49 protein-coding genes and 4 tRNA genes (1 of these 53 only partly in view) are annotated in these 50,353 nt (G+C 64.1%); 11 read left to right on the top strand and 42 right to left on the bottom strand.

The annotated features are described in order from the left end of the window. Positions 1 to 381 carry the 3' portion of a hypothetical protein gene (locus NJD74_RS10430; protein WP_319624145.1) on the top strand. The gene continues 159 nt to the left of window position 1, outside the view, so the window shows 381 of its 540 coding nt (coding positions 160-540); its start codon lies beyond the left edge, outside the window; it ends in the stop codon at positions 379 to 381. 83 nt (positions 382 to 464) lie between these two features. Here NJD74_RS10430 and NJD74_RS10435 read toward each other — a convergent pair whose 3' ends face one another. Beyond that, on the bottom strand, positions 465 to 1,064 hold the full coding sequence (locus NJD74_RS10435; RefSeq protein WP_319624146.1) for a hypothetical protein: 600 nt from the start codon (positions 1,062 to 1,064) through the stop codon (positions 465 to 467). Positions 1,065 to 1,231: 167 nt separating this feature from the next. Here NJD74_RS10435 and NJD74_RS10440 point away from each other — a divergent pair, with 167 nt between their 5' ends. The 5 genes from NJD74_RS10440 (at position 1,232) to NJD74_RS10460 (ending at position 4,616) form a co-directional block, all read left to right on the top strand. Further along, positions 1,232 to 1,813, top strand: a complete 582-nt coding sequence (locus tag NJD74_RS10440) for a hypothetical protein (RefSeq protein WP_319624147.1) — start codon at positions 1,232 to 1,234, stop codon at positions 1,811 to 1,813. Further along, a complete protein-coding gene (locus NJD74_RS10445) occupies positions 1,810 to 2,100 on the top strand; it encodes a hypothetical protein (protein WP_319624148.1) in 291 nt (96 codons plus the stop codon). The genes NJD74_RS10440 and NJD74_RS10445 overlap by 4 nt, the downstream gene beginning before the upstream one ends. Then, positions 2,091 to 2,288 carry a hypothetical protein gene (locus tag NJD74_RS10450; protein WP_319624149.1) on the top strand — a complete coding sequence of 66 codons (198 nt, stop codon included), beginning with the start codon at positions 2,091 to 2,093 and terminating at the stop codon, positions 2,286 to 2,288. The genes NJD74_RS10445 and NJD74_RS10450 overlap by 10 nt, the downstream gene beginning before the upstream one ends. A 5-nt stretch (positions 2,289 to 2,293) precedes the next feature. Then, positions 2,294 to 3,409 (top strand): tyrosine-type recombinase/integrase, encoded by a 1,116-nt coding sequence (locus tag NJD74_RS10455; RefSeq protein WP_319624150.1) that lies wholly within the window; start codon positions 2,294 to 2,296, stop codon positions 3,407 to 3,409. Between the two features lie 139 nt (positions 3,410 to 3,548). Then, entirely contained in the window at positions 3,549 to 4,616 is a 1,068-nt protein-coding gene (locus NJD74_RS10460; protein WP_319624151.1) for a DNA cytosine methyltransferase, read from the top strand. Here NJD74_RS10460 and NJD74_RS10465 read toward each other — a convergent pair. The 11 genes from NJD74_RS10465 to thrS form a co-directional block, all read right to left on the bottom strand. Further along, entirely contained in the window at positions 4,605 to 5,324 is a 720-nt protein-coding gene (locus NJD74_RS10465) for an MAE_28990/MAE_18760 family HEPN-like nuclease (RefSeq protein ID WP_319624152.1), read from the bottom strand. The genes NJD74_RS10460 and NJD74_RS10465 overlap by 12 nt on opposite strands. A gap of 7 nt (positions 5,325 to 5,331) precedes the next feature. After that, entirely contained in the window at positions 5,332 to 6,456 is a 1,125-nt protein-coding gene (locus NJD74_RS10470) for a DUF262 domain-containing protein (protein ID WP_319624153.1), read from the bottom strand. A gap of 160 nt (positions 6,457 to 6,616) precedes the next feature. Further along, positions 6,617 to 6,693: transfer RNA gene (locus NJD74_RS10475), tRNA-Pro, on the bottom strand. A gap of 67 nt (positions 6,694 to 6,760) precedes the next feature. Then, positions 6,761 to 7,117, bottom strand: coding sequence for a MerR family transcriptional regulator (locus tag NJD74_RS10480; RefSeq protein ID WP_019182707.1), 357 nt, complete (start codon positions 7,115 to 7,117; stop codon positions 6,761 to 6,763). Continuing rightward, positions 7,098 to 7,397 carry an integration host factor subunit alpha gene (locus NJD74_RS10485; RefSeq protein WP_005410432.1) on the bottom strand — a complete coding sequence of 100 codons (300 nt, stop codon included), beginning with the start codon at positions 7,395 to 7,397 and terminating at the stop codon, positions 7,098 to 7,100. Before NJD74_RS10485 ends, NJD74_RS10480 begins: the two co-directional genes overlap by 20 nt. A 26-nt stretch (positions 7,398 to 7,423) precedes the next feature. After that, positions 7,424 to 9,805 carry a phenylalanine--tRNA ligase subunit beta gene (gene pheT / locus NJD74_RS10490; RefSeq protein WP_319624154.1) on the bottom strand — a complete coding sequence of 794 codons (2,382 nt, stop codon included), beginning with the start codon at positions 9,803 to 9,805 and terminating at the stop codon, positions 7,424 to 7,426. A gap of 93 nt (positions 9,806 to 9,898) precedes the next feature. Continuing rightward, complete coding sequence (gene pheS / locus NJD74_RS10495; RefSeq protein WP_319624155.1) at positions 9,899 to 10,894, bottom strand: phenylalanine--tRNA ligase subunit alpha; 996 nt, start codon at positions 10,892 to 10,894, stop codon at positions 9,899 to 9,901. Between the two features lie 195 nt (positions 10,895 to 11,089). After that, entirely contained in the window at positions 11,090 to 11,449 is a 360-nt protein-coding gene (rplT, locus tag NJD74_RS10500) for a 50S ribosomal protein L20 (protein WP_017355264.1), read from the bottom strand. 10 nt (positions 11,450 to 11,459) lie between these two features. Next, on the bottom strand, positions 11,460 to 11,657 hold the full coding sequence (gene rpmI / locus NJD74_RS10505) for a 50S ribosomal protein L35 (protein WP_017355265.1): 198 nt from the start codon (positions 11,655 to 11,657) through the stop codon (positions 11,460 to 11,462). A gap of 429 nt (positions 11,658 to 12,086) precedes the next feature. Further along, positions 12,087 to 12,626, bottom strand: a complete 540-nt coding sequence (gene infC / locus NJD74_RS10510; RefSeq protein ID WP_172838068.1) for a translation initiation factor IF-3 — start codon at positions 12,624 to 12,626, stop codon at positions 12,087 to 12,089. 48 nt (positions 12,627 to 12,674) lie between these two features. Next, positions 12,675 to 14,579, bottom strand: a complete 1,905-nt coding sequence (gene thrS, locus NJD74_RS10515; protein ID WP_070425580.1) for a threonine--tRNA ligase — start codon at positions 14,577 to 14,579, stop codon at positions 12,675 to 12,677. Positions 14,580 to 14,986: 407 nt separating this feature from the next. Between thrS and NJD74_RS10520 the strand changes: the two genes are divergently transcribed. The 4 genes from NJD74_RS10520 to NJD74_RS10535 all read left to right on the top strand — a co-directional run bounded on the left by NJD74_RS10520 (position 14,987) and on the right by NJD74_RS10535 (position 18,310). Then, positions 14,987 to 15,283, top strand: coding sequence for a hypothetical protein (locus tag NJD74_RS10520; RefSeq protein ID WP_019182702.1), 297 nt, complete (start codon positions 14,987 to 14,989; stop codon positions 15,281 to 15,283). Beyond that, a complete protein-coding gene (locus tag NJD74_RS10525; RefSeq protein WP_070470902.1) occupies positions 15,283 to 15,546 on the top strand; it encodes a hypothetical protein in 264 nt (87 codons plus the stop codon). Before NJD74_RS10520 ends, NJD74_RS10525 begins: the two co-directional genes overlap by 1 nt. 10 nt (positions 15,547 to 15,556) lie before the next feature. Continuing rightward, entirely contained in the window at positions 15,557 to 17,122 is a 1,566-nt protein-coding gene (locus NJD74_RS10530) for a PepSY-associated TM helix domain-containing protein (protein WP_102788056.1), read from the top strand. A gap of 108 nt (positions 17,123 to 17,230) precedes the next feature. Then, complete coding sequence (locus NJD74_RS10535) at positions 17,231 to 18,310, top strand: serine hydrolase (protein ID WP_102788057.1); 1,080 nt, start codon at positions 17,231 to 17,233, stop codon at positions 18,308 to 18,310. Here NJD74_RS10535 and NJD74_RS10540 read toward each other — a convergent pair. Together NJD74_RS10540 and NJD74_RS10545 are read right to left on the bottom strand one after the other, a co-directional pair. After that, positions 18,279 to 19,877 carry a winged helix-turn-helix domain-containing protein gene (locus NJD74_RS10540; RefSeq protein WP_319624156.1) on the bottom strand — a complete coding sequence of 533 codons (1,599 nt, stop codon included), beginning with the start codon at positions 19,875 to 19,877 and terminating at the stop codon, positions 18,279 to 18,281. The two genes, NJD74_RS10535 and NJD74_RS10540, sit on opposite strands and share 32 nt — an antisense overlap. A 50-nt stretch (positions 19,878 to 19,927) precedes the next feature. After that, on the bottom strand, positions 19,928 to 21,112 hold the full coding sequence (locus NJD74_RS10545) for a glycoside hydrolase family 18 protein (protein WP_319624157.1): 1,185 nt from the start codon (positions 21,110 to 21,112) through the stop codon (positions 19,928 to 19,930). Positions 21,113 to 21,476: 364 nt separating this feature from the next. Between NJD74_RS10545 and NJD74_RS10550 the strand changes: the two genes are divergently transcribed. Next, the gene (locus NJD74_RS10550) at positions 21,477 to 21,860 is read left to right on the top strand and encodes a VOC family protein (RefSeq protein ID WP_216636719.1); all 384 of its coding nucleotides are present in this window, start codon (positions 21,477 to 21,479) and stop codon (positions 21,858 to 21,860) included. Positions 21,861 to 22,101: 241 nt separating this feature from the next. Here the strand turns inward: NJD74_RS10550 and pnp are convergent, their stop codons facing one another. The 28 genes from pnp to NJD74_RS10690 form a co-directional block, all read right to left on the bottom strand. Continuing rightward, positions 22,102 to 24,213, bottom strand: coding sequence for a polyribonucleotide nucleotidyltransferase (gene pnp, locus NJD74_RS10555; protein ID WP_319624158.1), 2,112 nt, complete (start codon positions 24,211 to 24,213; stop codon positions 22,102 to 22,104). Positions 24,214 to 24,360: 147 nt separating this feature from the next. Continuing rightward, complete coding sequence (rpsO, locus tag NJD74_RS10560) at positions 24,361 to 24,621, bottom strand: 30S ribosomal protein S15 (RefSeq protein WP_019182694.1); 261 nt, start codon at positions 24,619 to 24,621, stop codon at positions 24,361 to 24,363. Positions 24,622 to 24,794: 173 nt separating this feature from the next. After that, positions 24,795 to 25,706 (bottom strand): tRNA pseudouridine(55) synthase TruB, encoded by a 912-nt coding sequence (gene truB / locus NJD74_RS10565; RefSeq protein ID WP_070470908.1) that lies wholly within the window; start codon positions 25,704 to 25,706, stop codon positions 24,795 to 24,797. A 118-nt stretch (positions 25,707 to 25,824) separates the two neighbouring features. Further along, positions 25,825 to 26,247: a 30S ribosome-binding factor RbfA gene (gene rbfA, locus NJD74_RS10570; RefSeq protein ID WP_019182692.1), complete on the bottom strand. Its 423-nt coding sequence runs from the start codon at positions 26,245 to 26,247 to the stop codon at positions 25,825 to 25,827. A gap of 75 nt (positions 26,248 to 26,322) precedes the next feature. Then, complete coding sequence (infB, locus tag NJD74_RS10575) at positions 26,323 to 28,965, bottom strand: translation initiation factor IF-2 (RefSeq protein ID WP_070470910.1); 2,643 nt, start codon at positions 28,963 to 28,965, stop codon at positions 26,323 to 26,325. A 95-nt stretch (positions 28,966 to 29,060) separates the two neighbouring features. Further along, complete coding sequence (nusA, locus tag NJD74_RS10580) at positions 29,061 to 30,572, bottom strand: transcription termination factor NusA (RefSeq protein WP_019182690.1); 1,512 nt, start codon at positions 30,570 to 30,572, stop codon at positions 29,061 to 29,063. A gap of 4 nt (positions 30,573 to 30,576) precedes the next feature. Next, positions 30,577 to 31,167: a ribosome maturation factor RimP gene (gene rimP / locus NJD74_RS10585; protein ID WP_019182689.1), complete on the bottom strand. Its 591-nt coding sequence runs from the start codon at positions 31,165 to 31,167 to the stop codon at positions 30,577 to 30,579. Between the two features lie 477 nt (positions 31,168 to 31,644). Continuing rightward, positions 31,645 to 31,721 (bottom strand) — tRNA-Met (locus NJD74_RS10590). Positions 31,722 to 31,937: 216 nt separating this feature from the next. Beyond that, a tRNA-Met gene (locus NJD74_RS10595) sits at positions 31,938 to 32,014 on the bottom strand. A gap of 121 nt (positions 32,015 to 32,135) precedes the next feature. After that, positions 32,136 to 33,596, bottom strand: a complete 1,461-nt coding sequence (gene nuoN, locus NJD74_RS10600) for an NADH-quinone oxidoreductase subunit NuoN (RefSeq protein WP_319624159.1) — start codon at positions 33,594 to 33,596, stop codon at positions 32,136 to 32,138. A gap of 36 nt (positions 33,597 to 33,632) precedes the next feature. After that, positions 33,633 to 35,141, bottom strand: a complete 1,509-nt coding sequence (locus NJD74_RS10605; RefSeq protein WP_319624160.1) for an NADH-quinone oxidoreductase subunit M — start codon at positions 35,139 to 35,141, stop codon at positions 33,633 to 33,635. Positions 35,142 to 35,164: 23 nt separating this feature from the next. Next, positions 35,165 to 37,357, bottom strand: a complete 2,193-nt coding sequence (gene nuoL, locus NJD74_RS10610) for an NADH-quinone oxidoreductase subunit L (protein WP_261997100.1) — start codon at positions 37,355 to 37,357, stop codon at positions 35,165 to 35,167. 7 nt (positions 37,358 to 37,364) lie between these two features. Further along, positions 37,365 to 37,670 (bottom strand): NADH-quinone oxidoreductase subunit NuoK, encoded by a 306-nt coding sequence (gene nuoK / locus NJD74_RS10615; RefSeq protein ID WP_019182685.1) that lies wholly within the window; start codon positions 37,668 to 37,670, stop codon positions 37,365 to 37,367. Continuing rightward, on the bottom strand, positions 37,667 to 38,323 hold the full coding sequence (locus tag NJD74_RS10620) for an NADH-quinone oxidoreductase subunit J (protein WP_026069700.1): 657 nt from the start codon (positions 38,321 to 38,323) through the stop codon (positions 37,667 to 37,669). The genes nuoK and NJD74_RS10620 overlap by 4 nt, the downstream gene beginning before the upstream one ends. Before the next feature lie 9 nt (positions 38,324 to 38,332). Continuing rightward, positions 38,333 to 38,821 carry an NADH-quinone oxidoreductase subunit NuoI gene (nuoI, locus tag NJD74_RS10625; RefSeq protein ID WP_017355930.1) on the bottom strand — a complete coding sequence of 163 codons (489 nt, stop codon included), beginning with the start codon at positions 38,819 to 38,821 and terminating at the stop codon, positions 38,333 to 38,335. A gap of 3 nt (positions 38,822 to 38,824) precedes the next feature. Beyond that, entirely contained in the window at positions 38,825 to 39,916 is a 1,092-nt protein-coding gene (gene nuoH, locus NJD74_RS10630; RefSeq protein WP_070470914.1) for an NADH-quinone oxidoreductase subunit NuoH, read from the bottom strand. Next, complete coding sequence (gene nuoG / locus NJD74_RS10635; protein ID WP_319624161.1) at positions 39,913 to 42,147, bottom strand: NADH-quinone oxidoreductase subunit NuoG; 2,235 nt, start codon at positions 42,145 to 42,147, stop codon at positions 39,913 to 39,915. Before nuoG ends, nuoH begins: the two co-directional genes overlap by 4 nt. Next, positions 42,144 to 43,484, bottom strand: a complete 1,341-nt coding sequence (nuoF, locus tag NJD74_RS10640; RefSeq protein ID WP_019182681.1) for an NADH-quinone oxidoreductase subunit NuoF — start codon at positions 43,482 to 43,484, stop codon at positions 42,144 to 42,146. Before nuoF ends, nuoG begins: the two co-directional genes overlap by 4 nt. A 3-nt stretch (positions 43,485 to 43,487) precedes the next feature. Further along, complete coding sequence (gene nuoE / locus NJD74_RS10645; protein WP_019182680.1) at positions 43,488 to 44,015, bottom strand: NADH-quinone oxidoreductase subunit NuoE; 528 nt, start codon at positions 44,013 to 44,015, stop codon at positions 43,488 to 43,490. A 94-nt stretch (positions 44,016 to 44,109) separates the two neighbouring features. Next, positions 44,110 to 45,417, bottom strand: coding sequence for an NADH-quinone oxidoreductase subunit D (locus NJD74_RS10650; protein WP_319624162.1), 1,308 nt, complete (start codon positions 45,415 to 45,417; stop codon positions 44,110 to 44,112). After that, positions 45,414 to 46,166 (bottom strand): NADH-quinone oxidoreductase subunit C, encoded by a 753-nt coding sequence (locus NJD74_RS10655; RefSeq protein WP_319624163.1) that lies wholly within the window; start codon positions 46,164 to 46,166, stop codon positions 45,414 to 45,416. The genes NJD74_RS10650 and NJD74_RS10655 overlap by 4 nt, the downstream gene beginning before the upstream one ends. A 32-nt stretch (positions 46,167 to 46,198) precedes the next feature. Beyond that, positions 46,199 to 46,753, bottom strand: a complete 555-nt coding sequence (locus tag NJD74_RS10660; protein WP_019182677.1) for an NADH-quinone oxidoreductase subunit B — start codon at positions 46,751 to 46,753, stop codon at positions 46,199 to 46,201. Beyond that, positions 46,744 to 47,100, bottom strand: a complete 357-nt coding sequence (locus NJD74_RS10665; RefSeq protein WP_026069699.1) for an NADH-quinone oxidoreductase subunit A — start codon at positions 47,098 to 47,100, stop codon at positions 46,744 to 46,746. Before NJD74_RS10665 ends, NJD74_RS10660 begins: the two co-directional genes overlap by 10 nt. A gap of 112 nt (positions 47,101 to 47,212) precedes the next feature. Further along, a tRNA-Leu gene (locus tag NJD74_RS10670) sits at positions 47,213 to 47,297 on the bottom strand. Between the two features lie 49 nt (positions 47,298 to 47,346). After that, positions 47,347 to 47,787, bottom strand: a complete 441-nt coding sequence (secG, locus tag NJD74_RS10675) for a preprotein translocase subunit SecG (protein ID WP_026069698.1) — start codon at positions 47,785 to 47,787, stop codon at positions 47,347 to 47,349. A gap of 55 nt (positions 47,788 to 47,842) precedes the next feature. Beyond that, on the bottom strand, positions 47,843 to 48,598 hold the full coding sequence (gene tpiA / locus NJD74_RS10680) for a triose-phosphate isomerase (RefSeq protein WP_046273238.1): 756 nt from the start codon (positions 48,596 to 48,598) through the stop codon (positions 47,843 to 47,845). A gap of 277 nt (positions 48,599 to 48,875) precedes the next feature. Continuing rightward, positions 48,876 to 49,811 carry a 2-oxoglutarate and iron-dependent oxygenase domain-containing protein gene (locus NJD74_RS10685; protein WP_019182673.1) on the bottom strand — a complete coding sequence of 312 codons (936 nt, stop codon included), beginning with the start codon at positions 49,809 to 49,811 and terminating at the stop codon, positions 48,876 to 48,878. Between the two features lie 421 nt (positions 49,812 to 50,232). Next, on the bottom strand, positions 50,233 to 50,353 hold a 121-nt coding region (locus NJD74_RS10690), incomplete at its 5' end, for a transposase (RefSeq protein ID WP_148105806.1).

Here is a 50,353-nt window from a genome sequence, read left to right on the forward strand (position 1 = left end):
GGCAGCAAAGAGCCCTGGGAAGAGGCCGAGCCCGAGGACGTGATCAACCCGCGGCGCCGGAATCTGATCATCCGCGCGCTCTACCTGCACCCGCCGGTCGGAAGGCAGGAGCACCGATGGCCGCCCGGAAGCAACGGTGACGGCCGATGCCTGGACTGCGACGAAGCCGAATGGCTCGCAGGACCGGACTGCCGGCCGCATGCCCCGCTCCGCGACCACCGCTCATCTATGCCCTTCCGCATCACCTGGCTGATCCAGCCGCTCGAACAGCTCCACTACCTCGCCAAGAACCTCAACCCTTTCGACCGCGACAAATGGCGAAAGGAAGCCACCTACCTCATCGACCGCATCAGAGACCACGAGAAGGGCAGCCATCCATGACACACGTCAAGCCAGATCAGATATGCAAAGGGCGGTCACTTGTGGAGTTTCACTTTTACCGTGCGCTTAGCTACCTCGTGGCGTCAGCTGTAAACACCGAATCCAAGGTGCCCGCGGATTGCTCGAATCTCAGGTTCAACACTCGGTGCTGCAGTGGAAATAGCGTCGAGCAAGAATCTGAGGTGACCACTAATGTTCAAAGAGAATTCGTTGAGCATCGCGACTCCCAGCCTCGTCGACTGCGTCGCGCCATCCACCTCCCACGGCTCGTCGAAATTAACGAAGCTCAATCGATTGCGGAATTCCTCAACCGTGCGATTCCAAGCCGCCAAATCTCGACTTACGGTCCTGAAGCCGATGAGCACGCGACGCATTCTGAAAGCAGGCTCAAGGGAAGGGAACGACAGGGCAAGTCGGAGGGCGTCCAACTGTTCCACATGATTCTCACTTGGTTCCTCGGACATCTGCTCCAGGATGGCAAGCGACCTTCTCCACTGGGCAATGAAAGGGGGCAACGAGTACACGAAGTCCGACAACTCCAACTCATTGCGCAGCCGCTCTTTCCGACTCGAAAGAAACACCGGAACAATTACCGCAAAGAACGTGGCTATTGCGGCCGCCCACGCTCCAACTGCCGCCCAAGCGTCCCACCACACAACGCAATTCTTGATCCCCGGCTCCATGCAGGGGCTCATCCCGTTCCACAAATCATTCAACCGCGTCATTCCTTGATCCCCCTGTGCAGTGGGCCGCATTCTGCCACGAGGCGAACCATCGAGGCGGTGCCTGCTAGCCTGGCCACCATCAAGCCACCACGCAATCTGCGCACCAAGCTGCGGGAGGACCGGTGATGCGGGTACTGATTGCTTGCGAGTACAGCGGGGCAGTCCGTGACCGGTTCATCGCAGGCGGGCACGAGGCGATGAGCTGCGACCTGTTACCGACAGACACCCCAGGTCCGCACTACGAGGGCGACGTGCGGGATGTCTTGGACTACCCGTGGGACCTGATAATCGCTCACCCACCGTGCACGCATCTGTCCGTGAGCGGCGCTCGGCACTTTGAGGCCAAGCGCATGGACGGTCGGCAGCAGTCTGCAGTGTCGTTCTTCATGATGCTGGCCAAGGCCGATATCCCGATGATCGCCATCGAGAACCCGGTCTGCATCATGTCGTCTCTGTGGCGGCGACCGGATCAGACCATCCAACCTTGGCAGTTCGGACACGGCGAAACGAAGGCGACCTGCCTGTGGCTGAAGGGGCTTCCGCTGCTCCGCCCCACGAACATTGTTGACGGCCGCGAGCATCGCATCCACCGCATGCCGCCCGGGCCTCACCGCTGGAAAGAACGAAGCAAGACCTTCCCTGGCATCGCCGCAGCAATGGCCGAACAGTGGGGCCAGATTCTCAACCTCCGCAGGAGCGCAGCATGACCCAGCGACACATCAGCCACCCTGAGGGGCTGCCGCCCTGCGCCGCTGGTCACACCGCGCGCCACATCCATGACCTGCGCGGCATCGCCGCAGGTGGTGGGCACTTCGTGGAGTGCCGATGCAAGGCCACTCCGCGCCACGCGGACGCAGAGGCCGCTCTCGACGAGTGGGACCGCATAAATAAGCGCCGTCGCCGGCGGTCGCCTACGGCACCGACGAACGTCGTGCAGCTTCCCCTTCAACTGGCTGCGGCGAACGCCGCGAGCAGGAGGCAAAAATGCGCCTGATCACCGCACAGATCTGGCTGGAGAGGTACTTCGAAGAGGGTAGCCGCCCGGCGGATCTAACCCTGCAGCGCTGGCTGCGCTCCGGCAAGATCCCCGGCAAGAAGGTCGGGGGCTCTTGGTACGTTGACGAACATGCGTGGCTGGCCGAGGGCGATGACCTGGTCGAGCGCGTGCTGAAGGCAGGTTGATACGAATGACACCGCGACCACGCAGCAAAGGCCGCCAAGGATGGCCGGCAAACCTCTACCCCAACCGGGATGGATTCAAGTACCGACACCCCGTGACCAAGCGGGAGACCTGGATGGGAATGGATAAGGCGAAAGCCTTCGCCGCTGCGAAAAAGCTCAATGCGTTGCTCATACCCACGAACGACCTCGTGGACCGGGTGATTGGCTCAAAGGACACCGTCGCCGATGCGATAGCCGTGTTCCGCCGAGACGATATCCCTGGGCGGAAGTGGGCCCCGAAGACCGCCGAGGTGTATGAGAGCGTGATCCGTCGCATCGAAGCCGGCATAGGTGCTCGGCCGGTCGAAGCGGTCACGGTCAAGGACTGCGCAGAGTTCATTCGCGCGGTCACGCCCTCCGATCGCGCGCGCCAACAGTTCCGGCTGGTGCTGGGCTGGATCCTCGGCTGCGCCGTGCAGGAAGGCTGGATCGACACCAACCCGGTCCTGGCAACACGCCGGTTCCAACACGAGCGAAAACGCGCGCGTCTGACGAAGGAGGTGTATGCGGCGATCTGGGACCAAGCTGAGCCGTGGCTCCGGCTGGCGATGGACCTATCGCTGGTGACGCTGTTGCGCCGCGACGACGTGGTCTCGTTGAAGTTCTCCGACGTGCATGATGGCTTCCTGTGGGTCGTCCCTCAGAAAACCGAGGGCAGCACATTGGTGAAATTGAAGATTCGCGTCGGCGACGAGCTTGCGGCCCTCTTGTCTCAGGCACGCGACGCCGTGCTGTCCCCGTATGTGGTTCACCGCCTTCCTGACCGCGCGCGGCCATCGGACAAGCGAGCCGCAGCACGTCAGCACCACACCCAAGTCATGCCGGAGCAATTGACCCGTGCATTCCAAGACGCGCGCGAGGCGGCAGGAGTCGGAAGTATCCATCCGCCTAGCTTTCATGAGATCCGCAGCTTGGGGGGAGCATTGCTGAACGAATCGGGTTGGGAAATTGAAAAAGTTCAAGGGCTCATGGGGCACTCTTCGACATCCATGACGGAACACTACCTCGACGGCCACGATACCGCCTGGCAAGAGGTCCAGACGGGTTCTGTCCTACTTCGGAGCATCGCGCCGTCCAACTAGGTCCCATGCAGCAACCTTAAGCACTTGGCGATATCCATTTCGCCTATATATCGCCCGTGCCATAGTAGGCACAGGGAGTCTTCAGCCCCGGCGTCGGCAGCCGCCTACCGACGCCCCCAACTTTCGTACAATGGTCCCCATGGCACCCAAGCGCCCCAAAATTGATGCCGTAGACCTTTTTTGCGGGGCTGGGGGCCTTACGGCAGGCCTTCGCCGCGCGGGGTTGAATGTGCGTGCCGGCTACGACATCGACGAGAGCTGCCGCTTTGCGTACGAGACGAACAATCCGTCAAAGTTCTCCACCAAAGACGTGGAAATGCTGACTGGCGCAGAGCTGTCCAAATGGTATAGCTCGGCCAGTGTCAGGTTGCTTGCAGGATGCGCTCCTTGCCAACCCTTCTCTACGTACAACTTGGGCCGTGATACCAGCAGTGACCGGAAGTGGCCGCTGCTGAATTCCTTCACGAGATTGATCCGGGAAGTCGGTCCCGAACTGGTAAGCATGGAAAATGTGCCAGAGGTGACACGCCATTCGATTTATCAAGACTTCGTGAACGGGCTAAAAGACTCTGGCTACTATGTGTGGGCCAATAAAGTTGACTGCGCCAAATATGGCCTGCCGCAGAAGCGTTTCCGTCACGTACTTCTCGCTTCCAAGTTGGGGGAAATTGAGCTAATTCCTCCCCCAGCGCTTGGGCAGTGTATGACTGTGCGAGACGCAATTGCGCATCTCCCGCCCATTGAAGCAGGCCAAGTGAGCAAGGCCGACCCCCTCCACCGAGCCGCTAAACTCTCTTCCCTCAACATGAAACGGATTCGCGCGTCTGTTCCCGGCGGCACCTGGTCGGATTGGCCTGTGGAGTTGAGAGCAGCGTGTCATCAGAGGGAGTCTGGTCAATCTTACCCAAGCGTCTACGGGAGAATGAGTTGGGACGAACCCAGCCCAACCATGACTACACTTTGCCACGGGTTCGGAAATGGCAGGTTTGGCCATCCTGAACAGGATCGCGGGATTTCTTTGCGCGAAGCCGCGCTGCTTCAATCGTTCCCGAGCGACTACAAGTTTGCTCCGGATAATGAAGTAACGATGCGGGCGGTCGGCAGAATGATTGGTAACGCAGTGCCAGTTCGAATTGGGGAAGTTATCGGAACGAGCCTTCTACAGCACGTAGCGCACAGAGGATTCCAAGCACCATTACGGCGGTGAAGGCTGTCGTTGCGGCGACAGGTATCGCCCCTCTTTTACAAAATCCTCTACCCCCGCCAGTGCGTCGCTCAAATAGGCGATTGCCTCTCGCCCCGTTGTCCGGAGCGAATCAGCGGAAGTTTGCTGACCACATTCTTCGAATGACTGCTTTCCGTGCGCCAGGTTATTCCGGGTGTCTTTGACGCTCTTCAGACCGATGCCGCCACGGCTTTCGGCGGCATTGCGTTCGACGACCTGAAATCCGTAGCGGCTTGCAGTTTCTCGAATCTCGCGCGCGTCAAGATTGCCAGAGAAGATGGCTTCCTTGTTATAACCCAAAGTGATCATTGCCCTCTGAACAGGATGATCAGAACCAAGTACTTTCTCGCTGCCATTTCCGATAACTCGTTTGAAATTCTCCAAGACGATCTTTTTGAGATGCTCAGAGAGAGCAGAGAACTCGCACTCATCTACATCAAAACACCGATGAATCGCATCAATCGCGTTTGTCATGGTCGATTCAACCAGATTGTAGATCAGCAAATAGCCGTTAGCCCTCAGCGTCTTGACGAGCTCTCTCGACATACCGCCAGGTGCAAAGACCGCCTCGCCATCATCGGGGACATGAGCGATCGCGTTGGCCCTCACGTCATCAATGGCAACCAAAAATTCTAAATAGCGATCGACCTCATTTCGCCTGCGATCAAAAAGATCCCGAACTTCAACCAAGATTTCCTCAGCCCTCGTCACCATCGCCCCCCAGCGCAGCTGCGATGTCTACCGGCTTGCCTTGAAGACTGTTCTTGACGAAGTCGATGCGCGCCTTGACCTTGGGACGAGAGTTGCTCGCGTCCGATCTAGTCAGGGTCCGGAACTCGTCGCTCTCAAGCCAGTCCAGAGTTGCAGGAGCTTGGCAACCATCTTCAATCGCCAAGGAGACACCAACTGCAATCGCCTCAAAACGGATGCGTGGAACTGAATTGTTGCTAGGCCCCTTTTTGAAGCCATTTGGGAAGTACTGGCTTACGAATTCCAGCATTTGCTGAAATTGTGTTTCATGAACGAGCCGATCGAAGGCCTCGTTCTTAGCATCCAAATAGTTGTTCAGAAACTCGAAGACGCTCTTGCTAAACGCAAGGTATCTATCTCGATATGCGAAGAACCGAAGAACCATCTCTTCGTATTCGCGGTGGTCTTGGCGAACCTTACTTATGGGGCAAAGACGCGCTAGTTCCTGCGATGCGGCGAGCTCACGGATCAGATCCATGAAGGGGCCATCCCGTGAGCCGAGCCTCTTTTCCATATCATTCAGGTTTGTGCCACCCGAGTTGAGCCGGTCGAATAGCTGTCTACGGGCCTCCTCGTCGACCTCAATGAGCTCGATCATACGCATAGTCTTCCGCCCGAAACGGAGCTGTCTTGGCAGTGCGAAATCCGAGTATCTGAAGCCATTGAGTTGATCAAGAACCTCAAGTCCATCTAGGGCGAACTCATTGCCCACGAACCTCACTAGAGTACGAATTCTCTGAGATCCGTCTACTACCTCAATTCTCCCCTCGTCCTCACCACTGGTCACATCGGCAACATAGAGATACGGAACTGGCAGGTCCAAGAGGATGGATTCGATGAACCGCGACTGCTGTTTCGGCTTCCAGATGAGTTCTCGCTGGTAGTCTGGAATGAAAAGCTCAGCTTTGTCGTTCTCAATCCGCTTAGTGAACTTGGCGACTATCACCTCAATGGGATATTCGCGGATGTCGAAGTCGGTTTCCTTCTGCCGCTCCTTGATCTGCTCCTCCGCCGCTGCACGTGCAGCGTCGTCAATTTGAGAGCCGACTACGGCTGTTTGGCTAGCGACCATCCACAGATCCCCACGTAAGTTGAGTGCATCATAGCTTCAGCCACGCATGGCAGGCACCCCGCGACAGACTGATCATAAGGTGGGGATAGGGTGGAAATAGGGTGTAGAAAAAAAAAGGCTCGCACCGTTGAGTGCAAGCCTTTGATCTTAATACCAACATTGGTCGGGACGGCCGGATTTGAACCGACGACCCTCTGCCCCCCAGGCAGATGCGCTACCAGGCTGCGCTACGCCCCGATGATGCTGGCAATGTCCCCGCCTCTCAGCGGGCCGACGAGTATAACGGGTTTGCGTGAAAAATGGTTCAGCGGCGCAGCAATTGAAGCACTTCTTCCAGTTCCATCCGCGTCTGCTTGATGATCTGGTTGCTCAGCGCCGATTCCTCGCGCGCATCGGCGCCTTCCAGGCGCAGGCGCGCGCCGCCGATGGTGTACCCCTGCTCGTAGAGCAGGCCGCGGATCTGGCGGACCATCAGCACGTCGTGGCGCTGGTAGTAGCGGCGGTTGCCGCGGCGCTTGGCCGGCTCCAGGCTGGGAAACTCGGTTTCCCAGTAGCGCAGGACGTGCGGCTTGACGTCGCACAGTTCGCTGACCTCACCGATGGTGAAGTAGCGCTTGGCCGGTATCGGCGGAAGTTCTCGGTTACTGCCCGGATCCAGCATATGCCTCTACCCTTTCCTTGAGCTTCTGGCCCGGACGGAAGGTGACCACCGTACGGGCGGAAATCGGAATTTCCTCACCGGTCTTGGGGTTGCGACCCGGGCGCTGGTTCTTGCGCCGCAGGTCGAAATTCCCGAAGCCGGACAGCTTCACCTGACGTCCCTGTTCCAATGCTTCACGCAGCACATCGAAGAACGCGTCGACAAATTCCTTGGCTTCGCGCTTGTTCAGACCGACTTCGTCGAACAGCTTCTCGGCCATCTCCGCCTTGGTCAATGCCATTGCCTGCTATCCCCCATGCTTCCCGCTCAACCGCGGATCCGGGCGTGATGTTCACGCTCCATGGCAGAGACCGCCTCGGCCACCACCGCATCCACGTCGCGGTCCGTCAGAGTGCGCGACTTGTCCTGCAAAATCAAGCCCATAGCGAGACTCTTGAAGCCCGGCTCGACCCCCTGGCCGACGTACCGGTCGAACAGCGTGACCTCGCGCAGCAGCGGGCCGGCAGCCCGGCGCAGGGTGGCTTCCAGGTCGGCCCAGGCGGCGGCCTCGGGCACCAGGAAGGCCAGATCGCGGCGCATCGACGGGAAGCGCGACAGCTCGGTGGCGCGCGGCAGGGCGCGGGCGGCCAGCGGGGCCAGATCCAGCTCGAAGGCGACCACGTCCACGTCGATATCCATGGCCCTGGCCAGGCGCGGGTGGATCTGGCCGATCCAGCCCAGGCTCACGCCGTCACGGTAGACCTCGGCCGAGCGTGCCGGGTGGCCATACGGACGCTGCGACGGCCTGAACTCGAGCTCGGCGCCGCTGGCAGCGGCCAGCGATTCCAGGTCGCCCTTGAGGTCATGGAAGTCGACCTTGCGGGTCGGCAGGCCCCATTGCTGGGTGTCGGCATCGCCACAGATCGCGGCAGCCACGCGCTGGGTTTCCAGCGGCGCGGGCTGGCCCTCGCCAGCCTGCTGGTGGAACACGCGCCCCAGTTCGAACAGGCGCACGCGGCCCAGCTGGCGGGCGGCGTTGCGGCCCAGGGTGGCGACCAGGCCCGGCAGCAGCGACGGGCGCATCACCGCCAGTTCGGCCGACAGCGGGTTGGCCAGCGCGACCAGACCCTCGCTCAGCTGCCACTGCGCGAGCAGCGCGGCATCGACGAAGGCGTAATTGATGGTTTCCTGCAGGTCACGGGCCACCAGCTGGCGGCGCACGCTCAGGTCGTCCAGGCGGGTCTCGGTCGGCATCGCAATGCGCGAGGCGCCGCCCGGCAACGTGGTCGGGATCTGCTCATAGCCATGGATACGGGCCAGCTCTTCGATCAGATCTTCTTCGATGGCGATATCGAAACGGCGGCTCGGCGCGGTGACCTGCCAGCCATCGGCGGTCGCGGTCACGTCCATGCCCAGCGCGCGCAGGATGCGCTCCACATCGGCATCGGCGATCTGGATGCCCAACACGCGCGCGATACGGGCGCGGCGCAGGCCGATGGTGGCGGTCGCCGGCAGGTCGGCGTCGCGCACGGCCTCGGTGACCGGCGCAGGCGTGCCGCCGGCCAGGTCCAGGATCAGGCGGGTGGCGTACTCGATCGCCGCGCGCGGCAGCACCGGGTCGACGCCGCGCTCGAAGCGGTGGCCGGCATCGGTGTGCAGGCCCAGCTTGCGGCCACGGCCCATGATCGCGGCGGGCGCGAAGTGCGCGGCCTCCAGGAACACGTTGGTGGTGTCGTCGGTGACGCGCGTATCGAAGCCGCCCATCAGGCCGGCCAGCGCGATCGGGCGGTCGGCATCGGTGACCAGCAGGAAGCTGTCGTCCAGCGCGGCGTCGCGACCATCGAGCAGCTTCAGGGTCTCACCCGCACGCGAACGACGCACGCCGATGCTGCCCTGCAGGGTGCCCAGATCGAAGGCATGCATCGGCTGGCCGAGTTCCAGCATGACGTACTGGGTGACGTCCACCAGCAGCGACACCGGGCGCACGCCACTGCGGCGCAGGCGCTCGGCCATCCACAGCGGGGTCGCGGCACGGGCGTTGACGCCCTCGATCACGCGACCAACGTAACGCGGTGCTTCGGCGCCAGCGTCCAGCTGGATGGACAGTTCACGCGCGCCCACGGCAGCCACCGGCGCAGCGTCGAACGGCACCACTTCACTGGCGCACGCAGCGGCCACGTCGAAGGCGATGCCGCGGATGCTGAAGCAGTCGGCGCGGTTCGGGGTCAGCTTGATCTCGATGCTGGCGTCGGGCAGGCCGAGGTACTCGACCAGGGTCTGGCCGACGGGGGCATCGTCGGGCAGTTCGAACAGGCCGGACGCATCGGTGTCCAGGCCCAGCTCCTTGGCCGAGCACAGCATGCCGTTGGATTCCACGCCACGCAGCTTGGCCGGCTTGATCTTCAGATCGCCGATCTGGGCGCCCACCATTGCCAGCGGTGCGACCAGGCCCGGGCGCGCGTTCGGCGCACCGCACACGATCTGCAGGTGCTCGCCCTGCCCCGCATCGACCTGGCAGATCTGCAGGCGGTCGGCTTCGGGATGGCGTTCGGCGGAAATGATCTTCGCCACGACCACATGCTGCAGGCCATCGCCCAGCGCATCGACCTCTTCCACTTCCAGACCGATCGCGGTCAGCACCGCGCTGAGTTCATCGCGCGAGACGGTGGTCGGGACGTGGCTGCGCAGCCAGTTTTCAGAGAATTTCATGGTGTCACCCTGGTGGGCCCGGCGCAGGCGCCTGGGCCGTGATGGTCTTGAATCCTGTCCAGCCGGGCATGGCCCGGCGCTACGCTGACGCGCTTACGCGAACTGCTTCAGGAACCGCACGTCGTTTTCGAAGAACGCGCGCAGGTCGTTGACGCCGTAACGCAACATCGCAAAGCGCTCCACGCCCATGCCGAAGGCGAAGCCGGTGTAGCGCTCCGGATCGATGCCGACGCTGCGCAGCACGTTCGGGTGGACCATGCCGCAGCCAAGCACTTCCAGCCAGCGGGTGCTGCCGTCAGGCTGCTGCCAGGCGATGTCCACTTCCGCGCCGGGTTCCACGAAGGGGAAATAGCTGGGACGGAAACGCATCTCGAAATCGCGCTCGAAGAACGCGCGCACGAACTCGGACAGCGTGCCCTTCAGATCGGCGAACGTGGAGTGCTCGTCGACCAGTAGGCCTTCGACCTGGTGGAACATCGGCGAATGGGTCTGGTCGCTGTCGCTGCGGTACACCTTGCCGGCCGCGATCATGCGCAGCGGCGGAGCGTGCTCGCCCATGTAGCGCACCTGCACACCGGAGGTATGCGTGCGCAGCAGGCGGCCATCGCCGAAATAGAAAGTGTCGTGCATCGCGCGCGCCGGGTGGTGCGGCGGGAAGTTCAGCGCTTCGAAGTTGTGCCAGTCATCTTCGATTTCCGGGCCTTCGGAGAGCTCGTAACCCAGGCGGCCGAAGATCTCGGTGATGCGCTCCAGGGTACGGGTCACCGGGTGCAGGCCACCGCGCTCTTCGCGACGGCCCGGCAGGGTGATGTCGATCGCTTCGGCGGCCAGGCGCGCGTCCAGCGCAGCGTCTTCCAGCACGGTCTTGCGATCACCCAGCGCGCTGGTCAGCGCGTCACGGGCACGGTTGATGGCTTCGCCGGCGGCTTTGCGCTCACCGGCCGGCAGGCCACCGAGCTGCTTGAGCTGGGCGGTGATGCTGCCGTTCTTGCCCAGCAGGGCCACGCGCAGGGCTTCCAGCGCGTCGGGGCTCTGGGCAGCGGCCACGTCGGCCAGTGCCTGCGTGGTCAGGGATTGGATGTCACTCATGGATAGCCGGAGCCTCGCGTCGGTATGCCATCGCGATGCGCGTCGGGCCGACCCCCGTCGCCAGCGCTGTCGATCGATGGCACCGGGAGGGCCACCGCCAACACAAAAAAGAATGGGGAAGGACTTGCGCCCTTCCCCATGCATTTGCCTTACCCACAGCCGTTGCGCGTGAACGGCAACGGCAGGGGAATGGACTTATGCCGCCAGTGCGCCCTTGGCCTTTTCGGCCAGTGCAGCAAAACCAGCTGCGTCGTGCACGGCGATGTCAGCCAGAACCTTACGGTCCAGGGTGATGCCGGACTTGAGCAGGCCGTTCATGAAACGGCTGTAGCTCAGGCCGTTGATGCGGGCAGCCGCGTTGATGCGGGTGATCCACAGCGAACGGAAATTGCGCTTCTTCTGCTTACGGCCGATGTAGGCGTACTGCTGTGCCTTGATCACGGCCTGCTTGGCAACGCGGAAGACCTTGCGGCGAGCGTTGTAGTAACCCTTCGCCAGGGTCAGAATTTTCTTGTGGCGGCGACGCGCCTGTACGCCACGCTTTACTCGTGCCATGGGTCAGTCCTCAGAGGTAGGGAAGCATACGGTTCAAACGGCCTGCGTCTTCTGCACGAACATGGTTCGTCTGACGCAGATTGCGCTTCCGCTTGGTCGACTTCTTCGTGAGGATGTGGCTGCGGTTGGCGTGGCCAGCCTTGAACTTGCCGGAGGCGGTCTTGCGGAAACGCTTGGCCGCCGCCCGGTTGGTCTTGATCTTGGGCATTGCTATGTCCTTGATGATGTTTTGTCACTGACCAGGGCGGTGGCATTGCCACACTTTCCGTCCGTGCCCTTGCCTGCTTGTAAGCCCGGGATCCCCGATGGGAACCAGGCCGGTCCTGTTTGCCGTTGGAACAGCGTGCCTTTGTGGGGCGGGAAACCGTTCAAAACAGCACCCCCGCAAAACGGGGCCGCCCATTATGCCCGTGTATACGGACAGTTGCAAACGCTTGATTGGGCGGGTGTTTACCGCGGCGCGGCCGAACCTGAACGGAACGGGCGCGAGCCCGGGCGTGACGCCAGGCCGCGCGCGGGAAACGACAGAAGGCGCCGATGGGCGCCCGCTGTGTGCGCGAAGAGGTGCGGCCGGGGCTGGGTAGCCGACCAACGGTCGGCTCTACCTCCGCCGGTTCGGGCCAGGCCCGATGGCCGGTTACTTCTTCTTCGGCGCGATCATCATCACCATCTGCCGGCCTTCAAGGCGCGGACGGGACTCGATCACGATGTCTTCGCCCAGATCACCTTCGATCCGGCTGGCCATCTCGCGACCCAGTTCCTGATGGCTCATTTCACGGCCACGGAAGCGGATGTTGACCTTGATCTTGTCGCCCTCTTCCAGGAACCCGCGCATCTTGCGCAGCTTGATCTGGTAATCACCTTCATCGGTGACCGGGCGGAACTTCACTTCCTTGATCTCGACCTGCTTGGTCTTCTTCTTGGCCTCGTTGGCCTTCTTCTGCGCTTCGAACTTGAACTTGCCGAAGTCCATGATCTTGCACACCGGCGGATCAGCCTGCGGCTGAATCTCGACCAGGTCCAGACCTTCGTCTTCGGCCATCGACAGCGCTTCGTCACGCGTCAACACACCAATCATTTCTCCGTCGCTGCCGATCACGCGGACGCGCGGCACCCGGATTTCCTGATTCTTGCGGTTCTGTTTGTTGTCAGGGGTACTGATATTGCAATCTCCCAGAGGAATCAAACCGGCCCATCGCGGAGCATCCGCAGGGCCGGGACTTTCTTACACGGACTGTTCTGCCTGCAACCGCTCGATGAAGGCCTGGACGGACATGCTGCCCAGATCTTCGCCAGAGCGCGTACGCACGGCCACGGCGCCATTTTCCTTCTCACGGTCGCCAACCACCAGCAGGTACGGGACCCGCTGCAGCGTATGCTCGCGAATCTTATATCCGATCTTCTCGTTGCGCAAATCGGCGTTCACGCGGAACCCTTGATCTGCAAGGGTTTTCCTGACTTCACTGACGTATTCAGCCTGAGCGTCGGTGATATTGGCCACCACCACCTGGGTCGGGGCCAGCCAGGCCGGGAACTGGCCGGCATGGTGCTCGATCAGGATGCCCAGGAAACGCTCCATGGAACCGACGATCGCACGGTGCAGCATGACCGGATGCTTTTTCTGGCTGTTTTCGTCCACATACTCGGCGCCAAGGCGGCCGGGCATCATGAAGTCCACCTGCATCGTGCCCAGCTGCCAGGTGCGGCCGATGGCATCCTTGAGGTGGTACTCGATCTTCGGGCCGTAGAAGGCGCCCTCGCCCGGCAGCTCCTGCCATTCCACCCCGCAGCTGGACAGGGCCGAGCGCAATGCGCCCTCCGCCTTGTCCCACGTGCTGTCATCGCCCAGGCGCGATTCGGGCCGCAGCGCGATCTTGACCTGGATCTCCTCGAAGCCGAAGTGCTGGTACACCGCCAGCGCCTGCTGGTGGAACGCGGTCACTTCCGCCTCGACCTGGTCTTCGGTGCAGAACACGTGGCCGTCGTCCTGGGTAAAGCCACGCACGCGCAGGATGCCGTGCAGCGCGCCGGAGGGCTCGTTGCGGTGGCAGGCACCAAACTCACCGTAGCGGATCGGCAGGTCGCGGTAGCTGTGCAGCCCCTGGTTGAACACCTGCACGTGGCCCGGGCAGTTCATCGGCTTGAGCGCGTAGGTACGCTTCTCCGACTCGGTGAAGAACATCGCGTCCTGGTAGTTGTCCCAATGGCCGGACTTCTGCCACAGCGACACGTCCAGGATCTGCGGGCAGCGCACTTCGCCGTAGCCGGTATTGCGGTACACCTTGCGCATGTACTGCTCGACCACCTGCCACAGCGCCCAGCCCTTCGGGTGCCAGAACACAAGGCCCGGGGCCTCTTCCTGCAGGTGGAACAGGTCCTGCTGCTTGCCGATGCGACGGTGGTCGCGCATCTCCGCCTCTTCGATACGCTTGATGTACGCATCGAGCTGCTTCTTGTCGGCCCAGGCGGTGCCGTAGACGCGCTGCAGCTGCTCGTTCTGCGCGTCGCCGCGCCAATAGGCGCCGGAAATGCGGGTCAGCTTGAAGGCCTTCAGGAAGCGCGTGTTGGGCACGTGCGGGCCGCGGCACATGTCCACGTATTCCTGGTGGTAGTACATGCCCATGGCCTGGATGTCCGGCGACATGTCTTCGATCAGGCGCAGTTTGTAGTCCTCGCCACGCGCCTTGAAGATCTCGATGACCTCCGCACGCGGGGTGACCTTCTTGATCACGTCGTAGTCCTGCGCGATCAGCTCGCCCATGCGCTTTTCGATGGCGGCCATGTCTTCGGGCGTGAACGGACGCTCGGAGTAGATGTCGTAGTAGAAGCCTTCGGCGATGACCGGGCCGATCACCATCTTGACGTCCGGGTACAGCTGCTTGACCGCATGGCCGACCAGATGGGCGGCGGAGTGGCGGATGATCTCAACGCCCTCCTCGTCCTTGGCGGTGATGATGCGCAGGCTGGCATCGTGGTCGATGACGTCACTGGCATCGACCAGCACGCCATCCACCGAACCGGCGATGGTGGCCTTGGCCAGGCCGGCGCCGATCGACTGGGCGACGTCCATGACACTGACGGGATGTTCGAATTCACGGCGGCTGCCGTCGGGGAGCGTGATCGCGATCATGAGAGTGCTTTGGTCTGGTGGCCCGCAGGGGGCCTGGAGAATCCGGGGGCGAGGCAATAAAAAAGCGCCACGAAGGCGCCTGCGTCAGGGGCCGTCGGGGGCGTTCAGCGGTGGGCGGTGGTAGTGCTCATGTCGCACGCTAGACCGGCGCAGGGCGCGGGCCACCTTGTTGCCTCGATAGAGATGCCCTGATCTTAAACCAATCTGCCGATGAATGCGCCGCCGCGCGCCGGCATGCCCCCGCCCAGGCGCCTGAATGTGTACGTGTGGCGCCCATAAACGGCAATGATTACCATGCGCGGGTTACTGTCCTGACCAGGACAGGGTTGCCGATTGGATTCCCCCATGCCCTGCCCCGCTTCCTTCCCGGCCTGCCGCGCCCTGCCGCGTGCGCTGGCGGCCACCCGATGATCACGGTCGCCCTGACCTCGCTTGGCTTCTGCAGCCTGGCGCTGGCCGGCTCGGCGTTCTCGGCGCTGGCGCTGTATGCCGCCTCGCCGCACTGCCGCTGGCCGCGCCTGCGCCGGGCCGGCCGCCTGGGTCGGCAGATCAGCCTGGTCGCCGCGGTGGCGGCGCTCTGGCTGTGGATCGCCAATCTGGGCATCGCCACCGGCGTGGTGGTGATGCTGTGCAGCTGGATGCTGGTGGCGATCGCGCTGCCCCTGCTCGCCGCCTGGCACCGCCCGGCGCAGGTGACACGCTGATGTGGGCACGGGCCGGCGCCGGCGTCCTGGCGGGGTTCTTCGTGGCCGCCGCGGCGACCGGGCTGATCGCCTGGCTGCCACCGGGACCGTGGCAGAACGCGCTGGTACCCAGCCTGATCGCGTTCATCCCGCTGTGGATGCTGGCCGCGATCTGGGCCTTCAGCTTCCGCACCGGGCTGCGGGCGTGGGCCGTGATGAGTGCCACCGCCGGGGCCGGGTTCGGCCTGCTGTGGCTGCTGCGCCTGACCGGCGCGGTGCAATGAGAGCGATGCGATGAAGTTCAGTTCCCAGACCCTGCGTACCTTCACCACCGTGCACACGTGGGTCAGCCTGGTCGCCGGCTTCGCGCTGTTCGTCGCGTTCTACGCCGGCGCGCTGACCCTGTTCCACCACGATCTGCCGCTGTGGCAGACCCCGCATGCGGTGGACACGCCGGCCGCGAGCCTGGACGACGCGCAACGCCTGCTCGATGGCGTGCTCGAACGCCACCCGGCCGCGCGTGCCCACGTCGGCATGACCTTCCCCGGTGGCGATCACCCGCAGCCGATCGCGTATTGGCAGGACGCCAAGGGCACCTGGCTGTACGCGTGGCTGGACCATTACGACGGCAGTGTCACGCCCCCGCAGACCGGGCTGGCGGAGCTGGTCAACGAGCTGCATTACAGCCTCGGCCTGCCGGTCGCGGGCACCTACCTGATGGGCATCGTCAGCCTGCTGTATGGCGTGGCCCTGCTCAGCGGGCTGGTCATCCACCTGCCCAGACTGCTGGGCGATCTGTTCGCGCTGCGCCCGGGCCGCAACCTCAAGCAGATGTGGCAGGACGCGCACAACGTGATCGGCGTACTCAGCCTGCCCTTCCACCTCATGTTCGCGGTGACCGGCGCACTGCTCTGCCTGATCTTCCTGCAGATGGCGGCGCTCAATCCGCTGATCTTCGACGGCAAGTTGCTGCAGGCGGTGCCGGCAGCGATGGACACCGCGCCGATACGCGAGCCCAGCGGCCAGCCAGGCGATGAAACCAACCTGCGCATGCTGCATGCCCGCGCCATCGAGGTGGCCCGGGCGCAGGGCGTGGCTGATTTCGAGCCGGCCTTCCTCAAGCTCGCCCATGCCGGCGATGCCAACGCCACGATCGAGATCACCGGCGAATCCGGCGGCACCCTGGGGCCGCTCGGCGCGGTCGGCCTGGATGCGGCCAGCGGCCGCCTGCTGAGCAGCCAGTTGCCTGGCCAGCGCGATGCCAACCACGCCACCCTGAGTGCCGCCTATGCGCTGCATTTCGGTGAATTCGGCAATGGCGTGGTGGTGTGGCTGTACTTCCTGCTCGGCCTGGGCGGCGCCTTCCTGTTCTACTCCGGCAACCTGCTGTGGATCGAATCGCGGCGCAAGCGACGCCAGGTCGAACAAGGCCGCGCGCAGATCAACATGGCCCGCGCGACAGTGGGGGTATGCATCGGGTTGTGCGTGGCGATCTCGGCCAGCTTCGTCGGCGCACAGATCCTGGAGCAGGTCGCGCCGCAGGCGGTGGACCACGGCATCCGCTGGATCTGTTTCGTCACCTGGGGCGTCTGCGCCCTGTGGGCGGCGCTGCGTCGCCCCGACCAGGCGGCCCGTGAGCTGCTGTGGGCGGCCGCGATCAGCACCGCGCTGGTAGCGGTAATGCATGGCGCCCTGACCGGCTTCTGGCCATGGGCGAGCGCGGCACGGGGCTACTGGCCGCTGTTCTGGGTGGACGCGGTGGCGCTGGCACTGGCCTTTGGTTTTGCCACCCTGGCGCGTGCGAGCCTGCGCCGGGCACGGCATGGTGATCCGAACAGCGTCTGGAGTGCACCGCGCTGATCGCCTCGAAGGCTTGCTGCGGCGGGCCTTCAGAATTCTTCAGCCGGGTTTCCAGCACTTCAGACCGCCCCGTGGCGTAGTCGGCCCTCATCTCGAGGAGCCTTGCCCATGCACCCCTGTCGCCCCCGTTTTTCCGCCGCGCTGATCTTCGCCCTGGCGGTTGTCCTGCCACCGACCGCACTGGCCGGGCCCGCCCAGTTGGACGCAGCCCGGATCACCGCACTGGAGTCGGCGATCGCCAGCCAGGACATCAAGCAGCTCACCAGCATCGTGCTGCTGGTGGACGGCCAGGTGGCGTACGAGGGCTACTTCAACGGCGGCACGGCGGATACCCTCAACGACGTGCGCTCGGCCAGCAAGAGTGTCACCGCGATGCTGGTCGGCGCCGCCATCGGCGACGGTTCCCTGCCCGGCGTACAGGCCCGTGTGTACGACTACTTCCCCGCGTTCACCGCTGGCCATCCCGTCGATCCCCGGCTGCGCGCGATGACGGTGGAAGACCTGCTCACCATGAGCACGCTGTGGGAGTGCGATGACGAGAATGCGTTCTCGGCCGGCAATGAAGAGCGCATGTACGTGACCGAGCACTGGGTGGACTTCGCGCTGTCGCTGCCGGTCAAGGGTTTCGCACCGTGGATGACGCGACCGGAAGACAGCCCGCACGGCCGCGCGCATGCCTACTGCACGGCCAATTCCTTCGTGCTCGGCGCAGTACTGGAACAGGCCACGAAGCGGCCCTTGGCCGACTACGCCGCGCAGGTGCTGGAGCGCCCGCTGGGCATCACCACGAGCACGTGGAACCGCTCACCGGAAGGCATAGGCATGGGCGGCGGTGGGACGCGTTACCGCAGCCGGGACCTGGCACGGTTGGGCGAACTGGTGCTGGCCGAGGGACGCTGGCAAGGCAAACAATTGATCCCGACCCGCTATGTGCGGGCGATGCTCAGCGCGCAGGCCACCGCCGGTGATGGCAGCGACTACGGCTATCAATGGTGGGGGCTGAAGCTTCCGGTCGACGGGCACGACAGCACCGTGTGGACGATGTCCGGCAACGGCGGCAACTACGTGTTCGTGATACCCGGCAAGAAGCTGGTCGCGGTGATCACCAGCCAGGCCTACAACCGCAGCTACGCCCACCCGCAGTCGCGCCGCATCCTTACCGAGTTCCTGCTGCCCGCGCTGCGCTGAGGCCGTCGAGGTCTGTTGGCCGCCATGGAGCGGCCAACACCCGGGCGCGCTGGGCGGATACGTCTTTCTCGATCGTGTCGAGCAGTTCCTGCCAGCCGGCCGCACCGTGCAGCGGCGCAAACAAGGGGGTGGCGCGCAACCACGCCGAGTCGCGGAAGCCGGCGTTCACCGCGTGATGCAGGGCCACCAGCGCAGCGGCCTCATCGCCCTGGGCCTGCAGCACCATCGCACGCTCGAGCGCGGTGTCGGACCAGCCATCATCGCCTTGCCCTTCCAGCATCTGCAGGCGCTCGGCGATCCAGGTCGGGGCAGGCGCCGGATCGCCATAGAGGCCGGCCAGGGTCTGCCCCATCGACTGCTGCGGGCGCAATGCCCGGCTCTGCTCGAAGGCTCCGGCGGCGCCCTTCCGATTCCCGCTCAACAACAGCATCTCGCCCTGCAGGCGCAGCAACTGCGGATGTGGCGTCCCGCGAGCCAGTGCCTGATCCAGCGCCTGCTGTGCTTTTGCCGACTCCCCCATTGCCAACAGGCTGTGCGGCCAGGCGATGTTGGCGAACACATTGTCCGGATAGAGCTGGAAGTTGTGCGCGTGCCGGCGAGCGGCCGCATCGGTGAACCCCAACAGCTCCAGTTCGCGTGCGACCTGTACGTCGCGGAAGCGAACCCGCTCGGGCGCGCGCAGTGACAGGTTGTCCTGCAAGGCCTGCGCGAGGTCGCCTTTTTCCTGCTGCAGATAGGCCAGCGATGCGCGCGTGCGCTCGTCACCCGGGTCGCGCCGCAGTGCCTGCCGGTAGTCCGCCATGGCGTGCGACATCGCGCCGAGGCAGTCGTGGGCATAGCCGCGTGCGGCCCAGCCGGCGGCATCTTCCGGCGCCTTGAGCACCAGCTGGCTGCTCAACACCAGCGCCTCCTGCGCACGCTCGCGCGCGCCGTTGAACAAGCAGGCATCGGCCGCCAGCGCTCGGGCGAGTCCACGCCGTGCGATAAGCGATTCAGGGTCGATCTGCAGCGCCTGGCGGTACAACGCGATCGCCCGTTCGTTGTTGCTGGCCTGGCCGATACCCGCGTAATAAGCGGCGCGCTGCAGGACCGCCTCCGCTGGCGACGCCGGTGCGCTGGCGGGACGTACCAAGGTGAACACGACGGCAGCAGCGGCGACCGTTACCCCAGCCAGCCAGACCCACCGTGCGGGTGCGCGCGCGCCGGGTGTGACGGGAGTACCGTCCGTGCTGGTGCTGGCGACGGCATCACGGATCATCGGCTGTGGCGAGGCGCACAACTGGTAGCCACGGCCACGAACCGAGCGGATGTAGCGCGGCCGGCGGCCGTCATCGCCCAGCGCCTGCCGGAGCAGCTTCACCCGCTGGCTGATCGCATCCTCGCCGACCACCGCCGGTGCCCAGACCTGATCGGCCAGCGTGTCGAAATCGACGACGGCGTTGCCTTGGGCCAGCAGGCAGTCCAGCAGCCGCCAACTCAACCCGCCGACCGGCAATACCTGATCCCCTCGCCGCACCTGCTGGGCAGGGCGGTCGATGTGCAGATCCAGCAAGCGGACGTTCTCCATGGCGGCAAGCATAGGGCACGCCGCGTGCGTGGCGGCGCCCTTCGGTGCGCTTACTTCGCAGGTACCCGGAACGGCGCCACCATGGCCTTGAGCAGGCTGCGCTGCGCGTCGTCACCGGTCAGCTCCCACATGAAGACGCCGCGCAGACCGCTGTCCTTGGCGAAGGTGGCGCGCAGACCGATCGAGGTGGGATCCTCATAGCTGACGAAGACCTTCCCGGTGGCGTTGTACAACCACGGCGTCTGCGCGACCGGGTGCCAGTGCCGCTCCCAGCCGGGCTGGCCGAGCATGCTGGCCTGGATCTGCCGCCAGTCGCCGGCCGGATGCGGCGCGCTGTAGTGCTGGTAGAGGCCCTGGTTGGCATCGCTCTCCAGCTGGAAGCCACGGCCGTAGAACGGCACGCCGAGCACCAGCTTGTCTTTCGGCACACCGTGCTGCTCGTAGTAGGCCACCGCCCCGGCCACGCTGTTCCAACGTTTCAATTCCGGCGCCAGCGGATCTTCCGGCACTGCGTGCAGCGGCGCGTTGAAGGTGGACACCGCCGAGAAGCCGGTGCCCATGTCGTAGCTCATCAGGTTGATGAAATCGAGCGCGCGGCCGAGCTCCTTGAGTTCATAGCTTCGGGCCGGATCATACGGGCCATCGGTCTGCACGCGGCCGGCGGGCAGCGCGGCGGTGACCAGCCGGTGCTGGCCGTCTCTCTTGTCCAGCGCATCGAGCTGGCGGCGGAACTCGCGCACCAGCAGGGTCATGTTGCGGCGATCTTCCGGGCGGTCGGTGATCGGGGTCGGGCCGCCATATACCGGGAACTCCCAGTCGATGTCCACGCCATCGAAGCTGCCGCGATGGCGCTCGAAGAACATCGCCACGCAGGAGGCCACGAAGCGTTCGCGGCTTTCCGGGGTCAGCGCCGCATCGGAGAACCCGCCCGCGTTCCAGCCGCCGATCGAGATCAGGGTGTGCAGCGTCGGATGCGCACGCTTGAGCGCGGCCAGTGCCCTGAAATGCGCATCGGCCTGCGGCGCGACCACGCATTGACCTTGGTCGATGGTGGCGAACGCATAGAACAGATGGGTGAGCGTATCGGCCGGAATGGTCTCCACCGGGTAGCGGTCCGCCGAACCCCCCGGGTAGTACGCACCGATCACCTTGGGCAACGACTCCGTGGCGGAGGCGGCCTGCGGCATCACGCTGGCGATCAGAACGGCCAGGACAGCGACGGTTTGACGGAACATGGGATCTCCCGGGGCGAAGGCGAAGCCACGTTAGCAGCGTGCTGTGGTGCGCGGGCGCTTTGCGCGGTGATGTCCTGCGAATCCGTCCAGCGGACACTGACGGCTGACCCACGCAGGCCTGGCGGCTGTCCACAGGCCGTGCGGCAACACCCGGTACGCGCCACGGACGCGTCACTCGAAGTCGCCGCCCGCAGCGGACGACTGCGCGGTCTGTCCCGCTCTGCCGCGCCGCCCGCCCGCGCCGCCCGCATGTATGCCTGCATGCGTGCATGCCTGACGGCGACAGGTGTTCACCCCCGCCTTGCGTCATCGGTTTTACAGTTCAGAGATAGTGACTGCCTGCTGCGTGACACCGATGACCGACCTGCATATCGACCGATTGGACCACCTGGTCCTGACCGTGGCGGATGTCGCCGCGACCTGTGAGTTCTACCACCGCGTGCTGGGCATGGAGGTGGATACCTTCGGCGAGGGGCGCAAGGCGCTGCGCTTCGGCCTGCAGAAGATCAACCTGCATGCGCACGGCAACGAATTCGACCCCAAGGCCGAACGGCCGACACCGGGCTCGGCGGACCTGTGCCTGATCACCTACGCGACCATGGACGAGATCCTGGCGCACCTGCAGGCGCAGGGCGTGACCGTCGAAGAAGGACCGGTCCAGCGGACGGGTGCGACCGGACCGATCCTCTCGGTGTATTTCCGCGATCCGGACCGGAATCTGATCGAGGTATCGCGCTATCTGGCGTAATGCGCCCCACCCGACGGCAGCCATGCATCGCATGGCACTCCACCGCGAACCGGCGCTGTTGGCTGGACATGCGGGCACAAAAAAAGCGGGCCGAAGCCCGCTTTTTCTTGTCTGCGAAAGCGTGAGGACCAACGGTCCTCACCTACCGACCGGGAAGCGTGAGGACCAACGGTCCTCACCTACCGACCGGGAAGCGTGAGGACCAACGGTCCTCACCTACCGCGAGATCGGCGTTGGCCGATTACTCGGCGGCGGGGGCGCCCTCGCCTTCTTCGACGGCCTTCATCGACAGGCGGATACGGCCCTGCTTGTCGACTTCCAGCACCTTGACCTTGACCACATCGCCTTCCTTCAGCACATCGCCGACCTTCTCGACGCGATCGCTGGAGATCTGCGACACGTGGACCAGACCGTCCTTGCCCGGCAGGATCGTGACGAACGCACCGAAGTCCATGATCTTGGCGACCTTGCCTTCGTAGATGCGGCCCGGCTCGACGTCCGAGGTGATCTGCTCGATGCGGGCCTTGGCAGCCTGCGCAGCGATGGCGTTGACCGACGCGATGACGATGGTGCCGTCATCCTGGATGTCGATCTGGGTGCCGGTTTCCTTGGTGATGGCCTGGATGGTGGAACCACCCTTGCCGATCACTTCGCGGATCTTGTCCGGGTGGATCTTGATGGTCAGCAGGCGCGGCGCGTAGTCCGACAGCTCTTCGCGCGGGGCGGTCAGGCCGTGGGCCATTTCACCCAGGATGTGCAGACGGCCAGCCTTGGCCTGCTGCAGTGCCTGCTTCATGATCTCTTCGGTGATGCCTTCGATCTTGATGTCCATCTGCAGGGCGGAGATGCCCTCGGCAGTACCGGCCACCTTGAAGTCCATGTCGCCCAGGTGATCTTCGTCACCCAGGATGTCGGACAGGACGACGAAGCGATCGCCTTCCTTGACCAGGCCCATGGCGATACCGGCCACCGGCGACTTGACCGGCACGCCGGCGTCCATCAGGGCCAGCGAGGAACCGCAGACCGAGGCCATCGACGAGGAGCCGTTGGATTCGGTGATTTCCGACACCACGCGGATGGTGTACGGGAAGGCTTCCAGCGACGGCATCACTGCCAGCACGCCGCGCTTGGCGAGGCGGCCGTGGCCGATTTCGCGACGCTTCGGGCCCATCATGCGGCCGGTCTCACCCACCGAGTAGGGGGGGAAGTTGTAATGGAAGAGGAAGTTTTCCTTGTACTCACCGGCAACGGCATCGATGACCTGGCCATCACGGGCGGTGCCCAGGGTGATGGTCACGATGGCCTGCGTTTCACCGCGGGTGAACAGCGAGGAACCGTGGGTACGCGGCAGGATGCCGGTCTTCACCGAGATCGGGCGGACGGTGTCCAGCGCACGGCCGTCGATGCGGACCTTGGTGTCCAGCACCGAGTTGCGCATGGTGCTGTATTCCAGCTCGCCGAATTCCTTCGACAGCTCGGCCGGGTTCCAGCCATCAGCGGCCACACGGCCTGCCAGCGACTCGGTCACGTCCTTCTTGATCGCCGAGATGGCGTCACGGCGCTGCAGCTTGTCGCGCACCTGGAAGGCTTCGCCCAAGCGCGGGCCGATGGCTTCCTGCAGGGCGCTGATCAGCGCGGTGTTCTTGGCCGGGGCTTCCCATGTCGACGGCTTGGTGCCGGCTTCCACGGTCAGCTCGTTGATGGCGTTGATGACCTTCTGCATTTCGCGGTGACCGAAGGTCACGGCGCCCAGCATCACGTCTTCGGACAGCAGCGCGGCCTCGGATTCCACCATCAGCACGGCGTTGGCGGTACCGGCGACAACCAGTTCCAGCTCCGAATCCTTCAGTTCGGTCACGGTCGGGTTGAGGATGTACTCACCGTTCTTGTAACCCACCTTGGCGGCGGCGATCGGACCCTTGAACGGGGTGCCGGCCAGCGACAGCGCGGCCGAGGCGCCGATCAGGGCAGCGATGTCACCATCGATGTCCGGGTTCAGCGACATCACCGTGGCGATGATCTGAACTTCGTTCTTGTAGTCTTCCGGGAACAGCGGACGGATCGGGCGATCGATCAGGCGCGAAATCAGCGTCTCTTTTTCGGTCGCGCGGCCTTCGCGCTTGAAGAAACCGCCCGGGATACGGCCACCGGCGTAGAACTTCTCCTGATAGTCGCAGGTCAGGGGGAAGAAGTCCTGGCCCTCACGCGCGCTCTTGGCGGCAACGGCGGAGACCAGCAGCACGGTGTCGTCGAACTTGACGATGACGGCACCGCCGGCCTGACGGGCGATTTCGCCGGTTTCAAGCGTGACGGTGTGCTTGCCGTACTGGAAGGTTTTGGTGATTTTTGCCACGGGGGTTTCCTTGGATGATGCTTTCTTCAATGGACCGCGGGCGACCCTTGCCGCCGACGGGTGACCGGTTGTCCGGCCCAGGCGTTTATTGCGGTACTACCAAAACAAAACCGCGGCGCATTCCTGCGCCGCGGTGGGGGTTCGTGCTTAGCGACGCAGGCCGAGCTTTTCGATCAGGGCCTTGTAACGCGGAGCGTCTTTCTTCTTCAGGTAGTCGAGCAGGCTGCGGCGACGGTTGACCATCTGCAGCAGACCACGACGGCTGTGGTGATCCTTCTTGTGGGTCTTGAAGTGGCCGGTCAGCAGTTCGATGCGGGCGGTCAGCAGGGCGACCTGGACTTCCGGGGAGCCGGTGTCAGCCGCGCTGCGCTTGTTTTCTTCAATGACCTTCTGGGTGTCGATCGACATATCAGTTTTCTCTTGGATGCGTGGCCCGCAGAAACGTCCGGTTGACGTACCGCGCGACTCGCCGTTAACGAAAGGATGAACCCGCAGAACGCGGGAAGCCTGAAAAGGCCGCGAAATTGTAACGTCAGCGGCCGTCCGGGACAAGGACCGGGGTGGTGCCCGGCCGGGGCCGGTCAGAGGTTGAACAGGCGCTGCGGGGCCAGCAGACCGGTCTCGTCGACCTGCCCCAGGCCCTGGATCGCCTCGCCCGGCCCGAACACGACCACCCCACCCTGCGGCCAGCCAGCATCGCGGATGCGCTGGCCCACGCGGAAGCGAGGGGCCTGCTCCTCGTTCAGCGTAACCCGGGGGTAATGCGCCAGACCCGCGTCCAGCGGCAGCAGCAGGGCCTCCATGCCGGCCTCATCGCCCTGCTCGGCCAGGCCGCGGAGGGTGTCCAGGGTCACCATCGGCGCCTCACGGAAGGGATCCACCCACAGCCGGCGCAGGCCGGCGATATGGGCGCCGCAGCCCAGGGTCTCGCCCAGATCGCGGGCCAGGCTGCGGATGTAAGTGCCTGAACCGCAGGTCACCCGCAGCGACAGACGGGTCGGCTGCTGGTCCAGCACCTCCAGGGCGTGGACCTCCACGTCGCGTTCGGGGGCCTCGATCGCCTCACCGCGGCGGGCTTTCAGGTACAGCGGCTCGCCGCCCTGCTTGAGCGCGGAATAGATCGGGGCGCGCTGGCGGATGCGGCCGCGCAGCGGTGCCAGCGCCGCCTCCAGTTCGGCCGCGCTGATGGCCGGCACCGGCCGCTCGCGCAGTACCGCGCCATCGGAATCATCGGTATCGGTGGTCTGGCCCAGCACCACCTCGGCGTCATAGGCCTTGGCCGAGCCGAGCAGCAGGCCGGCGATCTTGGTGGCTTCACCAAAGCACAATGGCAGCAGGCCAGTCGCCAGCGGATCCAGGCTGCCGGTGTGGCCGCCCTTCTCGGCGCGGTACAGACGGCGTGCCACCTGCAAGGCTGCGTTGGAGCTCATGCCGGTCGGCTTGTCGAGCAGCAGGATGCCATCCAGGCGACGGAACGAAATTCGGGGTGCCATGCATTCAATTCAAATCGGCGCCGTGTGGCGCTGCCGGTCAATCCGGCCTCCGGCGGAGCGGTCGCACTGCGACAGGCCCCGCCCCATAAGACAACAGCCCTTGCGGGCTGTTGGTCCATCAGGCGTTCTTTTCGCCTTCGTCGGCAGCATCGTCGCCGCCGTCGTCATCGCCCTGCCGGCTCTTCTCTGCCGCCAGCGTATCGGGCAGGTCGCGCAGGATGTTGTCGATGCGCTCGCCGCGATCCACCGAATCATCGTAGTGGAAGTGCAGTTCGGGCACGTGGCGCAGCTTCATCGCACGCGCCAGCTCCATGCGCAGGCCCCAGGCCAGTTCCTTCAGGCCCTTCATCGCTTCCACCGAACGTTCGGGCATCAGCGCCGTGACGAAGATCTTGGCATGCGCCATGTCACGGGTGATTTCCACGTCGGAGACGCTCACCGAAGGCAGGCCGTGTTCACGCACTGCGTTGTGCACGAGTGTTCCCAGTTCACGGCGGATCTGGGCGGAAACACGGTCGGTTCGATGGAAGGTCTTTGGCACGGTAGGCGGACTCGTCTTGAAGGGTGATGCGAAAGCGAAAAAGCCGGACCGCGAGATGCGGTCCGGCCTGAAACATTACAGGGTGCGCGGCACTTCGATACGCTCGAAGCACTCGATCTGGTCACCCGGCTTGACGTCGTTGTAAGCCTTCACGCCGATACCGCATTCGGTACCGTTGCGGACTTCCTCGACGTTCTCCTTGAAGCGACGCAGCGATTCCAGCTCGCCTTCGAAGACCACGACGCTGTCGCGCAGGACGCGGATCGGCTTGCTGCGCTTCACCGTACCTTCGATGATCATGCAGCCTGCGACCGCACCGAACTTCGAGCTGCGGAACACATCGCGGACCTGGGCGATACCGATGATCTCTTCGCGGATTTCCACGCCGAGCAGACCGGAGGCCACCTGCTTCACCTGATCGATCACGTCATAGATGATCGAGAAGTAACGCAGGTCCACACCGTTGGACTCGATGATGCGACGCGCGGAGGCGTCGGCACGCACGTTGAAGCCGATCACGGTGGCCTTGGAGGCAACCGCCGAGTTGGCGTCCGACTCGGTGATGCCGCCCACGCCAGAGTGGATCACGTTGATGCGGATGTCATCGTTGGACAGCGCGACCAGTGCCTGGCTCAGCGCCTGCACCGAGCCCTGCACGTCGGCCTTGATCACCAGGTTCAGCACCTGCTGGCCGTCGCCCTTGCCCAGGGTCGCCATGATGTCTTCCATGCGGCTGCCAGCGGATTGCACCAGGCGCGATTCACGGCGCTTGGTTTCGCGCTGCTGCGCGACGTCCTTGGCCAGACGCTCGTCTTCGACCACGACGAAGTCATCGCCGGCATCCGGCACGCCGGACAGACCCAGCACCTGCACCGGAATCGACGGGCCAGCCTGGTCGGGCTGTGCGCCGGTTTCGTCGAACAGGGCACGCACGCGGCCGTACTGGATACCGCAGACCAGGTAATCGCCCTTCTTCAGCGAACCCTGCTGCACCAGCACGGTGGCGATCGGGCCACGGCCCTTGTCCAGCGAGGACTCGATGACCACGCCGCTGGCGCGGCCGTCGGCCACGGCCTTCAGCTCCAGCAGTTCGGCCTGGATCGAGATCGCGTCCAGCAGGTCGTCGATGCCCAGGCCAGCCTTGGCCGAGATCTCGACCATCTGGGTATCGCCACCGAAGTCTTCGGACACGACCTGCTCGGTGAGCAGCTCGTTCTTGACGCGCATCGGATCGGCGCCGGACTTGTCGATCTTGTTGATCGCCACGATCAGCGGCACACCCGCCGAACGGGCGTGCTGGATGGCTTCCTTGGTCTGCGGCATGACGCCGTCATCGGCCGCCACCACCAGCACCACGATGTCGGTCAGCTTGGCACCGCGGGCACGCATGGACGTAAACGCCGCGTGGCCCGGGGTATCCAGGAAGCTGATCACGCCCTTCGGCGTTTCAACGTGGTACGCACCGATGTGCTGGGTGATGCCACCGGCTTCGCCCGTGGCGACCTTGGTGCGGCGGATGTAATCCAGCAGCGAGGTCTTGCCGTGATCGACGTGGCCCATGATGGTGACCACCGGCGGACGTGCCACCGGCTCGCCCTGGTTGCCACCGGCCAGCGCCAGCAGCGCGTCTTCGGCGTCGTTGGTGTTGGCACGGATCACGTTGTGGCCGAGTTCTTCGGTCACCAGCGCAGCGGTGTCGTGGTCGATAGTCTGGGTGATGGTCGCCATGACGCCCATCTTGAACAGCGCCTTGACCACATCGCCGCCCTTGACGGCCAGCTTCTGGGCCAGATCGGCGACGGTGATGGTGTCGCCGATGGTGACGTCACGCACGATCGGAGCGACCGGACGTTCGAAGCCATGGGCACCACCGCCGCTGCGCGACTGGTTGCTGTCACGGCGGCTGCCGTGCTGCGCGCGCCCGGTCGGACGACCGCGCGAGTTGCTGTTGTTGCCGCGGCGGGCACGATCGGCGGCCGACAGATGCAGCTGACCGGCAAAGCGGTTGCCACCATCGTCGTCGCGCTTGGCGCCCGGACGGTTGTTGTTGTTGTTCGAGTTGCGATCGTCCGAACGCGGCGCCGGACGGGCAGCCGACGGTGCCGCCGGGCGCGCATTGCGCGCCGGTGCATCGGCAGCAGCGGGCTTGGCGGCAACCGGGGCCGGGGCCGGCGGTGCGTTCTTGGCCGCTTCGGCAGCAGCTTCAGCCGCCTTGCGCTCGGCTTCGGCACGTTCCTTGGCGTCGATTTCTTCCTGACGCTTGCGGGCGATCTCTTCATCGCGCGCACGGTCCTTCTCGGCCAGTGCGCGCTGCTCGTCCAGATTGCGCTGGCGGGATTCCTCCAGCTTGCGCAGGATGTCGGCGCGCTCCTCATCCGCGGTCATCGGCTTGCCGCTGGCGTCCTTCATGTAGGTACGCTTCTGGCGCACTTCCACGTTGACGGTGGTCTTGCTGCGGCCGGCACTGACGGTCACTTCCTGCAACTTGCGACGGTTCAGGGTGATCTTCTTGGCGGCTTCGTCGGTGCTCTCGACGGGCTGCTCGGTCTTGCCGTGCGAGCGACGAAGGAAGCCCAGGAGCTTCACCTTCTCGGTACTGGTCACGACCTGGTCGGGACCGCTGAACTTCATGCCGGCTTCGGCAAGTTGTACGAGCAGTTTATCGACCGGGGTATTGACCAGTTCGGCAAGCTTGCGGATGGTGGTTTGCTGCGACATTCGGATCCTATGATCTGGTTGGCGCTCCCTCGAAACGTGCGAAGGCAGCGCGGAGTCTAAGCCCTGAGCGGGTCAGGGCACTGTTCATCGCTGGCTCATTCGCCGCGCTCCAGGCGGGCGATCTCCTCGGCTCGGGCGGCAAGGATCAGGGCGGCGGCGCGCTCCTGGTCCATGTCCTCGATGCCGAACTCGAGGATCTCGTCGGCGGCCAGGTCCGACAGGTCCTCACTGGTACGCACGCCGTGACCGGCCAGAGCGTAGGCGGTTGCCTCGTCCATGCCTTCCAGGGCGAGCAGGTCTTCCGACGGCGAGCCGTCTTCCAGACCTTCTTCCACCGCCAGCGCTTCGTTGAGCAGCGCATCGCGGGCACGGGCACGCAGCTCTTCGACGATGTCTTCGTCGAAGCCTTCCACGGCCAGCAGTTCGCCGACCGGGACGTAGGCGATTTCTTCCACGGTGTTGAAGCCTTCGGTCACCAGGATGGCGGCGATTTCTTCATCCACTTCCAGCTTGTCCATGAACAGCTGGCGGGCAACGCCCTGCTCTGCCTCGGACTTGGCGGTCACCTGGTCCTGGGTCATCACATTGAGCTGCCAACCGGTCAGGCGGCTGGCAAGACGGACGTTCTGGCCGCCCTTGCCGATCGCCTGGGCCAGGCGCTCTTCCGCCACGGCCAGGTCCATCGAGTGCTTTTCTTCATCGACGATGATCGACTGCACTTCCGCCGGCGCCATCGCATTGATGACGAAGTTGGCGGGGTTCTCGTTCCACAGCACGATGTCCACGCGCTCGCCGTTGAGCTCGTTGGACACGGCCTGCACGCGCGAACCGCGCATGCCGATGCAGGCACCGATCGGATCGGTACGCGAATCATGGGCCAGCACGGCGATCTTGGCGCGGTCGCCCGGATCACGCGCGCAGGCCTTGATCTCGACCAGGCCCTGGCCGACTTCCGGCACTTCGAGCTTGAACAGTTCGATCATGAATTCCGGGGCGGCACGGCTGATGAACAGCTGCGGGCCACGCGGTTCCGAACGGACTTCGGCCAGGTAACCGCGCACGCGGTCGCCAGCGCGCAGCACGTCGCGCGGAATGCCCTTGTCCTTCGGAATGAAGGCCTCGGCGTTGCCGCCCAGGTCCACATAGATGTTGCCGCGCTCGGCGCGCTTGACCACACCGGTGACCAGTTCGCCAACGCGATCCTTCCACGCATCGACCACCTGCTGACGCTCGGCCTCGCGCACGCGCTGGACGATCACCTGCTTGGCGGCCTGTGCGGCGATACGGCCAAAGTCCGGGTTTTCGATCTGCTCTTCGATGAAATCGCCGACTTCCACGCCGTCGGCTTCATCGATGGCGTCCATCAGACGGATCTGGCGGTCCGGGGACTCCATGACCACGTCATCGGCCACCACTTCCCAGCGGCGGAAGGTTTCGTAGTTGCCGTCCTTGTGGTCGATCGACACACGGGCCAGTACTTCTTCTTCCGGGTAACGCTTTTTGGCAGCCGAAGCCAACGCTGCCTCAATGGCATCGAAGATGACTTCGCGCGGGACGCCTTTTTCGTTGGCGACCGCATCCACTACCAGCAAAAGTTCCTTGCTCATTGGCTCACTCCGCGCGCGGCTTTTTGGCCGCCGGCTCGTTGGATGGTTTCTTGTTCGCCTTGCCACCCTGTTTGGGTGCCGGGCCAGTCGGTTTGGTCGGAGCCAGGCCGAGGGCGGCCCAGTCCGGCATGATGCGTGCCTTGTCGATGTTTTCGATGTCGGCGGTGAACGGAGCATTGTCGACCTTGAAGGTCACCGTGCCCTGTTCGATATCCACGGCGAGAATCTCGCCCTGCAGACGGCGGCGGCCGTCCTGCGGCAGGCTGAGCGTCACCTTGGCCGATTCGCCGATGGCGCGCTGGAACTGCTCACCGGTGAACAGCGGGCGGTCCACGCCCGGCGAAGACACTTCCAGCGTGTAGTTCGCCGTGATCGGGTCTTCGACGTCCAGCTGGGCGGACACTTCGCGGCTGACGCGCTCGCAATCGTCGATGTTGACGATGCGCTCGGGCTGTTCGGCCAGCGGCACGTCGATGTACAGGCGCAGCGTGGCACCACCCGGGGCGGTCAGATATTCCACGCCCAGCAGCTCGAGACCCAGCGACTGAACGGTGGGGGCGAGCAGATTCGCGATTTCGGTTGCCTTGTCGCTCACAGTCGGCCTTGATTCGTTGAAAAGAAATACGGTCTGGTCCATGGCTTGGACCACCTTCCGGAAACAACAAAGGGCCCGTTGGGCCCCTGTCCGGTACAACTCCGGTCATGCTGGATTCCGGTGCAGATGCGCACGTGGTGCGAGTCTGCGAGCCCAGCGTTCCGGGGGGTCACGGCGGCCTGGGTACAGGTTGCCGTTCCTGGAAGCCGGTCGCGGGGCCTGTTCATATCCCTTGAGGGGATAGGAATAGACAGTCCGCTAAGCCACTGATGATAGCCGTTGCACCGCGCTGGTGCAATGGTTGGGGTGGCCTCTGGCGTCCCTGTTCGAAAAGCTGAACAGCCAAGCGGCTGTGTAACCCTCATCGTGGGCAGCGGCGCGGGCAGGTCCGAAGAAGGCGCCGTGACCCAACGAAAAAAGCGACCTCGTTGCCGAGATCGCCTTTTCGTCTACTGCATCTGCACTGCAGATTTTCTGTGGTAGCGGGGGCAGGATTTGAACCTGCGACCTTCGGGTTATGAGCCCGACGAGCTGCCAGACTGCTCCACCCCGCAGCAGAAGCGGAATTGTAAGGGAGTTTTCATTCCCGTGCAACCCCGTGTTGAAACGAATACCCGCATCGGGGAACGGCAGCCGGGGGACGGTTTCCTCCCCTGCCCAGGAGAGCTGCCGACCAACGGTCGGCTCTACCGGGCCTGGAACGAAAAAAGCGACACCGTCTCCGGTATCGCTTGATTCGTCCACTGCCTCCGGTTTGCACCGGAGCTATATGGTAGCGGGGGCAGGATTTGAACCTGCGACCTTCGGGTTATGAGCCCGACGAGCTGCCAGACTGCTCCACCCCGCAGCAGAAGCGGATGAGTGCGGAAGGCCCGGGGGACTTCCTAGCAACGATCTTCTGGCGAAACCGCTGCATCAACAACTCAGGAGATGAATATTACACGAGTTGCGCACGTTTGTATCGTTTTTTACGAAATTTGTGCAAATGCCTGCTGGCACCACACCATGATCGGGTTCCACGCCACGCCCAGGGCCAGCAGCGCCAGCGCGTTCACGCCCAGCACCACGCCCAGCACGCGGTCGTTGTTGGCCGGCAGCGGCTCGCCCACCGGCTCATCGAAGTACATGACCTTGATGACGCGCAGGTAGTAGAAGCAGCCGATCACGGCGCAGATCACGCCGACCATGGCCAGCCACAGCATGTCGCCCTGGATCGCCGCGCCGAGGACGGCCAGCTTGGTCCAGAAGCCCAGGAACGGTGGGATGCCTGCCAGCGACGCCATGATGCACAGCACCAGGCCGGCCATCCACGGGTTGCGGGCGTTGAGGCCCTTGAAGTCTTCGATCTTCTCGGCTTCAAAGCCATTGCGCGACAAGGCGATGATCGCACCGAAGGCGGCCGTGGACATGATCGCGTAGCTCAGGGCGTAGAACAGCGCCGCCGAGTAGCCACGCTCGCCACCGCCGGCCATGCCCATCAGCAGGAAGCCGATGTGCGAAACGGTCGAGAAGGCCAGCATGCGCTTGAGGTTGGTCTGCGCGATCGCCATCAGGTTGCCGATCACCAGCGACAGTGCGGCCAGCCCACCGATCAGGTACTTCCACTCGTCGGCCAGCGGGCCCACGCCCATCTCCAGCAGGCGGTAGGCCATGCCGAACGCGGCCAGCTTCGGGGCCGAGCTGATGAACAGCGCGACCGGTGCCGGGGCACCCTGGTACACGTCGGGCAGCCACATGTGGAACGGGGCGGCACCCAGCTTGAAGGCCACGCCGGCGATCATGAACACCGCGCCGGTCAGCAGCAGCATCTTCTCTTCGGTGTGCGGAATGGCAGCGTTGATCGCATCCAGATGCAGCGAGCCGGTGGCGCCGTAGATCAGCGACATGCCGTACAGCAGCAGGCCCGAGGCCAGCGAACCGAGCACGATGTATTTCATCGCCGCTTCCGAGGCCAGGCCGTTTTCACGGTTGCTGGCGACCAGTGCGTAGGAGCACAGCGCCAGCAGTTCCAGGCCCAGGTAGACCATCAGCAGGCTGCCGGCCGAGACCAGGATCATCATGCCTGCAGTGGCGAACAGGATCAGCACCGGGATCTCGCCCTGGTAGAGCTTGCGCTCGCGCAGGTAGCTCCAGCCGTAGATCAGGGTCAGGCCGCTGCACAGCACGATCACGGTCTTCATCACGTCGGCCGCGGTGTCGCGGACGAACATGCCGTGGAAGACCTCGCCCTGCCCGCCCACTCCGGTGGCGAGCATGAAGAACACGACCGCCAGCGCAGCGATCGAGAACAGGTGGGTCCAGATCTTGTTCTTCTCACTGATGAAAAGATCAAGCATCAACAGGGCGAACGCACTGCCGACCAGCACCAGCTCGGGAGCGAGCGGCGGGAGGTCAGCGGCGGTCAGTGGCAACAGCGGCGAGGTGGTCATCATCAAATCCTGGAATCAATACTCTCGACGGCCCGATTACAGCAGCTTGCTGGATGCGATCTGCATCGCCAGCTTCGCGATCGAGGGCTCCATCAGGTCGGTCAGCGGCTTGGGGTACAGGCCCAGGGCAAGGGTGCCCACGGCGAATACACCCAACACCAGCCACTCGCGACCGTTGATGTCCTTCAGTTCGGCGACATGGGTGTTGGCCACTTCACCGAAGAACACGCGCTTGTACAGCCACAGCGTATACGCCGCGGTGATCACCAGGGTGCTCGCCGCGCCGAGTGCCAGCCACGGATTGCGCTGGAAGCTGGCCATGATGATCATGAACTCACCGACGAAACCGCTGGTACCCGGCAGGCCGGCATTGGCCATGAAGAACAGCATGGCGAAGGTGGCGAACCAGGGCATCACGTTGACCACGCCGCCGTAATCGGCGATGCGGCGGCTGTGCATGCGGTCGTACAGGACGCCGACGCAGGAGAACATCGCGCCGGACACGAAGCCGTGCGAGACCATCTGCACCATCGCGCCCTGCAGGCCCAGACGGGCGGCATCCGGGTTGCCGGCGTCGCGCACCAGCCACATGGCGATGAAGGTACCCAGGGTCACAAAGCCCATGTGCGCGATCGACGAATAGGCGATCAGCTTCTTCATGTCGTCCTGCACCAGGGCGACCAGGCCAACGTAGATCACCGCCACCAGCGACAGCGCGATCACCAGCCAGGCCCACTCATGCGAGGCGTCCGGCACGATCGGCAGGTTGAAGCGCAGGAAGCCGTAGCCACCGATCTTCAGGGCGATCGCGGCCAGGATCACCGAACCGGCGGTCGGCGCTTCCACGTGGGCGTCCGGCAGCCAGGTGTGGACCGGGAACATCGGCACCTTGACCGCGAAGGCGATCAGGAAGGCGAAGAAGATCCACGTCTGTTCCTTGCCCGACAGCTGCAGCTGGTACAGGTCGGCCAGCTGGAAGCTGCCGCCCTTCAGGTACAGGTAGATCAGGGCCACCAGCATCAGCACCGAGCCGAGGAAGGTGTACAGGAAGAACTTGAGCGCGGCGTAGATGCGGCGCGGGCCGCCCCAGACACCGATGATCAGGAACATCGGGATCAGCATCGCTTCGAAGAACACGTAGAACAGCATCGCGTCCGTCGCCGAGAAGATACCGACGGTGACACCTTCCAGGATCAGGAAGGCGGCCACGTACTGGTTCACGCGCTTGTCGATCGCGCTCCAGGCACCGATCAGGGCCAGCACCGAGACCAGCGTGGTCAGCAGGATCAGCGCGATCGCGATGCCGTCGACGCCGAGGTTGTAGCCGATGTCGTAGGCGGGGATCCAGGCGCGGGTCTCGACGAACTGCAGCGCGTCGATTCCCGTGTCATAGCCGCTGAGCAGCGACAGGCTGGCCACGAAGGTCAGCACCGCGACGCCCAAGGACGCCCACCGGGCGGTTTGGGCATCCCGGATGGCAAGGATCAATGCACCGCCGATGATCGGCAGCCAGATGAGAACACTAAGTAGGGGCCAGTTCGACACGTCTTCTTATTCCGTACAGGTCATCAACGCAGGTAATGCATCAGGACGCCCAGAAGGGCAATCAGGCCGATGATCATCGCGAAGGCGTAGTGATAGAGGAAACCGGATTGGGTGCGACGCAGCAGGTTGGCCGCCAGATCGATCAGGCGCGCCGAACCGTTGACCACCACACCATCGACCACATTCGTGTCGATCGCGCGCGAAACCTTGCCGAGCTTGATACCGCCGCCGGCGAAACCGCCGATCCAGAGCTTGTCGAAGCCGTACTTGTTCTCCAGCACCGACACGATCGGCGCGAAGGTCTTGCGGGCCTTGCCGGCCAGTTCCGGCTTCCACAGGTAGAACAGCGCCGCCAGCAGGAAGCCGACCACCGTCAGGATGAAGGCCGGGGCCATCATGCCGTGGATCGCGAAGGCCACCGGGCCGTGGAATTCTTCGGCCAGCGCACCAATGGTGTTGCGCGCCGGGTCGTAGAAATCAACGATGCCGGTGAAGAACGAGTGCACCTGGCCCGGGATGGCGGTGTCGGCGTGGTGGCCGGCCCAGTCGGTGCCATACAGCATCGGACCGATGCTGAAGAAACCGATGACCATCGAGGGGATCGCCAGCAGGATCAGCGGCAGCGTCACCACCCACGGGGTTTCGTGCGGCTCATGCGCGCCATGGCCGTGGCCATGATCGTCATGATGCGCGTCGCCATGGTGGGCGTCGGCTGCGTGCGCGTCTGCGGCGTGATGATCGTCATGGCCATGGCCGTGATCGTCATGCGCATCGCGGAAGCGTTCCTTGCCATGGAAGGTCAGGAACAGCAGGCGGAAGCTGTAGAAGCTGGTGACGACCACGCCACCCAGCACCGCCCAGTACCCGTAGGTCGCCACCCAGCTCGAGGACACATGCGCGTGGTGCTGCGCGGCCTCGATGATGGTGTCCTTGGAGTAGAAGCCGGAGAAGAACGGGGTGCCGACCAGGGCCAGCGTACCGATCCACATGGTGATGAAGGTGATCGGCATGTACTTGCGCAGGCCGCCCATCTTGCGCATGTCCTGCTCGTGGTGCATGGCGATGATCACCGAGCCCGCGCCGAGGAACAGCAGCGCCTTGAAGAAGGCATGGGTCATCAGGTGGAACACAGCCGCCGAGTAGGCCGACACACCCAGGGCGACGGTCATGTAGCCGAGCTGGGACAGCGTGGAGTACGCGACGACGCGCTTGATGTCGTTCTGCACGATGCCGATCAGGCCGGTGAAGAACGCGGTGGTGGCACCGATGAACAGCACGAAGTTCAGCGCGGTCTGCGACAGCTCGAACAGCGGCGACATGCGGGTGACCATGAAGATGCCCGCGGTGACCATGGTCGCGGCGTGGATCAGGGCCGAGATCGGGGTCGGGCCTTCCATCGAGTCCGGCAGCCAGACGTGCAGCGGCACCTGGGCCGACTTGCCCATCGCACCGATGAACAGGCAGATGCAGATCACGGTGGCGACCGACCAGATCACCGGCTCGCTCATCACCGGAATGGATGTGCCGAACAGGTTGATCGTGCCCGACCAGATCTGGATCAGCGCATCCGGGTGGCCCAGCACCTGCGCATTGGCGAACACGGTGGCGTAATCGAGGGTGCCGAACACCCACAACACGCCGGCGATGCCGAGGATGAAGCCGAAGTCACCGACACGGTTGACCAGGAAGGCCTTCATGTTGGCGAAGATGGCGGTCGGGCGCTTGAACCAGAAGCCGATCAGCAGGTACGAGACCAGGCCCACCGCTTCCCAGCCGAAGAACAGCTGCAGGAAGTTGTTGCTCATCACCAGGGTGAGCATCGAGAAGGTGAACAGCGAGATGTAGCTGAAGAACCGCTGGTAGCCCGGGTCGTCCTGCATGTAGCCGATGGTGTACACGTGCACCAGGAAGGACACGAAGGTCACCACGACCATCATCATCGCGGTGAGCTTGTCGACCATGAAGCCGACGTGCGCCGAGTACTGGCCCACTTCGAAGAACGTATAGATGTTCTGGTTAAACGGCTGGGCGCCGCCCCACAGCAGCATGTACAGCACATAGCTGGACAGCACGCAGCTGACCGCCACGCCGAGGATGGTGACCGCCTGCGCGCCAGCGCGACCGACCTGACGACCGAACAGGCCGGCGATGATGCTGCCGAACAGCGGTGCGAGCACCACTGCGATCAACAGACTCTTGGAGAGAGTGATTTCCATCTACGGATCAGCCCTTCAGCGAATCGACTTCGCCGACATTGATGGTGCGGCGAGTACGGAACAGGGTTACCAGGATCGCGAGGCCGATGGCGGCCTCGGCCGCGGCCACGGTCAGGATGAAGAAGACGAACAGCTGTCCGGCCGTATCACCCATCTCACGCGAGAACCCGACGAAATTGATGTTGACCGACAGCAGCATCAACTCGATGGACATCAGCAGCACGATGATGTTCTTGCGGTTGAGGAAGATGCCGGCAAGGCTGATGCAGAACAGCACCGCGCCGAGCGCCAGAATGTGGCCAAGCGTGATCATGGCTGCGCCTCCTCGTTGCTGGACGGCTTGATGTTGGTGTGCACGACCGGCTTCTCCGCGTCCATCTTGACCACGCGCAGGCGGTCGCTGCCCTTGACCATGGTCTGCTCGGACGGGTTCTGGGTCTTCAGGCCGGTGCGGCGACGCAGGGTCAGCATCACGGCGGCAACCACGGCCACGGTCAGGATGACGGCGGCGAACTCGAACGGCAGCAGGTATTCGGTGAACAGGCTGCGGGCCAGCCAGGTGATGTTGGAGGTGTCGGCAGCCAGCGCGGCAGCGTTGTCGGCCGGGAACGGATTGACCGCCCTGCCCTTCACGCCGATCAGCACCAGCATCTGCACCAGCATCGTCACCGCCACCACCAGGCCGAGCGGCAGGTAACGCACCCAGCCCTCACGCAGGTTGGAGGGATCGATGTCCAGCATCATCACCACGAACAGGAACAGCACCATGACCGCTCCGACGTAGACCAGCACCAGGGCCACGCCCAGGAACTCGGCGCCGACCAGGATCCAGATGCAGGCCACGGAGAAGAAGGTCAGGATCAGGCACAACACGGCATAGACCGGATTGCGCACGCTGATCACCGCCGCAGCGGAAATGCCCGCCACGATGGAGAAGACCCAGAAACTGATATTTACCCAATCCATCATTCGACCTCAGCGGAAAGCGGCATCGGCGGCGCGACGCTCGGCGATCTCGGCTTCAAGCCGATCACCGATGGCCAGCAGCTGCGGCTTGGTAACGATGTTCTCGCCACGGTTCTCGAAGTGGTACTCGAGAATGTGGGTCTCGACGATCGAGTCCACCGGGCAGCTTTCTTCGCAGAAGCCGCAGAAGATGCACTTGAACAGATCGATATCGTAACGGGTGGTACGGCGGGTGCCGTCCTCGCGCTTTGCCGAATCGATGGTGATCGCCAGCGCCGGGCACACCGCTTCGCACAATTTGCATGCGATGCAGCGTTCCTCGCCGTTGGGGTAGCGGCGAAGCGCGTGCAGGCCGCGGAAACGCGGCGACTGCGGGAACTTCTCCATCGGGTACATCAGCGTGTACTTGGGCTTGAAGGCGTACTTCAGGGTCAGCCACAGACCACCGAGCAGCTCAAGGAGCAGCAGGCTTTTGAAGTAATGGGTAATTCGGTTCATCGCTTAGACGCCCTTCTGGATCACGCCGTAAAACACCATCAACGCCGTCACTGCAATCCAGAAGATGGTGAGCGGGATGAAGACCTTCCAGCCCAGACGCATGATCTGGTCGTAACGGAAGCGCGGGAAGCTGGCACGGAACCAGATGTAGGAGCTGGCGAAGAAGAAGACCTTCAGCAGCAGCCACGGCCAGCCGCCCTTCCAGATCCAGTCGATCCACGGCGAGATGTCTGCCGTGATCCAACCCTGGAGCGGGCTCAGCCAACCACCGAGGAAGAAGATCGAGATCAGGAAGCTGATCAGGATCATGTTGGCGTATTCGGCCAGGAAGAACAGCGCGAACGCACCACCGGAGTATTCGACCATGTGGCCGGCCACGATTTCCGATTCACCTTCCACGACGTCGAACGGCGCGCGGTTGGTTTCGGCAACGCCGGACACCCAGTACACGATGAACAGCGGGAACAGCGGCAGCAGGAACCAGTCGAACAGACCGGAGTTGCCCGCCTGCGCCATCACGATGTTGCTCAGGTTGAGGCTGCCCGAGGCGATCATCACGCCGACCAGGGCAAAGCCCATCGCGATTTCGTAGCTGATCATCTGCGCCGAGGCGCGCATCGCACCGAGGAACGCGTACTTCGAGTTGGAGGCCCAACCGGCCAGGATGATGCCGTACACGCCCAGCGAGGTCATCGCCAGCAGGTACAGCAGGCCGGCGTTGGCATTGGAGAGCACGATCCGGGCGTCGAAGGGAATCACCGACCAGGCCGCGAAGGCCGGGCCCAGCGTGATCAGCGGCGCCAGGATGAACATCGCCTTGTGCGAGCTGCTCGGCTGGATGATTTCCTTGAACAGCAGTTTGAAGACGTCGGCGAAGGCCTGGAAGATGCCCATGCCGACATACATCGGGCCATGACGCACGTGCATCCAGCCGATCAGCTTGCGCTCCCAGACCACGTAGAAGGCGACCGAGATGATCACCGGCATGGCGATCACCAGGATCTTCAGGATGATCCAGAGCAGCGCGCCGATGTCGCCCAGTGACAGCAGCCACTGGTGCAGCGGGTCGACCGCGTTCAACAGCAATTCGTTCATGCAGCCACCACCGTTACGCGTGCGGCACCCAGCGGTGCGGTTGCACCGTGGCCCGATTCAATCCAGACCGACCCAGCGGCAACGCGGGCGTCGACCACCACCGGCAAGGTGGCACGGCCGGCATCGGTGCCGACCTTGGCCATCTGGCCTTCCACCAACTGCAGGCGGGCAGCGTCGTCGGCGTTGAGCACGATGCGCGGGGCGTTGTTGAGCGGATGCGACTGCAGCGCCTGGGCACGACGGACCACCGCATCGGTGCGGTAGATCGCGGCGGTCGAGGTCACTTCCAGGCCCTCGCCCGCCACCGGCGTGGCCGCCGAAGACGACACGTTGACGCTGACCGGGGCCAGGCTGGCGCGCAGGCCGGCCAGATCGGTGAACTCGAAACCAGCCAGCGACAGTTCGCCGCCCAGTGCACGCAGCACGCGCCAGCCTTCACGCGCCTCGCCCGGCAGCTTGCCGCCGGCACGTGCCGACTGCTCGCGACCATCGAGGTTGGTCAAGGTGGCATCCACTTCCGGCAGCGCGCCGATCGGCAGGATCACGTCGGCCACATCGCGGGTCGAGGCACAGGCGAACTGGCTGAAGGCCACCACCTGGGCACCGGCCAGTGCCTTGCGGGCAGCGGCGGCGTCGGCGAAGTCCAGGCCCGGCTCGATGCCGTAGATTGCGTAGGCCTTGCGCGGCTGCGCCAGCATGGCGTTGACGTCCTTGCCGGCCGGCAGCACGCCGGCGCGGGTCAGGCCCACGCCATTGGCGCCCTGCGGGATGCGGCACAGCTTGGCACCGGTCGCGGCAGCGAAATCACGCGCGGCGGCGCGGATCGCGGCAGCCTGCGGGTGGTTTTCGGCGATGCCACCGACGATCAGCACGGCATTGCTGGCGCCCTTGACCGCGTCGCGCAGGTCGGCATTGCCGAGCGCGTCGATGAAGGCCGACGGGGTAACGATCTGCTTGCTGGCCAGCTTGAACGCGAAATCGAAGTCGACCGGATTGACGGCATGGATCTTCGCGTTGCGCGTGGTCTGTGCCTTGCGCAGGCGGGCATGCAGCAGCGGCAGCTCGTGACGGATGTTGCTGCCGAGCACGACGATGCTGTCCGCGCCTTCGATCTCGGCCAGCGGCAGGCCGAAGACTTCGGCGGTGGCGGCGTCGGAGAAGTCGCGGTTGTTGATGCGGTGATCGATGTTGGTGGTGCCCAGGCCGCTGGCGAGGCGGGCCAGCAGCGCGCCCTCCTCGTTCGAGGCCGACGGGTGCACCAGCACGCCGAGGTCGTCGCCCTGGTTCGCGGCGAAGATTTCCTTGGCGGCGGCCAGGCCTTCAGCCCAGCTCACTTCCTTCCACTCGCCGTTGACCTTGCGCAGCGGCTTGACCGCACGGTCATCGCTGTACAGGCCCTGGTGCGAATAGCGGTCGCGATCGGACAGCCAGCATTCGTTGACGGCTTCGTTGTCGCGCGGCACTGCGCGCAGCACTTCGCCGCGACGCACGTGCAGGAACAGGTTCGAGCCCATCGCGTCGTGGTAACCCAGCGACTCACGCGCGGTCAGTTCCCACGGACGGGCGCGGAACTGGAACACCTTGTTGGTCAGCGCGCCGACCGGGCAGACATCGACGACGTTGCCGGACAGCTCGGTCGTCAACGGCTTGCCGTCGTAGGTGCCGATCTGCAGGTTTTCACCGCGGTACATGCCACCCAGCTCATAGGTACCGGCAACGTCGGCGGTGAAGCGGACGCAGCGGGTGCACTGAATGCAGCGGGTCATTTCAGTGGCCACCAGCGGACCGATGTCCTCGTCGGGCACCACGCGCTTGCGCTCGTTGAAGCGGCTGACCGAACGGCCATAGCCCAGCGAAACGTCCTGCAGCTCGCACTCGCCGCCCTGATCGCAGATCGGGCAGTCCAGCGGATGGTTGATCAGCAGGAATTCCATCACCGAGCGCTGGAACTTCAGCGCCTTTTCACTGCGGGTGGCGACCTTCATGCCATCCATGACCGGTGTGGCGCAGGCCGGTGCCGGCTTGGGCGACTTTTCCACGTCGACCAGGCACATGCGGCAGTTGGCGGCGATCGGCAGCTTCTCGTGGTAGCAGAAGCGCGGGATCGGAATGCCGGCCTTGTCGGCGGCCTGGATGATCATCGAGCCCTTGGGCACGACCAGGGACTGGCCGTCGATTTCGACGGTCACATGATCCGGTGGCACGCTCGGGTTTACGGGTTGCGCGCTCATGCGGCGGCTGCCTCCACCTTCTTGCCGTCAACCATCGAATGACCGTTGACGATGTAGTACTCGAATTCGTCCCAGAACTGGCGCAGGAAGCCCTGGATGGGCCATGCCGCCGCTTCACCGAACGCACAGATGGTGTGGCCTTCGATCTGGCCGGCCACCGTCTTCAACTGATGCAGGTCTTCCATCGTGGCCTTGCCGGCGACGATGCGCTCCAGCACGCGGTGCATCCAGCCGGTGCCTTCACGGCACGGGGTGCACTGCCCACAGGATTCCTTGTGGAAGAACTGGCTGATGCGGCAGGCGAACTTGACGCAGCAGACGCTGTCGTCCAGCACCACGATCGCGCCCGACCCCAGACCGGTGCCCAGGGCACGCAGGGTGTCGTAGTCCATCTGCAGGCCCTTGAGCTCTTCAGCCTTCAGCACCGGCATCGAGACGCCGCCCGGGACCGCGCCCTTGAGCGTGCGGCCCGGCTTCAGACCACCGGCCATTTCCAGCAGGTCGTCGAAGGTGGTGCCCAGCGGCACTTCGAAGTTGCCGCCCTTCTGCACGCAGCCGGAGACCGAGAAGATCTTCGGGCCGCCGTTCTTGGTCAGGCTCAGGCCCTGGAACCACTCCGGACCGTTGCGGATGATCGCCGGCACCGAGGCATAGGTCTCGGTGTTGTTAATCGTCGACGGCTTGCCGTACAGGCCGAAGTTGGCCGGGAACGGCGGCTTGTAGCGCGGCTGGCCCTTCTTGCCTTCCAGCGATTCCATCAGCGCGGTTTCTTCGCCGCAGATGTACGCGCCGGCGCCCAGCGCACCGTAGATGTCGATGTCCACGCCGCTGCCAAGGATGTCCTTGCCCAGCCAGCCGTTCGCGTACGCGTCGGCCAGGGCCTGCTCGAAGTTCTCGAACGGCTCGTGGTGGAACTCGCCACGCAGGTAGTTGTAGCCCACGGTCGAGCCAGTGGCGTAGCAGGCGATCGCCATGCCTTCCACCACCGAATGCGGGTTGTAACGCAGGATGTCGCGGTCCTTGCAGGTACCCGGCTCGGATTCATCCGAGTTGCACAGGATGTACTTCTGCATCGTGCCCTTGGGCATGAAGGACCACTTCAGGCCGGTCGGGAAGCCCGCGCCGCCACGGCCGCGCAGGTTGGACTGCTTGACCATCTCGATGACCTGCTCCGGCGAGATCTTCTCTTCGAGGATCTTGCGCAGGGCGGCGTAACCGCCGGTCTTGAGGTAGTTTTCATACGACCACGGAGTGTCGTAATGCAGGGTGGTGTAGACCACCTGGTGCGGCAACGGTGCGGGACCGACCGGACCACTGGGTGCGTGATGATGTGCCATGTCTTACTCCAACCCGTCCAGCAGCTCGTCGACTTTCTCGACGGTCAGGCGCTCGTGGTAATGGCCGTTGATGACCATCATCGGCGCACCGGCGCAACCGGCCAGGCATTCTTCTTCGCGCTTGAGGTAGATGCGGCCATCGGCGGTGGACTGACCGGTCTTGCAGCCGAGCTTCTTCTCGGCATGCGCGACCAGGTCTTCGGCGCCGTTCAACCAGCAGCTGATGTTGGTGCAGAAGGCGACGTTGTGGCGGCCGACCTTCTCCAGTTCGAACATCGAATAGAAGCTGGCGACCTCGTAGGCCCACACCGGCGGCAGGTCCAGGTACTTGGCGACGCCGGCGATCAGTTCGTCGGTCAGCCAGCCCGCATTCTGTTCCTGTGCGGCGTGCAGGCCCTGCAGGACAGCCGAGCGCTTGCGATCCGGCGGGAACTTGGCCAGCCAGTGATCGATGTGCGCACGGGTCTTGTCACTCAAGACCACCATCGGGTCGACGTCGCGCGCCGCCTCGAAATTACCTGTCGCCTTCATCGGCCGACCTCAGCGAATACGAAATCGTTAAAAACCAGAACCTGCAGCGCCGGCAGCAGCCGGCGGGTGTCAGGCGTCGTGCAAGCGGATGCGATCACCGGTCCACCTCACCGAACACCAGATCGTAGGTGCCGATCATGGCCACCACGTCGGCGAGCATGTGCCCGCGCACGACCGAGTCGATCGAGGACAGATGGGCAAAACCCGGCGCGCGCAGGTGCACGCGGAACGGCTTGTTGGCGCCATCGGACATCAGGTAGCAGCCGAACTCGCCCTTGGGCGCTTCGACGGCGGCGTAGGTTTCGCCGACCGGGACGCAGTAGCCTTCACTGAACAGCTTGAAGTGATGGATCAGCGCTTCCATGTCGTCCTTCATGTCTTCGCGGCTGGGCGGCGCGACCTTGAAGTTCTTGACCATGACCGGGCCCGGGTTGGCCTTCAGCCAGGTGACGCACTGCTTGATGATGCGGTTGGATTCGCGCATCTCGGCCACGCGGCACAGGTAACGGTCGTAGCAGTCACCTTCCTTGCCGAGCGGGATGTCGAACTCGACCGCATCGTACTTGGCATACGGCTGCTTCTTGCGTAGATCCCAGGCGATGCCCGAGCCACGCAGCATCACGCCGGTCATGCCCCAGGCATGGGCCAGTTCCGGGGTGACCACGCCGATGCCGACCGTACGCTGCTTCCAGATACGGTTGTCGGTCAGCAGGGTCTCGTATTCGTCCACGCGCTGGGGGAACTCGACGGTGAAGTTCTCCAGGAAGTCCAGCAGCGAACCTTCGCGCGAGGCGTTGAGGTTCTTCAGGGCCTTGCCCTTGTGCCAGCGCGATTCCTTGTACTTGGGCATGTGGTCCGGCAGGTCACGGTAGACGCCGCCCGGACGGTAGTACGCTGCGTGCATGCGCGCGCCGGAGACCGCTTCGTAGCAGTCCATCAGCTCTTCGCGCTCACGGAAGGCATACAGCATGACCGCCATCGCGCCCAGATCGAGCGCGTTGGATCCCAGCCACATCAGGTGATTCAGGATGCGGGTGATTTCGTCGAACATGGTGCGGATGTACTGCGCACGCTCCGGCGCCTCGATCCCCATCAGGGTCTCGATCGCACGCACGTAGGCGTGTTCGTTGCACATCATCGACACGTAATCCAGGCGATCCATGTAGCCGATCGACTGGTTGAACGGCTTGGACTCGGCCAGCTTTTCGGTACCACGGTGCAGCAGGCCCACGTGGGGGTCGGCACGCATGATGGTTTCGCCGTCCATTTCCAGGATCAGGCGCAGCACACCGTGCGCGGCCGGATGCTGCGGACCGAAGTTCATCGTGTAGTTGCGGATCTCCTGGCGCAGTTCGGCCGGGTTGCTCGCAAAGGCCTGGCTGGCCTGGGTGAATTCACTCACTTGCTTGCCTCCGACTGCGCGGATTCACCGGCAGCGGTCTGGAAACGGGCGTCGTCACGGATCACGCGCGGCACGCCGACACGCGGTTCGACCGAGGTCACCGGTTCATAGATGACGCGCTGTTTTTCTTCGTCGTAGCGCACTTCGACGTTGCCGATCAGCGGGAAATCCTTGCGGAACGGATGGCCGACGAAGCCATAGTCGGTCAGGATGCGGCGCAGGTCCGGGTGACCTTCGAAGATCACGCCGAACAGATCGAACGCTTCGCGCTCGAACCAGTTCAGGCCCGGCCAGATGTTGGTCAGCGAAGCGACCACCGGCAGTTCCTCGTTCGGCGCAAAGCAGCGGATGCGCATGGTGAGGTTGTGCTGGTAGGAACGCAGCTGGGCGACCACGGCAAACCGCTGCAGCGGGATCGGCTGCGGCTGGGCGCCATTGCTGGTTTCGCGGGTGGGGAATTCACCCCAGGCGAAACGGCCGACGGACTTGCCCTCGACGCCACGGCTGAAACCCTGAGACGACACATCGGCCGTATCCCATTCGTCGCTGCCATAACCGAGATAATCCAGGCCGCACAGGTCAACGGCCTGCTCGAAACCGAATTCGTCGCGCAGCGCCAGAGCGGTGGCATGCCAGTCAGCGGCGGGCACTTCCAGCGTCACTTCGCCGCGGGGTTCGACCACGAAGACCTGCGCACCTGCGAAACGTGCGGAAAGTCGGTCGATGAAGGAATGTGCTTGCTCTGCCATGGGGGCTTGGCGTGCTCTTGTCAGGAGGGATGTCAGCGGGCGATGGTCTGCGTACGCCAGATCTTCTTCTGCAACTGCAGGATCCCGTACACCAGCGCTTCGGCGGTAGGTGGGCAGCCGGGGACATAGATGTCCACCGGCACCACGCGGTCACAGCCACGCACTACTGCATAGGAGTAGTGGTAGTAGCCGCCACCGTTGGCGCAGCTGCCCATCGAGATGACCCACTTCGGGTCCGGCATCTGGTCATAGACCTTGCGCAGGGCCGGAGCCATCTTGTTGACCAGGGTGCCGGCCACGATCATCACGTCGGACTGACGTGGCGACGGGCGGAACACCACGCCGTAACGGTCAAGATCCAGGCGCGCCGCACCGGCGTGCATCATTTCCACTGCGCAGCAGGCCAGACCAAAGGTCATCGGCCACATCGAACCGGTACGCGCCCAATTCAACAGCGCATCGACGCTGGTGGTCACGTAGCCCTTTTCGAGCAGGGGGTTGTCGCCTTCGGGGCGCAGGATGTCATCGACCCGCCCTTCCGGGACCGGGTTGTTCATCAGGCCGTCGAGCGTCTGAATTACTCCCATTCCAGCGCTCCCTTCTTCCAGACGTAAATGAAACCGAGGAAAAGCATGCCTACGAAGAGGCCCATCGTGACCAGCGAACGTGCGCCCAGTTCCATGAAGACCTGGGTCCACGGCACGATGAAGATGATTTCCAGATCAAATACGATGAACTGAATCGCGATCAGGTAGTAGCGCACATCGAACTTCATGCGCGCGTCCTCGAAAGCCTCGAAGCCGCATTCGTACGGCGAGAGCTTTTTAAGATCAGGACGTCGGGGACCGAGGAATCGGCCAACCAGCATCAGCGCAACGCCGATACCGGTGGCAACGATCAGAAACAGCAGAGACGGCAAATATTCGGCCAGCACAGCGATTCTCTCTTGCCTCTGCCGCTGCGCCTGCAGGCGCTTTGGCATGGGGGAGTGGACGGATACCGCTACCTGGCGCTTTGCGCGCCAGACGAACCCGCTTACAAACAAATGGTGCCCAAGAGGGGACTCGAACCCCTACGACTCTCGTCGCTACCACCTCAAGGTAGTGCGTCTACCAATTCCGCCACCTGGGCTTACGATCGCACCGGTTGTTCTCCAGTGCGCCGCATATTGTAACCGTCTTCAGCGAGTCTGGGTGCCTTCCGAAGGCTTTTCTTCACCAGATTTCGGAGTTTCCGCCTGAGCCGGCACAGTGGCCGACGGAACAGGCTGCTGCGCCGGGGTTTCCGGGGCCTTGGGCACGGCCGGAAGCTCGCCTGCCGGTGCGGCCGGCGCAGTGGCGGCCGGCGCCGACATCAGGCCGAGGTCCTGCTGCGCCGCCGGGCGCGAGCCATGGCTGGCGTACCAGGCCATGAAGAGGCTGATGCCGAAGAACACCACGGCCAGCCACTTGGTCGACTTGGACAGGAAGTTGGACGCACCACGTGCGCCGAACACGGTGCCCGAGGCGCCGGCACCGAAACCCGACCCTGCGGCCGCGCCGGAACCACGCTGCATCAGGATGAGCGCGATCATGGCCACTGCGACCAGCACGTAGACCACATTGAGGATCAACATCAGCATTTCGAATCCGTCCTCGGACATGTCGTGCCGGCGGTTGGGCCGACAACGTAACTAATTAGCGCCCCGCCGCCGCGGCGGCGATGGCAAGGAAGTCCGCGGCCACCAGCGAGGCGCCGCCCACCAGCCCACCATCGACATCGGGCTGTGCGAACAGTTCCGCGGCGTTGTCGGGCTTCACGCTGCCGCCATAGAGGATCGACAGTGAATCCGCAATTCTAGCATCGAGCTTGGCCACTTCGCCACGGATGAACGCGTGGACCTGCTGGGCCTGCTCCTTGGAGGCGGTCCGGCCGGTGCCGATGGCCCAGACCGGCTCATAGGCGACCACGGCCTGGGCGAACCCTGCGGCCCCGACCAGATCCAGCACCGGGGCCAGCTGGGCGGCGATGACCGCCTCGGTCTGGTTGGCTTCGCGCTGCTCGAGCGTCTCACCGACGCACAGGATCGGGGTCAGACCGGCATGCAGGGCGGCGGCGAACTTGCGGGCGACCAGTTCGCTGCTTTCAGCGTGGTACTGCCGGCGCTCGGAGTGACCGACCAGGCCGTAGCGGGCCCCGACTTCGGCCAGCATGGTGGCCGAGACTTCACCGGTGTAGGCGCCCTTTTCATTGCTGCTGACATCCTGGGAGCCGAACGCGACGGCGCGGCCTTCGAAGGCTTCGACCAGCTCGCCCAGATACGGCAGCGGCGGCAGGACCACGACGTCGACGCCCTGCAGCGGGAGGTCGGCAACCAGGTCACTGACCAGGTCGGTGGCGAATTGGCGGCTGCCGTGCAGCTTCCAGTTACCGGCGACGATCTTGCGGCGCATGGCGGGGGCTCCTTTGGGTATCAGCCGGCCATGATAACGGATGCAACGAAATGGCGTTGGTGGGAAAACGCTTACATTTCAATTGGATATTTATTTTCCGCTGCCGACGAAAGGCAAGTGCAAGGGCGACAGCGGCGGCGGGGGCGCCCGGGCTGGGCGGGCGCAGGTGGGTTGGCGCGCATCGGAGTGCGGTGGAGCAAGCCGGCCAGCGGTCGGCACGACCCGGAATGAAGAAGGCCGCCTTTCGGCGGCCCTCGTTCTTGCCCCGGCAGATCGCTTACTTCAGCTTGATCTCGCGCAGGCGCTCTTCCAGGAAGCCGTGGGCGGTGATCGGCTCCGGGTAGCGGCTCGGGTTCTCCGGGGTGATGCAGGTCGGCAGCACGTCGATCAGGAAATCCGGGTTCGGGTGCAGGAAGAACGGCACCGAGTAGCGCGGCTGGCGCGCCTGCTCGCCCGGGGGATTGACCACGCGGTGGATCGTGGAGGGGTACACATGGTTGGTCAGGCGCTGCAGCATGTCGCCGATGTTGACCACGATGGTGTCCGCGTCGGAGGTGAACGGCACCCACTTGCCCTCGTGCGACTGCACTTCCAGGCCGGCCGCACTGGCGCCGACCAGCAGCGTGATGAAGTTGATGTCGCCATGGGCCCCGGCGCGCACGTTCGGGATGTTCTCCGCCGTGATCGGGGGGTAATGGATCGGGCGCAGGATCGAATTGCCGTTGTTGGTCTTGTCGGCGAAGAAGTCCTCCGGCAGGCCAATGTGCAGCGCCAGCGCCGACAGGACGCGCGAGCCCAGCTTGTCCAGCGCCTGGTAGATCCCGTAACCCCGCTCGCGGAAGCCCGGCACCTCGCTCGGCCACAGGTTCGGGGCCATCACCTCGCGGTACGGGGAGTCGTCCGGGATCTCCCGGCCGATGTGCCAGAACTCTTTCAGATCAAAGTGCTGCGAGCCCTTGGCGGTCTCCACGCCGAAGGCCGTGTAGCCGCGCGCGCCGCCACTGCCCGGCACGTGGTACTGGCGCTTGGTCTCTTCGGGCAGCGCGAAGAAGGCCTTGAAGACCTCGTAGGCGGCGTCGATGTCGGCCTGCGGGATGCCGTGGTTGCGGATGCCAGCAAAGCCCCATTCGCGATAGGCCGCACCCAGCTCAGCCACGAACGCATCGCGGTCGGTGTCGAAACGGGTGATGTCGAGGGTGGGGATCTGGCTCACAGCGATTCCTGCTTGTTCATGGTGGTCGGTGGGCCAGCTGTGGCCCGGCTGAACATTGTGCCAGATCGGGCCAACCCCGCCACCGATACATTGATACAAACCGATACAATGCGCGCGCCCAGACGGCCAGAACGGGCCAACGGTGACGCTGATGCGCCGCCCCCTTTACTCCTTGCCCCGCCCGCCTGATGGATGCCCTGCCCTCCCCCTCATCGCCGATGGCGTTGCGCCGGCTCACGCCGGCAGGGCCGATCCCGTGGCCGATGAGCACGCACGACCTCCCACCCACGGCACCGCACAGCGCATGGGATGCGCTGGCGCGATTCCGCAGGCAATGACGACGACCGCCCACGCCTGCCGCGGGCGCGTTTCCACACATGGACTGTCCACCGATGAACGCTCCACTGAAAATTCTGGTTCTTCACCCAACTCCGGGGAAGGCCGCCCGGATCTTCAGGAAGAAATACGCGTCATCTCGGTATCCGTAGGCAACGCGCTTGATGACCTTGATCTTGTTGTTGATGCCTTCCACCAGGTTCGTC

The organism is Stenotrophomonas sp. RG-453, assembly GCF_033843685.1.
GTDB classification, from domain to species: domain Bacteria; phylum Pseudomonadota; class Gammaproteobacteria; order Xanthomonadales; family Xanthomonadaceae; genus Stenotrophomonas; species Stenotrophomonas bentonitica_A.

Coding starts and splice junctions, on each gene's coding strand:
- NJD74_RS10450 (WP_319624149.1), top strand. CDS start 2,091: ATGCGCCTGATCACCGCACAGATCTGGCTGGAGAGGTACTTCGAAGAG.
- NJD74_RS10540 (WP_319624156.1), bottom strand. CDS start 19,877: ATGGAGAACGTCCGCTTGCTGGATCTGCACATCGACCGCCCTGCCCAG.
- nuoF (WP_019182681.1), bottom strand. CDS start 43,484: ATGGCACATCATCACGCACCCAGTGGTCCGGTCGGTCCCGCACCGTTG.
- rpsO (WP_019182694.1), bottom strand. CDS start 24,621: ATGTCGATCGACACCCAGAAGGTCATTGAAGAAAACAAGCGCAGCGCG.
- NJD74_RS10535 (WP_102788057.1), top strand. CDS start 17,231: ATGCACCCCTGTCGCCCCCGTTTTTCCGCCGCGCTGATCTTCGCCCTG.
- nuoE (WP_019182680.1), bottom strand. CDS start 44,015: ATGAAGGCGACAGGTAATTTCGAGGCGGCGCGCGACGTCGACCCGATG.
- nuoN (WP_319624159.1), bottom strand. CDS start 33,596: ATGACCACCTCGCCGCTGTTGCCACTGACCGCCGCTGACCTCCCGCCG.
- NJD74_RS10660 (WP_019182677.1), bottom strand. CDS start 46,753: ATGGGAGTAATTCAGACGCTCGACGGCCTGATGAACAACCCGGTCCCG.
- nuoK (WP_019182685.1), bottom strand. CDS start 37,670: ATGATCACGCTTGGCCACATTCTGGCGCTCGGCGCGGTGCTGTTCTGC.
- pheT (WP_319624154.1), bottom strand. CDS start 9,805: ATGAAATTCTCTGAAAACTGGCTGCGCAGCCACGTCCCGACCACCGTC.
- NJD74_RS10520 (WP_019182702.1), top strand. CDS start 14,987: ATGATCACGGTCGCCCTGACCTCGCTTGGCTTCTGCAGCCTGGCGCTG.
- infB (WP_070470910.1), bottom strand. CDS start 28,965: ATGTCGCAGCAAACCACCATCCGCAAGCTTGCCGAACTGGTCAATACC.
- truB (WP_070470908.1), bottom strand. CDS start 25,706: ATGGCACCCCGAATTTCGTTCCGTCGCCTGGATGGCATCCTGCTGCTC.
- nuoI (WP_017355930.1), bottom strand. CDS start 38,821: ATGAACCGAATTACCCATTACTTCAAAAGCCTGCTGCTCCTTGAGCTG.
- NJD74_RS10460 (WP_319624151.1), top strand. CDS start 3,549: ATGGCACCCAAGCGCCCCAAAATTGATGCCGTAGACCTTTTTTGCGGG.
- pheS (WP_319624155.1), bottom strand. CDS start 10,894: ATGAGTGACATCCAATCCCTGACCACGCAGGCACTGGCCGACGTGGCC.
- thrS (WP_070425580.1), bottom strand. CDS start 14,579: ATGATCGCGATCACGCTCCCCGACGGCAGCCGCCGTGAATTCGAACAT.
- tpiA (WP_046273238.1), bottom strand. CDS start 48,598: ATGCGCCGCAAGATCGTCGCCGGTAACTGGAAGCTGCACGGCAGCCGC.
- nuoL (WP_261997100.1), bottom strand. CDS start 37,357: ATGGAAATCACTCTCTCCAAGAGTCTGTTGATCGCAGTGGTGCTCGCA.
- NJD74_RS10440 (WP_319624147.1), top strand. CDS start 1,232: ATGCGGGTACTGATTGCTTGCGAGTACAGCGGGGCAGTCCGTGACCGG.
- NJD74_RS10620 (WP_026069700.1), bottom strand. CDS start 38,323: ATGGATTGGGTAAATATCAGTTTCTGGGTCTTCTCCATCGTGGCGGGC.
- NJD74_RS10485 (WP_005410432.1), bottom strand. CDS start 7,397: ATGGCATTGACCAAGGCGGAGATGGCCGAGAAGCTGTTCGACGAAGTC.
- rplT (WP_017355264.1), bottom strand. CDS start 11,449: ATGGCACGAGTAAAGCGTGGCGTACAGGCGCGTCGCCGCCACAAGAAA.
- NJD74_RS10480 (WP_019182707.1), bottom strand. CDS start 7,117: ATGCTGGATCCGGGCAGTAACCGAGAACTTCCGCCGATACCGGCCAAG.
- rpmI (WP_017355265.1), bottom strand. CDS start 11,657: ATGCCCAAGATCAAGACCAACCGGGCGGCGGCCAAGCGTTTCCGCAAG.
- nuoG (WP_319624161.1), bottom strand. CDS start 42,147: ATGAGCGCGCAACCCGTAAACCCGAGCGTGCCACCGGATCATGTGACC.
- NJD74_RS10545 (WP_319624157.1), bottom strand. CDS start 21,112: ATGTTCCGTCAAACCGTCGCTGTCCTGGCCGTTCTGATCGCCAGCGTG.
- nusA (WP_019182690.1), bottom strand. CDS start 30,572: ATGAGCAAGGAACTTTTGCTGGTAGTGGATGCGGTCGCCAACGAAAAA.
- NJD74_RS10530 (WP_102788056.1), top strand. CDS start 15,557: ATGAAGTTCAGTTCCCAGACCCTGCGTACCTTCACCACCGTGCACACG.
- NJD74_RS10445 (WP_319624148.1), top strand. CDS start 1,810: ATGACCCAGCGACACATCAGCCACCCTGAGGGGCTGCCGCCCTGCGCC.
- nuoH (WP_070470914.1), bottom strand. CDS start 39,916: ATGAACGAATTGCTGTTGAACGCGGTCGACCCGCTGCACCAGTGGCTG.
- NJD74_RS10435 (WP_319624146.1), bottom strand. CDS start 1,064: ATGGAGCCGGGGATCAAGAATTGCGTTGTGTGGTGGGACGCTTGGGCG.
- NJD74_RS10655 (WP_319624163.1), bottom strand. CDS start 46,166: ATGGCAGAGCAAGCACATTCCTTCATCGACCGACTTTCCGCACGTTTC.
- NJD74_RS10525 (WP_070470902.1), top strand. CDS start 15,283: ATGTGGGCACGGGCCGGCGCCGGCGTCCTGGCGGGGTTCTTCGTGGCC.
- NJD74_RS10470 (WP_319624153.1), bottom strand. CDS start 6,456: ATGGTCGCTAGCCAAACAGCCGTAGTCGGCTCTCAAATTGACGACGCT.
- NJD74_RS10455 (WP_319624150.1), top strand. CDS start 2,294: ATGACACCGCGACCACGCAGCAAAGGCCGCCAAGGATGGCCGGCAAAC.
- secG (WP_026069698.1), bottom strand. CDS start 47,787: ATGCTGATGTTGATCCTCAATGTGGTCTACGTGCTGGTCGCAGTGGCC.